Source organism: Streptomyces sp. NPDC055400, assembly GCF_053644375.1.
In genome coordinates, this window is the sequence record NZ_JBSHLM010000002.1 from 679202 (window position 1) to 736075 (window position 56874).

The following is a 56874-nucleotide window of genomic DNA, read 5'->3' on the forward strand; positions in this document are numbered from 1 at the left end:
GCTGGGCGTGGGAGCCTCCCACAGCACCCTGATGAACACCCACTGGGAGGACACCCTCCACAAGGACCGTGCCGAACGCTTCCGGGACGCGCTCGGCGAGGCGCGCGAGGCCCTCGCGAAGGCGCGGGTGGACACGGTCGTCCTGGTGGGCTCCAACCACTTCCGCGGGTTCTGGCTGGACCTGATCCCCGCCTTCACCCTCGGCGTCGGCGAGTGCGTAGCGAGCGGGGAGTCCGGTACGCCGAAGGGGCCGCAGGCGGTGGATGTGCCGCTGGCCCGGCACATCGCCGACTCCCTCGTGGAGGGCGGGCGTTTCGACCCGGCGTTCTCCGCGCGGCTGCAGATCGACCACGGACAGTCGCACGCGATCCAGTACCTGCTCGACGGCCTCGACGTGGAGATCGTGCCGCTGGTGGTGAACGTCTTCGCGCACCCCCTGCCGACGCTGGAGCGGTGCGAGGAACTGGGCCACGCGATCCGCGAGGCCGTGCTCTCCTTCCCTGGCGGGCGGCGGGTCGCGGTGGTCGGTTCGGGCGGGCTCTCGCACCGTCTGCCGTGGCCGGACTGGCGTGAACCGCATGGCGAGGACGAGGAGTTCATGGTCGGCGCCTGGCTGAACGGCCGAGAGAACTGGCAGGACTACGACGCGCGCCGCCGGGAGATCATCCGGGCCGCGGAGGCCGCCCTCACGCCGGAGTTCGACGACACGTTCCTGTCACTGATCGAGGGCGGCGAGGCACACCGCCTCACCTCGTACTCAACGCAGGAGCTGGAGGAGGCGGCGGGCAACGGCGCACAGGAACTGCGTACTTGGCTGCTGATGGCCGCGGCGCTCGACCACACTCCAGGGCGGCGCCTCGCGTACGAACCGATGCCGGAGTGGCTGACCGGGATGGGCGTGGCGGTCCTCGAACCGGAGGCCGCGCACGAGGCCGCCGGACCGCGGGCATGAGCATCCCGGCCGGGCTCGCGGCCGCCGGAAACCGTGAGCCCGCGGCCGCCGGGTCCCGTGGCCTCGTGCTCGCCTCCCGCCCGGCCGGCGACACCGTCGAAGCGGGCGACGCGGTGAACTCCGCAGACTCGATGAACTCAGTGCTCGGGAAGGTCCGTCCGATCCTTGAGGCGTTCACCGCCGACGACAGCGCGCTGTCCCTTGCCGAGCTGGTGCGTCGCTCCGGCGTGGCCAAGGCCACCGTTCACCGGCTCGCCCAGGAGCTCGTCACCTGGGGCCTGTTGGAGCGGGAGGGGTGCGATTACCGGCTGGGGCTCCGGCTGTTCGAACTGGGCCAGCGGGTGCACCGGCAGCGCATCCTGCGCGAGGCGGTACAGCCGTACATGGAGGACCTGCTCCTGATCACCCGGGAGACCATCCACTTCGCGATCCCCGACAGCCTGGACGTGGTCTACCTGGACAAGATCTTCCCGCACCGCGGGCTCAACGCCGAGTCCCGGGTGGCGGGCCGGCTGCCGCTGTACTGCACGGGGACGGGCAAGGCGATCCTGGCCCACTCGCCGCCTTCGCTCTTCGTCGACGTCGTACGCAACGGGCTCAAGCCGATCACCCGTCACACCGTCGTCTCCCCCGGCCGTCTGCGTGCGCAACTGGACCGCATCAGGGACGACGGCATCGCCCTGGAGACCGAGGAGATCCGGCTCGGCTACGCGAGTCTCGCCGTACCGGTGTTCGCCGGGCGGACGACGGCCCTGGTCGGCGCGCTGTCCATCACCGCGCCCACGTACCGGATGGACGCGTCCGGGCATGCGACGGCGCTGCGGACGGCCGCGCTCGGCATCGGCCGGTCGCTCGCGTAGTCGCGGCTCAAGACATATGAGGGGTCCGCCTGTTGGCGGGCCCCTCACTTCGTTTGCCGGGTGTCTTGCTCACCGGAACGACTCCGTAGGAGGGACCGGACCGTTGTTCCTACGCTCACCGATCATGAGCCAACTCACCCACGACACCGACGTCCTGATCATCGGCGCCGGTCCGGCCGGCCTCTACGGCGCCTACTACGCCGGCTTCCGCGGTCTGAACGTCACCGTCATGGACGTGCTGCCGCAGCTCGGCGGGCAGATCAGCGCGATGTACCCGGAGAAGCCCATCTTCGACATCGCCGGGTTCCTCTCCGTGCGCGGCCGGGACCTGGTGGACGGCCTGGTCGCCCAGGCCGAGCCCTACTCCCCCCGCTATCTGCTCGGCCACCGCGCCGTGGAGCTGACGCACGACCCCGACGACGGACGGCCGGTCGTCCGCAGCGACCAGGGGGCGACGGTGCGGGCGGGGGCCGTGCTCATCACGGGCGGCGTCGGCACGTTCACCCCGCGCGCGCTGCCGGCCGGCGAGGAGTTCCTCGGCCGCGGCCTGGAGTACTTCGTGCCTGACCCGTCCGCCCACGCGGACAAGGACGTGGTGGTCGTCGGCGGCGGGGACAGCGCCTTCGACTGGGCCGCCACCCTCTCCCCGCTGGCCCGCTCCGTGACGCTGGTGCACCGCACCGCCCGCTTCCGCGCGCATGCCGCGAGCGTCGAGAAGGTCCGCTCGCTCGGCGTGGAGATCGTCACCGACTGCGAGGTGAGCCGGCTGACCGGCGGGGCTTGCCTGGAGCAGGCGGAGATCCGGCACCGTACGACGAAGGAGATCCACCTGATCCCGGCCCGCACGGTGGTCGCGGCGCTCGGCTTCCTCGCCGATCTCGGACCGCTGCAGCACTGGGGGCTGGCGCTCGCGGCCCGCAAGATCACCGTGGACACCCGGATGGCCACCAACCTGCCCCGCGTGTTCGCCGCGGGCGACATCACCGACTACCCCGGCAAGGTCCGCCTGATCTCGGTCGGCTTCGGCGAGGCCGCGACCGCGGTCAACAACGCGGCCACCGTCATCGACCCGGAGGCGGCCCTGTTCCCCGGGCACTCCACGGAGAAGGAGCACTGAACACACCATGGCGTACGTCATCGGCGCGTCCTGCGTCGACATCATGGACCGGTCCTGCATGGAGGAGTGCCCGGTCGACTGCATCTACGAGGGTGAGCGCAAGCTCTACATCAACCCGGCGGAGTGCATCGACTGCGGCGCCTGCGAGGTCGCCTGCCCCGAGCAGGCGATCACCGTCGACCGCAAGGCGGACCCCCAGTTCCGCGAGGACAACCGCCGGTTCTTCATGGAGGTCCTGCCGGGACGCGACGTCCCGCTCGGCTCGCCGGGCGGCTCGGCAGCGCTCGGTCCGGTGGGCGCCGACACCCCGCTGGTGAGCGCCCCGTGAGCGCCGCCGACGTGACGAAGGCGGCCGATGTGCTGCTGACGGCCGAGCGCACGGGCACACCGTGTCCGCCGGTGCGTTCCCTGCTCGCCGGCTACCGCCTCAAGCAGAAGGTGCAGTTCGACCGGGTCCGCCCCCGGCGATGCCCTGCACGGCCTCACCCCGACCGGCACCGGAGAAGCGCTGAAGGTCTCCGTCTTCCTCGAAGTCGAGGGCGCCGCGCACTACTTGCCGGCCTACGCCGGGAACCTCGACATCATGTCCTCGGCCGCGCTGCGCACCGCCGAGCGCATGGCCGCCCACCGCGCCACGGAGGTGGCTGCCCGATGACCAGCCTGACCAGCCTGTACGTCCAGGACGTCACCCTGCGCGACGGCATACGCGCCATCCGCCACCGCTACACCACCGACCAGGCGAGCACCATCGCCGCGGCCCTCGACGCGGCCGGCGTCGCGGCCGTCGAGATCTCCCACGGCGACGGCTTGGCCGGCTCCAGCGTCACGTACGGCGTCGGCGCCCATACCGACTGGGAGTGGATCGAGGCCGTCTGCCGCTCGGTCCGGCGGGCGGTCCACACCACCCTCCTCCTTCCCGGCATCGGCACCGTGCGCGACCTGAAACAGGCCCACACCCTCGGCATCCGGTTCTGTTCGGCACCGCCGAGTACATCGCCGGACGACTGCGCGCCCTGCGCGCCGACGGCGTGAGCGGCGTGTTCCTGCAGCACGTCGGCTCGTACGACCTGCCCACCGAACTGATCGAAGCCGTCGGCACCTCGGTGCTGCCGGTCCTGTGACGAAGGCGACCCGCGCATGACGCACACTCACGCGAACACCCTACGTAAGGGCTATGTGCCCAGCCGCTTCGGACAGTTGCACTACGTGGAGGCAGGTACGGGCGTGCCCGTATTGCTGCTCCACCAGACACCTCGCTCCTGGACCGAGTACCTCGACGTCCTGCCACTGGTGGGCGTCCGGCACCGGGCGATCGCCATGGACACCCTCGGGTTCGGCGCCTCCGCCAAGCCTGGGGGTCCGCATACCGTCGAGCGGTTCGCGGACGCCGTATCCTCGCTCGTGGACCAACTCGGCCTGAAACGCTTCCACTTGGTCGGACACCACACGGGCGGGGTGATCGCGGTCGAGGTGGCCGCGCGCCTCCAGGACCGGGTGGCGGGCCTGCTGCTCTCCGCCACTCCGTTCGTCGACGACGAGAAGCGGGGCGCGGCGGGCACGCACGCACGGATCGACCACGTCGGCCCGAAACCCGACGGCTCGCACCTGCAGGAACTGTGGAACAAGCGCAGCGGCCTCTACCGTCCGGGCCAGGAGGCGTCCCTCACCCGCTATGTCATCGACGCGCTGACCGTCCTCGAACGCGTCGAGGAGGGACACGCGGCCGTACGCGCCTACGACATGGAGCGGCGCCTGCCCCACCTCACCGCGCGCACCCTCGCCGTCTGCGCACCGGACGACCACTACTCGCTCCCCTCCCTCGCGAAGTTCGCCGCCGCGCTGGACTGTGAGACACGTGTGCTGTCCGACGGGCACGTGGCCGCACCGGAGCAGGTGCCGGCGGAGTTCGCCCGGACGGTCCTCGAGTGGGTGGACCGGGGCTGAACGCAACGACGGTGCCCCACCGGAACTCAAGCTCTCCGGTGGGGCACCGTCGTTGTGCCGACCCTTCGGCGTTATGACCCTGCGGTCATTTGAGGCCGATGCCCGCCCCGGGGCCCAGCGGCAGGTCGAAGCCGTAGAACACAGCGAGGATGGCGAGCCACACCGCCAGGAACGGCACGACGAAAATCGCGAGGCGCGAGATGAGCGTGCCCAGGCGTGCCTCCGGTTCGTAACGCTGCAAGAGCGCCAGGAGCAGGAACACGTACGGGTTCATCGGTGTGATGACCGCGGTCGCCGAGTCCCCGATGCGGAACGCCGCCTGGCTGAGTGCGGGGTTCATGCCGAGAAGCATGAACGCCGGGACGAAGACCGGTCCGATCAACGACCACAGCGCGGAGCCGGAGAGAACGACCAGGTTGAGGCACGAGACCAGGAGGACGAAGGCGACCAGGGCGCCGAACCCGGTCAGCCCGATGGACTCCAGGAGCCCCGCGGCCTTCACGGCGAGCAGCACGCCCAGGTTCGACCAGTTGAACACGGCGATCACCTGCGCGGCGACGAACATCATGACGACGTAACCCGCCATGTTCTTCACCGAGTCGGTCATCGCGGTGACGACACCGTCGGAGCCGCTCAGCGTCTTCACCGTGAATCCGTGGACCACTCCCGCGAGCAGGAACGCGCCGAAGAGCACCGGGACGATGCCGGTGAGCAGCGGGGACGGCACCAGGGCCCCGCCGTCACCGCGCAGCGGCGCGCCGTCGGGCAGCCACAGGGACAGCACCACAGTCGCGTACGCGACGACGGCCAGGGTGCTGAGCAGCAGACCACGGCGCTGGGCCGGGGTCAGACGGGCGTCCTCGTCCGCCGGCCCATCGTCGCCGGACTCGTAGACGGGCAGGCGTGGTTCGAGCACCCGGCTGATCAGGAACCCGCCGAGCAGGCCGAGGACCAGGCTGCTGGTGGCGGTGAAGAAGTAGTTCGCGAGGATGTTGACGTCGACGTGGTGCGAGGCGGGCAGGACTTCGACGGCCTGCTGGGTGATGCCCGTGTAGAGGGCGTCGAGAGAACCGATCGTGAACCCGGCCGCGTAGCCCGCGGTGACGCAGGCGAAGCCGCCGATCAGGCCCGCCGCCGGATGCCGGCCCGCGCTCTTGAAGACGACGGCGGCCAGCGGCGGCAGCACGATGGCCGCCACATCGCTCATCATGTGCGCCTGACAGGCGACCAGCGCCACCAGGTACGGCAGGAAGGCGCGCGGCGCGCGGGCCAGGGTGGCCCGCATCGCGGTCTCAAGGAGGCCGGCCTTCTCCGCGACGCCCACCGCCATGATCATGAGCAGGACGGCGGCGATCGGCGGGAACGCGGCGAAGTTGGTGACCAGGTTCTCCACCAGCCAGCGCACTCCCTCGCCGGTGAGCAGGCCGGTGATCTGCTGCGTGTCGTCCGTGCCCGGCACCGTGACGGACACATCGGCGAGGGCCAGGGCGGTGGAGACCACGGCGACCACCGCGAACAGTGCCGCGAACAGGACGACCGGGTTGGGCAGGGCGTTGCCGGCCCGCTCGACCCAGGAAAGGATCCGGTCGACACCGCGCGGCTTCTCCTCCCCGCCCGTGCCCTGCCCGGAGGCGGAAAGTTCCTTTACGGACGACGTCATGGCCGCCCCCCGTCCGCGCGCGCCGCGCCGTCGACGAGTCCCAGGAGGTCCTTGCGGACGATGCCGTCCTGGACGACACAGACGATGTTTCCGGGGTCGCCGAGGACGCCGATGTCGGCGAGCGGGTCGCCGTCGCCCAGGACGAGGTCGGCGACGTGCCCCGCCGTCACGCTGCCCAACCGGTCGTCGACACCGAGCAGTTCGGCCGACGTGCGGGTGCCCGCGACGATCGCGGCCATCGGGTCCATGCCCAGGTCGACCAGGTACGACAGCTCCATCAGGTTCACGCCGTGCGGGCCGACGGCGGCGTCCGTGCCGAGGGCGATCCGCGAGCCGCGCTCGATGGCGTGGGCGATGTTCTCCTTGGTCAGGCCGGACCAGCGGGTCTTCTTCTGGTAGTGGTAGTCCGGCATCGTGTCCTTGTCGATGCCCGCGTACACCGTCGACAGCGTCGGTACGACGAAGACGTCGCGCTCGCCCGCCAGGTCGATGGCCTTGTCGTCGATCCCGTAGCCGTGCTCGATGCTGGCGACGCCACCGCGGATCGCGTTGAGGATGCCCGCGTTGCCCTGCGCGTGCGCGGCGACCGGCCGGCCGCCGTGCCGCCGGGCCTCGTCGACGACCGCGCGGATCTCCTCCTCGTAGAGGCCCTCGTCGTCCGGGTCGTCGTACGGGCTGCCCATGCCGCCGGTCGCGCACACCTTCACCAGGTCGGCGCCCTCGCGGATCACACGGCGCACGGCGAGCCGGGCCTCGTCGGTGGTGTCGGCGAGTTCCGACATGCCGTCGCTCAGGTCGGTGCCGTCGGGCAGGCGTACGTCGCCGTGGCCGCCGGTGTGGCTGATGACGCGTACCGCGGTCTGCAGCCGCGGGCCGACGATCCGGCCGGTCTCCACGGCCGTACGGTATCCGGCCGACAGGCCCGCCAGATCACGGGCCGTGGTGATGCCCGCGTCGAGGGTATGCCGCAGTCGGGTGGCGGTGTCCAGGGTGACCAGGACCGGGTCGAGCTCGGCGCGGCGTCCGGGGTGGGCGCCGTGGGCGTACGACATGTGGACGTGGCAGTCGAAGAAGCCGGGCAGCAGGGTGCGGCCGCCGGCGTCGACGGTGCGGACCCGGTCGCCCGCGGCAGGCCCGGAGCTCGGGGGCGCTTCCGCCGCGGGGCCTGCATAGGCAATGATCCCTGCGGCGTCGACAATGACGACGGCGTCATCCACCGGAGGCGTACCGGTGCCGTCGATGAGCCGGGCGTTGTGGATCCGCAGGGGGGTCCGGGGGGCCTGCGGCGTGGTAGCGAGGGTCATGGCGTGCTGTCACTCCTGTGTGCTATGGAGGGCCTTGGAAGTCAGTGGGTGGGGCCCGTTGGAGGGGAGTGTGGGATGCACACGTCATCACGGCGCGACAGCGCAGATTCCGTACCGGATTCGCACGGGGCACGCAGGAAAGTGCCACGCATGGCGGTGCAGGAATACGCCGGGCCGATGCAGGACCGCGACGGGTCCCGCACGCTCGGCGGGCAAGGCGCACCCGGCGAGCAGGCCGAACTTGACGAAGTGGACGAACTCGACCGCGGCGTCGTGCACGCCCTGCAGGTCCAGCCGCGGGCGTCGTGGGCACTGGTCGGCGAGGTGCTCGGGGTCGATCCGGTGACGGCGGCGCGGCGTTGGCGCCGTCTGGAGAAGGCCGGGCTCGCCTGGGTCACCGCGTACCCGCGCCTCACCGACGCCCGGATCGTGGTCACGGGCGTCATCGAGGTCGACACCGAACCGGGCGCCGCCGAGGACGTGGCACAGGCCCTCGCCGACGATCCGGCGGTGCCTAACGTCAAGCTCACGTCGGGCGGCCGCGACGTGGTGGCCTCCGTGCAGACCCGAACCCTGGACGAACTGTCACGCCTGTCCGGCTCTTTGTTCCGGCCGATCCCGGGCGTGCGGGCAACACGTACACACGTGTCGACGGGGCTGCCCACGGAGGGCAGCCGATGGCGGCTGCGCAGCCTGGACGCCGTACAGACCGGGCGCCTGGAGCAGGAGGCGAGGCCGCCCGCCCCCACCGGCTCCACGGTCCCACCCCGCTGGGACTCCCTCGACGCGCGTCTGCTCGAACTGCTCAGCGTGGACGGCCGGATGTCGCTGCGCGACCTGTCGGCGGCGAGCGAAGCCCCCCTCACGACGGTGCGGCGCCGGGTGGCGTCCCTGCTGGCCTCACGACTGCTGCTCCGCTGCGACCTGGCGCGGCCGCTGTCCGGCTGGCCGCTGTCGGCCGTGTACTTCGCGTCCGTGCCGGGTCAGTACCTGGAGGAGACCAGCCGGGTACTGTCCCAGGTCCCCGAGGTGCGCTCCTGCGCGATCACGGCGGGCCCGCACAACCTGGTCGTCGACGTGTGGTTGCGCACCCTGCACGACGTCCACACCTTCGAGGCCCACCTCTCCCGCAAACTGCCCCGCCTGATCGTCGCGGACCGCTCCGTGGTGCTGCGCACGGTCAAGCACATGGGCCGGCTCCTCGACCGCGGCGGCCGCAGCGTGGGGGTCGTACCGCTGCGACATCTCGAGGACTGACAGACATCCCCGCCACCGGGCTCACCCCGTCCGCTCGGCTTCCACCCGGTCCAGCCACTCGACCACCAACGCGGTGAAGAGCGCGGTCGTTCGATCTGCAGGTTGTGGCCGGCCAGGTCGAGGACGGCAAATCTCGCTCGCGGGCATGCGAAGAGCAGGGAGAACTGGTCCTCGTAGCCTGTGGGTGCCGACAACCCTGTCACCTTCGCTGAGGTGCAGCTTCAGGGGCACGATGTGATCACGTCGAGAGTGCGCGCGAGTCCGGCGCCGCACGCTGGGGGATCGTGATGTTCCGCCTGATCCACCGTTGAGAGACTGGTCCCGGTTCCTCAAGGCCCAGGCCCAAGGGATTCTCGCCGTCGGCGTCCTCCACGTGGACACCGTGTTCCTCAGGCGGCTGTTGGTCCTGTTCTTCATCGAGTACGGCACCCGGGTGGTGCGCATCCTGCCCGGCGACCCCCGCATGAACGCGATCGCCGAGCGCCGGGTCGGATCCTGCCGACGCGAGGCCACCGGCCCTCACCGACCACTCGGACAACGAAGCCCCGACGGTGTGGGCACGCCCGAACCGCCCGCCGCCGATGACCAATCGCGTGTCAGCCGGCGCGACCGCCTCTGCGGCCTCATCCACGAATACACACAGGTCGCACAAGGTGACAGAGTTTTCGGCACGCACAGGCCGAGACAGAGTTCCGCCCTGCGACGGCGCCCCACCGGACTTCCGGTGGGGCGCCGTCGCCGCATCCTCAGCCCGCGCTCAGCCTGCCGACCACCGACCGGGCCGCGCGCACCGCAGTCACCGCGCCGGTGAGGGTGGAGTTGCAGACCAGGGCGGTCGGGACGACGCCGCAGCCGGCCAGGTACAGGTTGTCGAAGTCCCAGACGCGGGTCTGAGGGTCGCAGACACTGGTGCCGTCGTCTTCGGGGCCCATGCGGACGGTGCCGGTCATGTGGAGCGAGGTGCCGGGCGGGAGGGTCTCGCTGTCGGTCGCGGGGTCGAATCGGCCGAGGCGGCGGCCCGCGCGGAGTTGGGCGGCGCGGGCCTCGTCAAGGAGGCGGCGATCCTCGTCGGTGTAGTCGAAGACGACACGCATCTTGGGCATGCCGAGGGCGTCGAGCTCAGTGTCGGAGAACTCGACCCGGTTCGTCTCCTGGATCTCGGTGGGGACGTAGAGCGCGATCCCCGCGGAGAACTCGGCGATCCGGCCGTCGCCGTCGACCCGCGCCGTTCCGCTGAACTGGCCGTTGAACGGCTGGGCCTTGCCGCTGTGCGGGAGCCAGTACGAGGCGTGCCGCCACTCGCTCCCGTCCGTGAGCGTCGCACCGACGAGCTTCGCGCCGTCCAGGCCCACTGCGTCCGGGTCCACGTGGACACGGCCGGTCTGGAAGATGTGCTCGTTGAGGTGGCGGCCGAGGGCCCGCGGGCGGATGCCAGAGGCGAAGAGCAACTGCGGGGTACGGAAGACATCGGCGCACACGACGGTCGCGGCGGCGGTGACGGTGTACTCGCGGCCGGTGGCGACCTCTCGGACGACGGCGCCCCCTACCGTCCCCCCCTTGTGCAGGAGGCGCATGACCTGGGCGCCGGTGCGCAACTCGAAGTGCAGGTCGTCGCCGCCGGCGATGGCCGGGAAGACCCGGTTGGGGCCGGTGCGCACCAGGGTGCCCTCGCCGTCCTCGTTGACGGCCATAGGCAGCGCCTGTACCTGGCGGCCGGGCTCCACGTGCGGCCCGAACACTTCGTTGAGGGCGCCCATCAGCGCGGTGCGCAGCGGGGACGGGCCCGTGGGGTCGGTGTTGACGTGAAGCAAGCGGGACGCCTCCGCGATGTCACGCTGCCAGGCCTCCGGGTCGATGAAGTCCGGGATCTCGCTGCCCCAGGCGGCGGGGGTCGCGGCGGTCCAGTGGACGCTCATGCCGCCGGTGTTCCAGGCGAGGGCGGCGGCGGGCAGGGCGTCGGCGTCCTCGCCGACGCCGGCGAGCCGGTACATGCCGGGCTCGCGGTCGGCCACGCCGACGCCCGCGTCGCCGGCGACGTTCTCGGCGCCGACGTACATGCCCTGTACGCCGGAGGCGATCCGCTCCTGGTGGCGCAGACGCAGCTCACCGTCCGGCATGTCGTGCAGGTGCTGGCCGGGGACCGGGCCGAGTACCGGGCCCGAGTCGAGCATCAGGACGCGGGCGGTGGGCAGGGCGTCGCGGACGAGGCGGGCGACGCCCGCCCCCATGATCCCGCTGCCGACGATGAGCAGGTCGGGGCGGCTGTCGGCGGGCACGTGGGGCTCCTCTGGATGGGTGTGATGTATCGCAGTGCGCAAAGCGGTGTCTCAGCCGTCCAGCGCGAAGGCGGACCGCATCCACCGCGCCGACGCGACCGCGCTCTCGTACGGGTCGGTGAGGGCGGGCCGGTCGACCTCGACCATGAGGCAGCCGGCGAAGTCGTCGGGCAGGGCGGCGACGATGCCGGTGAGGTCGAGGTCGCCGCGGCCGGGTTCGGTCCACAGGCCGTCGACGACCGTCCTCTGATAGTCCTGCCCGGCCGCCCGCCCCTGCTCGGCGACTGTCATCCGTGCGTCCTTGACGTGTAGGAACGGGATGCGCCGGCCGTATTCGGCGACGAGTCCTGCGACGTTCGCGCCCGCCCAGGACAGATGCCCGGTGTCCGGGAGGAAGCCCAACTGCTCGGCGGGGAGCGCGTCGAGGACGGCGCGGGTCTCCGCCTCCGTCTCGATCCAGGTGCCGACGTGCGGGTGCAGGGCCGGGCGGACGCCCTCGGCCCGCATCGCCTCGGCGGCCCTGCCGAGCAGGTCGGTGAGGGCGGCCAGCCGGCCCACGTCCGGCTCGGTCCCCTGCGCGGGCCGCAGAATGCGCGGGCCGCCCTTGATCATGGGCAGGCCGAGTCCGATGTCGGTGAGGCCGAGTTCGGCGTGCTCACCAGCGGCAGCGGCGGCGGCCTCGATCACGGCCGGGGCGTCGGCGGGGTCGCCCTGCGAGCGGCAGACGAAATAGCCGGGGGCGGGCCGCAGCCCGGCGTCGTCAAGGAGTGCCGCGTAGGCGGCGACGGTGTGCCCGGCAGGGACGGCGGCCATGACGGCGTCGAAGCCGGCCTTCTTCACCAGCGCGAGGAGTTCGGCCGGGGGCGGGGCGAGGGCGGGGTCGAGCCAGCCGTCGTCGGTGGCGGACCACTGGATGGGGTTGAGGGCCAGGGTCGTACGGGACGTCATGCGCGCTACCTCGATTTCGATCAGGGTGCTATCGGCTTGTGACGGAGGCGAGTTCGCCGGGGAAGTGACAGGCCGCCCGCTGCCCGCCACCGGCGGCGGTGAGCTGGGGATCCTTCTCCTTGCACACCGTCCGCTCCTTGTTGACCAGCGGGCCGACGGGGCAGCGGGTGCGGAAGCGGCAGCCGGACGGTGGCGCGGCCGGGCTCGGCAGGTCGCCGCCGAGCACGATCCGCTCCCGGCTGCCCGCGCCCTCCCTCTCACCCGGCACCGGTGAGGGCGAGGCCGAAAGCAGTGCGGCGGTGTACGGATGCTGCGGGTTCGCGTACACGGCCTCGGCGGGCCCGTGTTCGACGATCCGGCCGAGGTACATCACGGCGACGGTGTCGCTGAGGTGGCGGACGACGGAGAGGTCGTGGGCGATGAAGAGGTAGCCGACGCCGAGTTCGTCCTGGATCTCCTCGAGCAGGTTGATGATCTGTGCCTGGACGGAGACGTCGAGCGCGGAGACGGGTTCGTCCAGGATCAGGACGCGCGGCTGCCGGGCGAGCGCCCGCGCGATACCGATGCGCTGCCGCTGGCCGCCGGAGAAGGCGTGCGGGTAGCGGTCCAAGTGGTCGTCGCGCAAGCCGACCTGGCGCATCAGCTCGCGTGCCCGCGTCTCCTGTTCCGCGCCCCGCACGCCGCTGAGCGCGAGCGCCTCGGCGAGCGACTGGCGGATGGTGCGGCGCGGGTTGAGGGAGACGTAGGGGTCCTGGAAGAGGTACTGCACATGCGAGCGGACCCGTTCGCGCTCCGACTCCTCCATGGCGGTCACGTCCTGACCCTCGACCTCGACCGTCCCTCCCGCGATCTTGTTGATCCCGACGAGCGCGCGCGACAGCGTCGACTTGCCGCAGCCGCTCTCCCCCACCAGACCGAGCGTCCGCCCTGACTCGACGGTGAGGCTGACGGAGTCGACCGCGTACACGGCCGGTTCCCGCCCGAAGAGCCCGCGCCGCCGCGACCCGACGTCAACCCGAAGGTCCCGGACCTCCAACAGGTCTTTGGTGGGGGCCTGTTCGGCCTTGCGTACGTGCGCCTCGCCTCGCTCGGGTGCCGTGATCTCACCTCGGCGCTCGGCGACGAAGCAGGCCGCCAGGTGCCGCGGCCCGCCGCCGGGAGACGTCAGCAGCACCGGCTGTTCGCTGTGGCAGCGCGACTCCGCGACCGCGCACCGCTCCGCGAAGGCGCAGCCGGCCGGCAGCCCGGCCGGGTCCGGTGGGGCCCCTGGGATGGCGGCGAGCGGGCGTCCGCTGGGGACGTCGTCGATCCGCGGCATCGCGCGCAGCAGGGCGGCCGTGTAGGGGTGGCGCGGCCGGGCGAAGACCTCCGCCACGCTGCCCTTCTCGACCGTGCGGCCCGCGTACATGACCACCACGTCCGTGCAGAGTTCGGCGACGACGCCCATGTCGTGGGTGATGATCGCGACGGCGATGCCGAGTTGGCGGCGGAGCCGGTCCAGTAGACCGAGGATCTGCGCCTGGATCGTGACGTCGAGGGCGGTGGTGGGTTCGTCGGCGATGAGGAGGGCAGGGTCGTTGGCGAGCGCGATGGCGATGACGACGCGCTGTCGCATCCCGCCGGAGAACTGGTGCGGATAGTGGTCGATCTTGGTGTCGACGTCCGGGATGCCGACGGCCTCGAGGAGTTCGCGCGCCCGCTGCCGGGCCTGCGTACGCCCGCGCCCGTGCGCGGTCATCGCCTCGACGATCTGCTCGCCCACCCGCATCGTCGGGTTGAGGGCGGCCTGCGGGTCCTGGAAGACCATGGCGACCTTGCTGCCGCGCCACGAACGCATCTCGCGCTCGGGAAGGGCGAGCAGGTCGGTGCCGTCGTAGCTGACGCTGCCCGCGGTGACTTCACCGGGCGCACGCAGCATCCGCATCACCGAACGGGCGGTGACGGACTTGCCGGAGCCGGACTCGCCGACGATGCCGAGCACCTGCCCGGGCCGGACCTCGAAGCTGACGTCGTTGACTGCGGTGACCGGGCCGCCGGGCACCCGGAACTCGGTACGCAGCCCGTCGACACGGAGCAGCGGCTCCGCCTCGGGCGCCGGGATCTCCGTCCCGGAGGTTTCCTTGGTCGGAGTCACTTCCGATTCACCGCCTCGTTGAACGCGTCGGACAGCAGGCTGAAGGCGACCGCCAGCAGGAGCAGCAGGAGCGCTGGGCCGACGACGTAGGTCGGGGACTGCGTCACGAACCGCAGGCCGTTGTTGAGGAGCACGCCGAGCGAGGGGGTCGGCGGCTGGATGCCGAGGCCGACGATGGACAGGCCGGCCTCGATGTAGACGCCGACGACCATCCACACGGCGGTGTTGACGACGCAGGCATCGAGAGCGTTGGGCAGCACATGTCGGGTGAGCAACTGCCGCCGTTTCACCCCCAGCACCCGTGCGGCCAGGACGTATTCACGGTCCTGCTGGCTGAGCCAGGCGCTGCGGGCGTAGCGCCCCGCCGAGGGCAGACCGCTGATGAAGATGGTGAGGAAGAGGGCGAACCAGCCCGCGCCGAGGATGGCGACCAGGCATACGCCGAGGATGAGTCCGGGGAAGCCGATGATGACGTCGAGGACGCGCTGGGTCGCCGCTCCGAGCCGTTCGGAGAGGGCACCGGTCAGCCCGAGGAGGGTACCGAGGGCCGCGGCGGCGGGGACGGCGGTGAGGATCAGACTGAGGTCGATGCGCAGGCCGTAGACGGAGCGGACGAAGATGTCCCGGCCGAATTCGTCGAGGCCGAAGGGGTGGGCGACGGAAGGGCCGATGAGGGCAGTGGCGCCCTGCTGGTCGTAGCCGCCGGGGAAGAGGACCGGCGCGAGGAGTGCGGCAAGGGCCAGGACGGCGAGCACCACCCCGCCCGTGAGGCCCTTGGGCGTGCGCAGGGCGGAGAGATAGCGGGCGAGGGTGGGGTCGATGCGGCGGGCCGGACGGCTGCGGCCCTTTCCGTCTGCGGCGATGGACGTCATGCGGCTTCTCCCAGTCGGACCCGCGGGTCGATGGCCGCGAGGATGATCTCGGTGAGGATCTGGCAGAGCGCGGCGGTCAGGACGACGCCGAGGATGAGCACCTGGAGGACGCTGAAGTCGCGGGTCTCCACGCTGGACACGGCGAGCTGTCCGATGCCGTTGCGGCTGAACACCGCCTCGATGATCACCGCCCCCGCGATCAGGTTGCCGGCCTGCAGGCCGATCCCGACGACCGCGCTGCCGACGCTGTTGCGCAGCACATGGCGGCGGGTGATGCGATGCGGGGCGACGCCCTTCGACTTCGCCAGGTCGACGAAGTCCTCGCCGCGTACCTTCGCCATCTCGGTCTGCAGCATCCGTCCGACGACGGCGCCTGGCGCGAGGGCCAGGACGAGGGCGGGCATGAGCAGGTACTGGAGGCCGATCCAGGGGTCTTCGAGGAGGCTGACCTCACCGCTGGCAGGGAGCCAGCGGTGGTAGACGCCGAACAACAGGATCAGGCCGAGGGCGAAGAGGAACGAGGGGACGGCGATCAGCAGGCTGCTGGTCGTGTCGAGGGCGCCGCGCACCCAGCGGCGGCGCCGTCCGCCGCCGATGATGCCGAGGGTGAGTCCGATCAGGATCACCAGCAGGAGGGAGAGCAGGGCGAGTTCGAGCGTGCTGGCGATCCGGTCACCGATGAGGCTGGCGACGCTGCGCTGCAGCGCCTGTGACGTGCCGAGGTCACCGTGGAAGAGGCCTGACATCCAGTCCCAGTACTGCAGGACGAGTGGCCGGTCCAGGCCGAGCTGTTGGCGGATGGCGTCGATCTGCGCCTGGGTGGCGTCGGTGCCCGCGATGGAGACGGCGACGTCGCCGGGGGCCATCCGGGGCAGCGCGAAGGCGACGGCCGAGCCGGATATCAGGACCAGCAGGAGGGAGGGCAGTCTGCCCGCGAGATAGCGCAACATGGGGAATCGGTTCCGTCCTTCGCCTACTGGGCCCGCGCGAGCCAGACGTGGTTGAGGTCCATGAATCCCATCTGGGTGTAGGTGATGCCCTGCACCGCCCGGGAGGCGACCGTCATCGACGGCCGGGTGATCAGCGGAACGGCGAACGCCTGGTCAAGGAAATGGTCGTTCCAGGCACGCAGGGCCGCGGTCTGGTCGTGCTCGCCGGTGGCGACGGTGAGGTGTCGGGAGAGTTCCGTGTAGCGGTCGTCGCCGTAGTGGCTGGGGTTTCCGTCCGCGAGGAGTTCGGCGCGGCCGACGACGGCGCCGGCGGGCGACAGCCCGTTGCTGGCCTGCTGGAGGAAGACCGGTGCGCCCATCTTGCCCGAGGCGAGCCGCCCGTCGAACTCGGCGGCGGCGAGCGGCACGGCCTTGAGGTCGACGCCGACCGCTTCGAGGTTGTTGCGGACGATCTGGAAGATGCCGGTGGCTTCGGGCGTGTTGAGGGTGACCATCTCGACGGAGAGGTCCTTCACCCCTGCCTGCGCGAGCAGTTTGCGGGCCTTGTCGGGGTCGTAGCGGTAGCGCGCGGCCTGCTGGTCGTCGTAGCCGATGGTGTTGGTGCGCCAGGGCAGCGAGGCCGCCGTCGCCTGTCCCCCTTCCACCTGGCGGTCGATCCGTTCGCGGTCTATCGCGTACTGGAAAGCCTGCCGGACCCATTTGTCGTCGAAGGGCTTGTCGCTGACGTCGAAGGTGAGCGGGATCGCCGAGCCGCCGGCTGTGATCAGCTGGAAGCCGGGCTGGCGGCTGAGGGCATAGGCGTCCAGGGCACCCATTCCTACGCCGTACTGGATGCGGCCGCTGCGGATGGCGGAGACCATCGCCGTGGGGTCGGTGATCACATTGATCTGGATCTTGTCCAGGTGGATGTCGTCGGCGTCCCTGTACTTCGGGTACTTGGTCAGGACGACCTTCGCGCCCGGCGTCCAGGACGTCCACTCGAACGGGCCGGTGCCGTCTACGACTTCACCGGCCGCGTACTTGTCGTACGTGTCCGGGTTGAGGACCGGCATGGTCTCGAAGAGGTCGTAGATGTTCGGCAGCGGCCTGGAGAAGGTCAGCTTCAGCTCGTCGTCGCCGACGGCCTTCATGCCCGAGATCGCGGCGGCGACGGGCTGGTTGGCGGCTCCGGTGGCCGGGTCGCGCACCTTCTTCAGCGTGAAGAGGACATCGTCGGCGGTGAGTTCCGCCCCGCTGTGGAAGGTCACGTCGTCGCGGAGCATCACGTCCATGCTCTTGCCGTCCGCCGCCACCTTCCACGACTTGGCCAGCACGCCCTCCGGCTTGCCGGTCTTCTGGTCAATGCGGGTCAGCGTCTCCAGGACCGAGTACTCGGCGAGGATGTTGCCGATCGACGTCTTCAGGAACGAGCCCGGGGCGGGGTCCTGCCCCTGTGCGGCCACCAGCGTCCCGCCGTCCTGCGGGGTGTCCGGGACAACGACGTCCTGTGCCCCCTGTTGCTGCACCGCCGACCTGCATCCGGAAAGCACCAGGGCGAGGGCGCACAACGCCGCCGCGGCACCGCCCCACCTCTTTCGCAACCGCACCATAGAGCACCCTCGCTTCTCTCTGATCTGGGATGACGTGACGTGACGTGATCTGAACCGGACCGACTCGAACGGGCGGACCGGCCCGCAACATGGCTCGTGTCTCAGGCGATGAGGAGCGGGCGCAGGCTGCGGTGGGCGATCTCCAGCCCCTGGCGGACGCGGTCCGGGGTGCCGCCCCAGACTGGGTCCTCGTGCTCGACGGACAGGGTGCCGGTGAAGCCGTGCTCGTAGAGGGCGTCGACGACCGCGTTCCAGTCGACCTGGCCGCGGCCCGGTACGCGGTACCGCCACCAGCCGGTGTCCCAGGGGTCCTTGCGGCCGGTCGCCCTCCCGAAGTAGCCGTAGCGGTCGATGCGGCCGGCCTGGATCTCGATGTCCTTGGCCTGGGCGTGCACGATGCGGTCGGCGTAGGGGGCGATGGTGGTGACCGGGTCGATGCCGATCCAGGTGAGGTGCGAGGGGTCCCAGTTGAGGTAGAGACCGAGGTCGAACATCCACTCCCACAGCTCGGGTGAGTAGGCCAGGTTGCCGGGGTAGCCGTCCGGGTGCCAGCCCTCCATCACACAGTTCTCGATGACGATGCGGACATCGCGTTCGCCCGCGTACTCGACGAGTTCGGGCAGTATCCGCTCGGCCTCGGCCAGGTTCTCGGCGACGGGACGGGTCCAGTCCCGGCCGACGAACGTGCCGATGTACGGGACGCCGAGGGCCGCGGCGGCGTCAATCGCTCGCTTGAGGTGGGTGCGGATCGCGGCGCGGCGCTCGGGGTCCGGGTGGAGGTTGTTCTCGTAGTAGGCGAGGGCGGATATCGACAGTCCGTGGCGGTCGAGGAGAGCGAGGGTGTCGTCCCGTTCCCGCGTGCCGAAGTCGGCGGCAGGCAGGTGGGCCGCCTCGAAGTCGCGGCCGCCGGTGCGCGGCCAGACAGCTACTTCGAGGGCCTCGTAACCGGTCTTCGCCGCCCAGGCGGCGATGTCGTCGAGGGAGGCGTCTGGCAGGCAGGCGGTGAGCATGCCGAGTTTCATGACGAGGGCTCCTTGCGGTGGTGCATGGGGAAGGGGAGGTTTCAGGCAACGGCGAGGGCCCCGCGGCCGACGTTCGTCCAGGTGTCTGTAGCGGCCGAGTTCAGGACCGTCTCGACGAGCCTGGCCGAGCGCAGGCCGTCGGCGGCGGTGGGCAGCCCATCCGGCAGGCCCTCGCCCGCGACAACCTGGTGGACGTCCCGGGTAAAGGCGGTGAAGCAGTCGGCGTAGCCCTGGGCGTGGCCGGCCGGGAGGTGCGCGAGCCGGCGCTGTGCGACGCTGCCCTGCCCGGGGTCGCGGACCAGGATGCGGGCGCCGTCCAGGCCGCCCAGCCAGACGCGCTCCGGCTCCTCCTGGTCGAAGACGGCGCTGGCCCGGCCGCCGTCGAGCTCGAACCAGAGGCGGTTCTTGCGCCCCGCGGACACCTGGGAGACGGTCAGGTTCGCCAGGACGCCGTCGCCGGTGCGCAGCAACAGCACAGCTGCGTCCTCGGTGCTGACAGCGGCGCGCTCGAGCGGTACGGCCCCCTGCCGTTCCGGTCCGCCGAAGCTGGCCGAACTGCCCGTCGGGCGCTGCGCGACGGTGGTCGCGAGGCGGGCGATGACCCCAGTGAACTCGACACCCGCCGTCCACTCGACCAGGTCGCACCAGTGCGAGCCGATGTCGGCGAAGGCGCGGGAGGGTCCGCTCGCGGCAGGGTCGGCGCGCCAGGTGGCAGTGTCGGGGGGAAGCATCCAGTCCTGCAGATAACTCCCGTGCAGCAGCTGCCAGTTGCCGAACTCGCCGGCCTGCCGGCGGGCTCGGATCTCACGCACCATCGGGTGGTAGCGGTAGACGAAGGGAACGGCCACAAGGCGGTCCGCCGCCCGGGCGGCCTCGACGACGCGTTCGGCGTCGTCCACCGAGGTCGCCAGGGGCTTCTCGCAGATCAGGTGTTTCCCGGCGGCGAGCACGTTCAGGGCCTGCCGGGCGTGGAGCGTGTTCGGGGTGCACAGGTGCACGATGTCGACCGCGTCGTCGGCGAGCAGGGCGTCCAGGTCCGGGTAGGCGTGGGGCGCGTCCAGGTCGGCGGCGGCCTGGGTGCTGCGGGCCGCGGAGGAACCGAGGACGCCGTGCAGCACGCCGCCGGCGGCGCGGACGGCCCGAGCATGGACGGCGCTGATCATCCCTGTGCCGACGATGGCTGATCGAGGATGCGGTGTCGTCATGCTGAGCCTCCGTGGTTCATCAATTGCGTGTGGTTTACGTCGTCTCTCGACGTTTACCTGGTCGATCCGTTGCTTGGAGAGCTTTGTTCAGGCTCTGGACGGCCACAAGATGCCTTCTTTAATTTGTTGTCATGCATAAAGAACGCGAGCATCGTCCGGCTGTCCCGTCCGCCCGCCCCGCTCCGCCGGGCACGCCGGACCAGCCGGTTCCGGAGGCGCTGCGCACCGTTCTGACGCTGGTCGCGCGGAGCGAGGCGGCGAGCCGGGCCGAGATCGCCCGGCGGTCGGGGCTCGCCCGTTCCACGGTCGGCCAGCAGATCGACGAGCTGCTGCGGCGCGGCATCATCACCGAGACCGTCGTGGGCCAGTCGGTGCGGGGACGGCCGCCGCGCACTCTCACCATCAGCCCGGAGGCCGGCACACTCGCCGTGGTGTTCGTCTCCCCCGAGGCAACCGGCGTTGCGGTCACCGACCTCAACGGTGGCCTGATCGCCCACGACACCCTCGACCTGCGGGTGGAGACGGGACCTGACACCCTCCTCCCGGCCGTCGCCGAACGCGTCCGCACGCTGCTGACCGGGCACGGCCGCACCGGCAGTCCGGTGCGGCAGGTGGTGGTCGGCTTGCCCGCCCCGGTGGACTTCGTCCGGGGCTGCCCGGTCCGCCCTCCGATCATGCCGGGCTGGGACGGCTTTCCGGTCGCCGCCCGTATGACGGAACTCCTCGGCGCACCCACCCTCGTCGACAACGACGTCAACCTGATGGCCCTTGGCGAGGCCGAACGGGGCACCGCCGGCGACGTCCCGCTGCTCTGCCTGAGCGTCGGCACCGGCATCGGCGCCGGCCTGGTCACCGCGGAAGGCACCGTGCACCGGGGTGCGGACGGCGCGGCGGGCGACGTCGGGCACACTCGCGTGCCGGGTCATGACGAGGTGCTGTGCGCCTGCGGCAAGACGGGCTGCCTGGAGGCCGTCGCCTCCTGCCGGGCAATCCTCGCCGCACTGGACATGCCGGAACACACTCCGGACGATCCCGCCCACGGCCTGCGGCTGCTCTGCGAACGTCTGGCCAACGGCGACGCCCAGGCCCTGCACGAGGTGGGCCGGGCAGGCGTGGAGATCGGCGAGGTGGTGGCCATGCTGGTCCTCGCCTTCAACCCGCGCACCCTCGTGCTCAGCGGCCCGGTCGCCGACGCCTGCGACGAACTCCTCGCGTCGATCCGCGCGGTGGTCTACCGGCGCGCCCTTTCCCTGGCCACCCGCAAACTGGTCATCACGACCAGCCAGTTGGGCGCGCGAGCCGGCCTGATCGGCGCAGTCGTGCTCGCGGTCCAGGAGACGTTCAGCCGGGAGGGGGTGGGCCGGCTCCTCGGGGCGACGCCGTGACAAGGGGCGACGCCCTGAGGAGCCGGCCGGGAGCGGGCCGCTCACGCCGCGTCGCTGTACGGCCCGGCCAGCACGTCCACCGGCCATCCCGGCAGCGCCTGCACCAGACAGAAGGTCAGGATCGACAGCAGCCAGAGCACCACCAGGCCGCGGGCAAGGTGTCCCCGTCACGAGGCCCAGGACAAGGGGAACGCGGACGGCGCCCCGTAGCCGTAGAACGACAGGACTATGGGCGGTCGGCACGGACTCCGTACTCACCATGACTTCCTTCCGGCATCCGGCGAGGTTGCGGGAAGAGTGGTGTGCGTCACGGCAGTCCACCAGGGGCGCGTTCCGCTCACCGGACCAGGCTCCTGGTGGCGCAATACGAGCGGAGACACGATCACACGGAATCAGCGTGAGCCGTGAGCCTGCATGAGCTCGATTGAGAGAGGGAGGGCGCCGTGGCGTCGAAGGACGAGGCCGAGATATCTGCAGCAGACCGTGCCGCGCTGCGGGAACGGGCCGGCGAGCTACGCTCGTTGCTCCTGGACACCAGCCACCGCATCCACGAGCGCCCCGAGACCAGGTTCGAGGAGTTCCACGCCTGCCAGCTGCTGTGTGAGCAGCTGAAGCAGCACGGCTTCGAGGTACGGAGTCCGGTCGCCGGCCTGGAGACGGCGTTCCTCGGGGTGCACGAAACCGGCAGTCCCGGCCCCACGGTGGCCGTCTTCTGCGAGTACGACGCACTGCCCGGAATCGGCCACGGCTGCGGGCACAACATCATCGCCGCCGCAGGACTCGGTGCCGGCCTCCTGCTCAAGTCCCTTCTGGAACAGGACTCTTCACTCGGCGGGCGGCTGCTTGTCGTCGGCAGCCCGGGCGAGGAAGGCGGCGGCGGCAAGGTCCCCCTCATCGACGACGGAATCCTCGACGGCGTAGACGCGGCCGTCATGCTGCACCCCTCCGGGGAGAACCTGGCGGCGATGCGCACCCTCAGCCGCGCGAGCATGAACGTCACCTTCACCGGACGCGCCGCACACGCTGCGGTCAGCCCGCACACCGGCATCAACGCCCTGGACGCGGCGGTCCTCACATACAACGCCATCGGCCTGCTGCGCCAGCAGGTCACGCCGGACACCCGGATCCACGCGATCATCAAGGAGGGCGGCGAGGCCCACAACATCATCCCCGAGCGCGCGGTCGTCGAACTCAGCGTGCGCTGCGAGGACCCCCGCGTCCTCCTCGAGGACCTCAGGCCACGGGTGGAGAACTGCGCGCGAGGCGCGGCCCTGGCCACCGGCGTCGACATCCACATCGAACACCCCGACCCGCCCTACCTCTCCATCCAGCCCAACCCGGTCCTCGAACGCCTCGTCGACGACGCCTACCGGGCCCTCGGCCGCACCACCGAGCCGCACCGCGCCGAGGTCTACCCCGGCTCCACCGACATGGGCAACGTGAGCCAGGTCGTCCCCTCGATCCACCCGAACATCGAGATCGTCCCCGGCCTCACCATGCACAGCCGCACGGCAACAGATCTGGCCGGCGGCGAACACGGCGACCAGGCCGTCCTCGACGGGGCCCTCATGCTGGCCATGACCGGGAGTGCACTGTTCCGCTCGGCCGACGTCGTCACCGAGGTCAAGTCCGCCTTCGTCGAAGGCGTACGCGTCTGACCAAGCCGGCGACATGGGAGGCCGTCGAGCGAGATCACCGCTGTCCATTTCCGGATCCGGGGCGACGCCGCACGGCCTTGGCCGCCTGCCCTCCGGCGCCCGCTGTTCGGCAAGGGGACGTGGAAGCCGCCTACGCGATCTGCGAGCGAGTCGTGGGCACCCTACGCCGCGAGCTCCTCGACCGGATCTTGATCTGCAACGAGGCCTACGCCCGAGCAGTCCTGGCCCAGTACATCCGGCACTACAACGGAACCGCCTGACCGAACGGCCTCGCCGCGGCGCACAGCACCGAATCGTATTTTCGAGCGGCACAGGCCCAAGGTCGTCGACAACGACAGGGCCGATGACACTCGCGCCCTGCGCGCCCAGGGTGTCCCTGTCCCACTGATCGCGAGCAAGCTCGTCATCCCCTCGGGCGAGAACAAAAGCGAGCGCCCCTCGGCGCCACCGTCTACCGCCTCCTCCCCGAAGCCGACGGCAACGCCGACGACCGAATTGGTGGGCCACTCAAGGCTTCAAGATCATCTCACTTGCCTTTGACGAGGCATATCTCGGTCACACCCCTGCCTGGGCGCCCCACAGCGGGGCCGAAAACAGTGCTAGAAATCGGATATGAAGGGATTTTCTCGCCTAAAGCGCCATGAGACGCCTCGTCTCTTCGCTGACCTCGCGCGTAACCGAGACGAGTCCGCGGGCTCGGGGCTGCGCTCTTTGCTGAATCTGCGCACCGCCGCCGGGCAAGTGTTCGTGATGCAGCTCGTGATCGTGGTGCTGCTGGTGGCGGCCGCGGTGATGGCCTTGGTGCTCCAGGCGGGGCGCGACAGTACGCGGGAAGCCGCGCGCCAGTCTCTGACCGCAGCGGAGACGTTCGCGAACGCCCCGGGCACAGTCCAGGCATTGAAGAGCGGTGATCCGACGGCCGTGCTGCAGCCGCGTGCCGAAGCAGCTCGTGAGAGGGCGGGCGTGACCTTCATCGTTGTCATGGACACCAACGGAATTCGCTATACGCACCCCGACCCTCGACGGATCGGGAAGAAGTTCATCGGAACCATCAAACCGTCCCTGGAAGGCCGCACCACCATCGAGCGCGCCCGCGGGCTGCCCCAGCCCGAGGGCAGCGGGCCGGTCATCCAGGCGGTGGTGCCGGTGACCGATGACCGCGGCTCGGTCGTCGGCCTGGTGTCCGCGGGGATCAAGGTCCACAAGGTGACCGCCCTGTCGGCACGCCAAATGCCGATCATTTTCGGTACCGGGGCGGCCGCGCTCGCCTTGTCCACTCTCGGGACGGCATGGGTGGCCAGGCGGTTGAGTGGGCAGACGCACGGTCTGGGCCCGGCGGAGATGACGCGGATGTACGAGCACCATCACGCGGTGCTGCACGCGGTCCGGGAGGGGGTACTGATCATCAGTGCCGACGGGCGGCTGATGCTGGCCAACGACGAGGCGCGGCGGCTGCTGGAGCTACCGGCGGATGCGGAACAGCGGCAGGTGGCAGAACTGAAGTTGGATGCGGATACGGCGCGGCTGCTGGCGTCGGGTGAGCCGACCACAGATGAGGTGCATCGCGCGGGGGACCGCTTGCTGGCGGTCAGCATGCGACCCACCGCCCCGTACGGCGGTCCGGCCGGCTGGGCGGTGACGTTGCGGGACGCCACAGAGCTGGCGGCGGTCACCGGACGGGCGGCGGTGGCGCGAGAGCGGCTGACGCTCCTGTACGACGCGGGGGTACGGATCGGTACCACGCTGGACGTGGTGCGCACCGCGCAAGAGCTGGCGGATGTGGCGACCCCGCGGTTTGCCGACATCGTCACCGTCGATCTGCTGGAGTCGGTGGAGCGGGGCGAGGAGCCAGCCAGGACGGCGAGTATGCGCCGTACGGCAATCAGCGAGGCGTACCAGGAACGGGAGGGGATCTACCCGGTCGGAGAGCTGATCACCTACTCGCCGACGACTCCGCAGGCGCGGGCCCTGGAGACAGGCCGGGCAGTGCTGGAGGACGACCTGCGACAGGCTGGGGGGTGGCGGGAACAGGACCCTGACGGGGCCGGCAGGGCCTTGGAGCGCGGGGTGCACTCGCTGGTGACGGCGCCTCTCCAGGCGCGTGGTGTGGTGCTGGGGACGACGAACTTCTGGCGCACGGGGGATTCGCCGCCGTTCAAGGAAGGAGACGTCTCCCTCGCGGAGGAACTGGCGGCGAGGGCGGCGGTGGCCATCGACAACGCCCGCCGCTTCACCCGTGAGCACACGATGGCGGTGACCCTGCAGCGGAGTCTGCTGCCGCAGGGGGTACCGGACCTGGACGCATTGGATGTGGCCTGGCGGTACCTGCCGGCCGAAGCCGGGGTGGGCGGGGACTGGTTCGACGTCATCCCGCTGCCGGGCGCCCGGGTGGCGCTGGTGGTCGGCGACGTGGTCGGCCACGGACTGCACGCGTCGGCGACGATGGGGCGCCTGCGCACAGCGGTACACAATTTCTCCGCCCTGGACCTGCCGCCGGACGAACTGCTCGGACACCTGGACGACCTGGTCAGCCGCATCGACAGCGACGAGAGCAACGGCGACGACCCGCAGAGTCACGCCGAAGCGGTCACGGGGGCGACCTGCCTGTACGCGATCTACGACTCGGTCACGGGAGTGTGCACGATGGCGCGAGCAGGACACCCGGGCCCGGCGGTGGTGCATCCGGACGGGACCGTCACCTATCCGGAAGTGCCTGCTTCGCCACCTCTCGGCCTGGGCAGCCACCCCTTCGAAACCATCGAGCTGCACCTGCCCGAGGACTCACGACTTGTGCTGTACACCGACGGGCTGATCGAGAACCGCGACCGGGACATCGACACCGGGCTGGACCTGCTGCGCCGGGCTCTGGAGGGGGCGGAGCGCACTCCGGAGGAGACGTGCCAGGCGGCGATCGACGCGATGCTGCCGGCGCACCCGGCCGATGACATCGCGCTGCTGGTGGCCCGCACCCGGCTGCTCGAGCCGTCGAGGGTGGCGCACTGGGAGGTTTCGCCGGATCCGGCGGCGGTGGCCCCGGTCCGTACGGAGTGCGGGGCGCAACTGCAGGCGTGGGGGCTGGGGGACATCGGGTTCACCACGGAACTCATCCTCAGCGAGTTGATCACCAATGCGGTCCGATACGGCTCGCCACCGATCAGGGTGCGGCTGTTGCACTACCGCAGCCTGATGTGCGAGGTGTCGGACGGGTCCAGCACCTCGCCACGTGTGCGGAGGGCAGCGACAACGGATGAGGGTGGACGTGGGCTGTTCTTGGTGGCGCAGTTCGCCCAGCGGTGGGGCACGCGGTACACACCGGGTGGCAAAGTCATTTGGGCCGAACTATCACCACACAACGGCGTCGTCACTGCCACAATGAGCGACACACTCACCGAAGCCCTTCTCGACCAGTTCGACGATCCCACCCTGTCAACTTGACCCGGCCCCAAAGGCCCCGGACGCTGTCGCCCGGCTACTCGCCGAGGGCTGCTCCGCGGTCCTCGGCCGCCGCTGGAAGCTGATCATCCGCCTCGCCGCGGGCCTTGCCACCGTCCCGGTCTCCGCGGTCGACGCCGATGTGCAGGCCCTGCGCGAGTTCGGTTCCGAAGGCCTCGACGACCTCTCCCTCATCGACCTCATGCACTGTGCGTCCTTCTTCGGCTGGGCGAACCGCTTGATGCTCAGCCTCGGTTCGGTCGCGGGCGAGGCGAGCCCAGCATGACCGGGGGCGCCGAGCGGACCGTGCTGCGTCCGCACAGCTCGCACTGGGGCGCGTTCCATGCCGCTGCCCGCCCCGACGGCGGCCTCGACGTCATCCCGGACCCGGCCGACCCGGCGCCCTCACCCCTGCTGCGGAACCTGCCCGCGGCCCTCGACCCGGCCGCACGTTCCTCGCCGCCCGCGCCGCGGCTCGCGCCCTCGGCTGCGCCGGACCCGCGACACTGCCGGTGGCAGGCTTGCGTCAGGCGTCGCGCTCAGGTGGCCCGGTTCACGCGGCTGACCCGGTTCACCCGGCCGGCAGCGGGAACAGCATGCACGTGCTGGTGGCGTGGGCGAGCACACGGTCCGTCGCGTCGACCAACCGGGCCTGCGCGAGGGCGGTTTGGCGGCCGCTGCTCACGACCGTGCCGATGGCGCGGACCCTGCCGGTGTCCACGGTGATCCGCCGCAGGAACTTCACGGTCAGGTCGAGCGAGGTGTACGCGACACCCTGGGGCAGCGTCGACTGGACGGCGCAGCCGGCCGCCGAGTCGAGCAGGGTCGCGTAGATCCCGCCGTGCACGCTGCCGATGGGGTTGTAGTGCTCCTCCCCGGGGACCAGCGAAAACACCGCGCGCCCCTTCTCCACCTCGTCGAGGCGGAAGTCGACGGTCGCGCTCACCGGCGCCGCGGGCAGCCGTCCTGCCTGCATCTCGCGCAAGAAGTCCAGGCCGGAGGACCGCCCCACGGCGGCTGCCGTGAGCGCGGGGTCCTCCCACTCATACGTGCGTGTCCGTCCCACAGCCCCGCTCCTCCCGATCTGACTTTGCAACTTGAAGTTAGCCCTGGACCATCTGGCTGTCAATCATGAAGTCAGGGTTCTAGGATGGGGGGATGGAGTGGCTTGAGACGAGCACGGAGAACTGTCCGGTCCAGCTCACACTCGACGTGGTCGGGGAGAAGTGGACGCTGCTGATCCTGCGCGATGCCTGCAACGGCGTCCGCCGCTTCGACGACTTCCGCCGCCACATCGGCCTGTCGGAGGCGCTCCTCAGCAACCGTCTGCGGAAGCTGACCGCGGCCGGCATCCTGAGATCCGTGCCGTACCAGGAACCCGGCAGCCGCTCCCGCCGCGAGTACCGGGTGACCCGCAAGGGCTGGGACCTGTGGCCGGTCCTGGTGGCATTGAAGCAGTGGGGCGAGGCACACACGGGTGAGGAGCAGGGGCCGGTCATCGACCTGCGGCACGCGGAGTGCGGAGCCCCGGCGCGCGTGGCGGTCGAGTGCGATCAGGGGCACACCGCCCTGTCCCCCGCCGACGTCACAGCGCGGCCCGGCCCGGCGGCCCGCCCCCGCGCCTGACGCCCACGAGCGGCCTCCGCCGCCCGACGACGTACTACTGGTCGCCGCCCGACACGTCCGGGGTGCGCACGCCCACGATGCGTAGCGCGATGTCGCCGTACTGGTAAGCGAGTTGACCGGCGGTGAACTCCCCTCCCTCGCGGAACCAACTGGCCACGCCGATGCCCAAGTCGAGGATCGAGTAGGAGGCGATCCTGGCCGACTGCACCCCGAATGCGCGCTCGGCCATGCCTCGCCCGATCAGTTCGCGGAAGCGGCACTCGTAGTCGCTGCGGCGGGCGAGCAATCGGTCCTGGTCGGGCTGTTCGAGGCTGCCGATCTCGCGGTTGCCTACCAAGGCCTCCAGTCGGTGGGGGCGTGGTAGCGGAAAACGGCTACGCCTATCGGCACCTGCGCCGATGGCTCGCGGCGCGCGGGATCAGACACCGCATCGCCCGCAAGGGCGTCGAGTCCTCGCAACGGCTGGGCCGGCATCGCTGGGTCGTGGAACGCACGATGTCCTGGCTGTCAAGGTGCCGACGTCTCCACCGCCGCTACGAACGCAAGCCCGGGCACTTCCTCGCCTTCACCGCCATCGCAGCAACCCTGATATGCCACCGTCGCATCGCGCTGCAGCGCTGGACGCTCCGTCAGGCCGCCGTCGTCCCCGCCTACGTGAACACCTCCGTCGTCGGCTTCAGCAAGAAGGTGCACGGTTTGCGGATGTCGATCTCGGCGTGGCCGGAGTTCTACGGCGCCTGGGTGGAGGGCCGATGACACCGCCGAAGCGCACCCCGCTCGGGCTGCGCCACGCCGCCACCCGGCTCGGCTCCGCGCTCCTGGTCGTCTGGGCGGCGGCCACCTGCGCCTTCATCGTCTTCCAACTGGTGCCGGGCGACCCGGTGAAAGCGATTGTCGGCTCCCACGCACTGGTCGGCGCCGAGCAGCGCGACGCGATCCGCCACCATTACGGCCTGGACCGGCCGGGTCCGCTGCACGATCGGGTGACAGCCTGACGTGCCCAGACTTGCATCAGACCCATTCGCCCCAGGCGTCCAGGTCGGCTGTCCTACCGACTCGCCGGCACGGGCAGCGCGGACCCAGGGTTGCCACAGGCTGAGTGCGCCCCTGGGGCCGCGATCACCGTGACGACCAGGGGCCTGGCCCGCGGCCGGGACGCGTCTGCAGCCGTGCCGACTTCTTCGCTGCCCCGGGCGTCCTGATCACTTCTGGCGGACAGCGTGCGGCGACATCTGACATGCCGCGCATGGCGTAATGGGTCGTTCAGGCGTCTCTTCAGGTCATCTTGTGCGAAGGCGGTGAGCGGCATGGGTGGCGGGAGGAGGTGGCGAGACGGGTCATGGCTGAGGAGAGCGTGGACCGGTCGGAGGGTTTCGGCGAGCGGCTGCTCGGCGTGCTGCTGGACAGGGCACGGCTGATGCCGCCGCAGTTGATCGCCCCGCTGATCGCGGAGGAGGTGGCCAGGTTTGGCGGCCGTGACGTCTCCATCCTGCTCCAGGACTACGCGCAGGAGTTCCTGGTGCCGCTGCCGGGCAGGAAGCTGCACGTCGGCCAGCCCCAGCCGGTGGTCGGCTCCCCCGCCGGCCGGACCTTCCTGCGCGCGGACGTCGTCGAAGTACCGCAGGCCGACGGCGGCGTGCGGATGTATCTGCCGCTGCTGGACGGCAGCGACCAGGTCGGTGTGATGGCCTTGACCCTGGATACTGTCAGCGACGACGACCGGCGCCTGCTGCGCCGGCTCTCCGGCCTGGTCGCCGACATGCTGATCACCAAGAACTCCTACACCGACCAGTTCTTCCTGGCCCGGCGCCGGGAGCCGATGAGCGTGTCCGCGGAAATCCAGTGGAGCCTGCTGCCGCCGCTGACGATGACCGTTCCGCAGGTCGCGGTGGCCGGCATCCTGGAGCCCGCCTACCGCGTCGCCGGCGACAGCTTCGACTACGCGCTCAACGAAAACATCCTGCACGCGGCCGTGATCGACGCGATGGGCCACGGCCTGGACGCCGCCGCGATGGCGACCGTCGCCATCGGCGCCTACCGGCACGCCCGGCGCGTGTTCGTCAGCCTGGAGGAGAAGTACGGGTACATGGACGATGCCATCTCCCGGCAGTTCGGGCCCGACCACTTCGTCACGGCGCAGCTGATGCACCTCAACATCGCCACCGGTGAGCTGGAGCTGGTCAACGCGGGCCACCCCGCGCCGCTGCTGATCCGCGATGGCCGGGTCGTGCGGCAGCTGGAGAGCGCAACAACGCTGCCCGTCGGCTTCGGCGGTGAGCAGCCCCGGCTCAGACAGCACATGCTCCAGCCAGGCGACCGGGTGCTGTGCTACACCGACGGCATCATCGAGGAACACCTCACCGGCGAGGAGCCGTTCGGTGAGGAGCGCCTCATCCAGTGCGTCGACCGCCTGGCGGAGGAGTCGTCAGGCGGGGTGCGGGCGGATCTGACTTGGCTCTCTCACACGCTGAAGACGGAACGGGGCGGGCACACCAGCGACGACGCCACCCTGTTCATGATCGAGTGGCAAGGCGGCGCCGCCGACCACCTCGCTGTCCTTGACTGATCACTCGACGTCAACCGAATCCGCACCGGCCGGCGCCGCCCACGCGGGCGACGACCCAGGGCCCAGCGTTGTCAGTTCGCATCGACGTTTCGAGCCGTCTGATCGCTAAGAGGGCGGTATGTGATGTCCCCTGTCATCCAATCGAGCCCCTTGACAGGGATTCCGGCCCGGAGACGTTCTGCGCCGGCGTCGCTCACTGCGGTCGTGCGTGACCGAGAGGTTCGAGGACTTACAGCCCGTGCGTCCGTTCCGGTGGTCGCGCGGGGATCGTCACTTTTCCGGCTGGTACTGGGCAGCGACGGTGGATCGACATGTGGGCTACGAGTCGCGGCTGGAGCGGGACCGCCTGATCCTGTCGGGCTTCGATCCGTTGGGGACGGGCATGGCCCCTCAGCCGTTCTGGCTGCACTGGCACGACGGGGAACGCGAACGCCGAAACGCGCCGGACTACTTCGTACACCGCCGAGACGGGTCTGCCGTGGTCGTCGGTGTCCGGGCGGATGAGCGGGTCGGGCCCCAGGATGCGGCGACCTTCGAGGTGACTCGCCGGGCTTGCCTTCGGTCCGGCTGGAAGTTCGGACGGGTCGGGACTCCCTCACCTGTGCTGACGGCCAACGCCCGTTGGCTGTCTCGTTACCGCCGCCTGCGGTGTTTCCGCGAGGACGTCGCCACATGCGGTCAGTGTCCCGCCGGGAGGGGTTTGATTCGGTCGGTGGTGGTCACGCCGGGTGCGCGGCTCACTCAGCGCAGCAGATCCCGTACGGCGTCGAAGGCGGCCGCGTCCGTCGCCGGGTCCGTGCCGGGGCGGGCCAGTGCGCTCATCGGGATCGGGGTGACCGGGGGCAGCCCGCCGTACGGGCTGAGGCCGTCCGGGGCGGGGCCGACCGCGGCGAGCAGGGCGACGCCCTGGCCGGTGCGGGCGATGTCGAGGACGCCGGCCAGATAGCCGGCGTCGCCGACGACGGCCGCGACGCCGTGCGCGGCGAGGGTGGCGATGGCCCGGCGGCGGATCGCGCACGGGTCCTCGATGGCCACCAGCGGAACCGGAGCGGGCGCGGCGTGCCAGGTCAGCGGCAGCCCGTCGACGGGGGTGCCCTCGGTGGCGGCGGCCTCGGTGACGTACACCGCGACGGTCACGCTGCCGCGCTCCACGGTCTCGACGAGGCGCGCCGAGCGGTCGATGCGGAAGCGGACCCGGCAGCCGGGGCGCACATGCTGGCTGACCGCGGACTGGCTCAGCGCCGGGGCGCGGGCCGCGCGGTGGAAGCCGCCGCAGTCGGCTATCGCGGTCAGGCTGCGCAGGGCCACGATGTCGAGGACAGGTTGGGGCATGCGGTGACCGTCCGCTACTCCGCCCACAGGCTCCGGATGTGTCCGATGTGCCGGGTCATGACCGCGCGGACCGCCTCCTCGTCGCGGGCGAGAAGTGCGTCGAGGATCTCGAGATGTTCCTCGGCGGAGGCCTGAAGCTTCTCCTCCTCGACGAGCGAGGTGAGGCCGTACAGGCGGGAGCGTCGGCGCAGATCTCCGACGACCTGGACGAGGTGGGCGTTGCCCGCGAGGGCGAGCAGTTCGAGGTGGAAGCGCAGGTCCGCCTCGACGTACGTGATGAGGTCACCGGCGGCAGCGGCGGCGACGATCTCCTGGGCCACGGGACGCAGGGCTTCCAGGGCGGCGGGGGCCGCGTTCGTGGCCAGCTCCACCGTGGTGGGGATCTCTATCAGCGCACGGATGTGGGTGTACTCGTCCAGCTGCTGGTCGGACACCACGGTGACCCGGAACCCCTTGTTGGGCACCGTGTCGACCAGGCCCTCCTTGGCGAGGTCGAGCATGGCCTCGCGCACGGGCGTCGCGGAGACGCCGAAGCGGGCGGCGAGACCGGGCGCGGAGTAGACCTCGCCGGGCCGCAGCTCGCCGGCGATCAGCGCGGCACGCAGCGCGTCGACGACACGTTCGCGGTAGCTGCTCCGCGTGCCCCCGAGGGTGGGCAGAGCGGGACCGGCGGTTCGGGCGCTGGTGCGCTGGGCGGCCATCGGGTTTCCTTCCATGCCAAGTAGCGAGCCACCAGTATCCAGGCAGCGGATGCGTGGCAGCGCGAGGTGAGGGGCGGTACGGGAGTGCCGGGCAGGGGTAGTGCGGAGCAGGGGTAGTGCGGAGCAGGGGTGGCGCGGATTCGGAGGGTCAGTGTTCTGCAGCCGCTTCCTGCTCCCCGGCCCGTGCGAGCACACCCAGTGGTACCGGGCAGGCGAACGGCCGCTTCGCGGGCCGCTGTTCGCCGCCGGCGAGGGCCGCCACCGCCGGGCCGCACATTTTGCCCTGGCACCAGCCCATGCCGGCCCTGGTCAGCAGTTTCACGGTGCGTACATCGCCCGCGCCGAGCTCGTCCAGTGCCTCGCGGATCGCGGCCGCCGGCACTTCCTCGCAGCGGCAGACGACCGTGTCGTCGGTGATCTGCTCGGTCCAGTGCGCGGGCGGGGCGTACACGGAGTCGATCGCGGCGAAGAAGCGGCGCAGCCGGTCGCGGGTGCGGGCGGCTGCCGCCCAGCCGGCCGGGTCCGGTTCCGTCCCCCGTAGCCGGGCGGCCGCCGAACGTCCTGCGATGTGTCCCTCGGCGAGGGAGAGCGTCGAGCCTCCGATGCCGGTGCTCTCGCCCGCGGCCCAGACGCCGGGCACGTCGGTGCGCTGTCCCTCGTCGACCGAGACGCCTCCTTCGTCGACGCGGCAGCCGAGCGTCTCGGCGAGATCCGTGTGCGGGAGCAGGCCGTGGCCGACGGCGAGGGTGTCGCAGGGGATGCGCCGCTCGGTGCCCGGCCTGGCCCGGCCGTCGGCGTCGAGCGCGGCGACGGTGACGGCCTCCAACCGGTCCGTCCCGTGCGCCGCGATGACGGTGTGGTGCGCGCGGACCGGGATCCGGTGGGTCAGCAGCGCCGCCGCGTACTGTGCCGCCTCGGCCAGCTTGTCCGGGTGGGCGGCGAGCCGCGGCGCGCGCGAGGTGAATGCCTTCGGATCGGCGGACTCGACGAGTGCGGCGACCCTGGCGCCCGCTGCGGCGAGGCCGACGGCGACGGGCAGCAGCAGCGGCCCGGTCCCGGCCACTACCGCCGTCCGCCCCGGTAGCACGAGGCCGCTCTTGAGCATGGCCTGGGCGCCGCCCGCGGTGAGCACGCCAGGCAAGGTCCAGCCGGGGAACGGCAGCACCTTCTCGTAACCGCCGGTGGCGAGGAGTACGGCGTCGGCGCGCACGGTGGCCGGCTCCCGCTGCTCGGGGCCGGTCAGCGCGTGGACGGTGAAGATCTTCGACTGCCGTTCCACGAACCATACTTGGTGGCTCGTCAGGTGCGTGACGCGGCCGGTCGCGACGTGGTCGGCCAGTCCGTCACGCAGCCGCTCCCAGGTCCGCCACTGGTGATGCAGTGCCTGCGGGCGTCGCGCGCCGAGCTCCTGGGCGGGCTGCCGGTAGAACTGTCCGCCCGCCTGTGCGGCGGAGTCGATCACGGTGACGCGGACGCCCCGGGCGGCGGCGGCCAGTGCGGCGGCGAGGCCGGCGGGGCCCGCTCCGACGATCGCGAGATGCGGGTCGGCGGGCGGGTCAACCGGGCGCGGGTCAGCGCTCATCGTGGCCGGTCCCTTCCTGGGTACGGATCACCTGGCCGGGCTCGGCGGGGCGCAGACAGGCCCGCTGGTTGGGGTGCCCGTCGACGGTGACCAGGCAGTCGAAGCAGACGCCGATGCCGCAGAAGATTCCACGCGGCCTGCCCTCGCCCCGCGTCGACCGCCAGGACGTGACGCCCGCCGACCAGAGCGCCGCGCCGACGCTCTGGCCGGGCAGGGCCTCGATCTCCCGGCCGTCGAAGGTGACGGTGAAGGCAGGGCCCGGACGGGCCTCGGTCAGGTCCAGCGGCGTACGGGCTCTCACGGCTCTCACTCTGTCTCCTCCTCGGGAAAGCGGTCGGACTCGGGAAAGCGGTCGGGGCGGAACGGCGTCAGGTCCAGGTCCGGCGCCTTGTCGGTGAGCACCTGGGCGATCAACTGCCCGGTGCCCGGGGCGAGTCCGATGCCCGCACCCTCGTGCCCGCACGCGTGGAACAGTCCGGGGACGCGCGGATCGGTCCCGATCGCGGGCAGATGGTCCGGCATGTACGGACGGAAGCCCAAGTAGGAGCGCATCGCACGAACTTGCTCCAGGAAGGGGAAAAGCCGGGTCGCGTCCGCCGCGAGGGAGCGTACGACGGGGAGCGAGAAGGACCGGTCGAAGCCGACGCGTTCGCGGCTGGCGCCGATCAGGATCGGTCCCGCCGCCGTGCCCTCGACCACCGGCGAGGTCTGCAGGGCCGCGGAGTCGCTGGCCACGTCGGCCACGTAGTCGGCGGCGTACACCTTGTGGTGGACCATGCGCGGCAGCGGCTCGGTGACCAGGACGAAGCCGCGCCGCGGCAGGACGGGCAGGCGGACCCCCGCGAGCGCGGCCACTTCGCCGCCCCAGGTGCCGGCGGCGTTGACCAGCGCCGGGGCATGGATGTCCCCCCGGTCGGTACGGACGCCGCGGACGGAGCCGTCGGCGGCGCGCAGTACGCCGGTGACGGTCCAGCCGGTGTGCAGTCGGGCGCCGGCCGCCCGTGCCGCGCGCACCACGTGGGCGGCGGCCATGGACGGCATCACCTGCGCGTCCTGCGGGTAGTGGACCGCGCCGGGGAGTCCTGGCGCCAAGTGCGGTTCGAGAGACCGGAGTTCACCGGGATCGACGGGTAACGCCTCGACACCGGCGGCGCGCTGCTCGACCGCGAGTTCCTCCAGGGCGGCGAGCCCTTCGGGCGCGGCGGCCACGACGACGCCGCCCTTGCGCTCGTACTCGACGGCGTCGCCCATCCCCGGCTCGGCGGCCAGCTCGGCCCACAACCGGACGGAGTGCAGGGCCAGTTCGAGCTCGGGCCCCGGTTCCTTGTCGGAGACCAGCAGGTTCCCCTCGCCGGCGCCGGTCGTGCCGCCGGCCACCGGGCCGCGGTCCACCAGGGCGACTCTCAGGCCGGCGCGGGCCGCGTACAAGGCGCATGCAGCGCCCGTCATCCCGGCCCCGACGACCACAACATCGCAGGTCAGTCGCTTAGTCACGGCAGTACTATGTCACACACCCCTGCCTCGTCAAAAGGATTCACAGAGTCGGACGGGCACCCACCGGCCGTGCGTGCCACCGGGGTTCGCCGCCACGTAAATTCCACGGAACATCCATTGCCGTTCAACTCCCCCCGGCTCTAAGGTCGGCGCAGCACGCCAGTGCTATTGCACAGTGCAATGCCACATACCACTGGGGATCTCATGGCATCAGGGCAGGTCAGGACCGTGTCAGATGAGCCGACGGGAGCCGTACGGACGGATATGGGTGCTGTCTCGCCGCTTTCCTCCACTCGCATCACGGGCGGTCTGCTCCGGGAGTGGCAGGACCGGAACCGGCACGCGACGATCCCGCACACCGTCGGGCAACTGCGCGCCGCCGGTAACATCGACAACCTGAGCCGACTCCTCAGCGCCGAACCTCCCGCCTACCGCGGCCGTTACCCGTTCCTCGACACCGATCTGTACAAGACGCTCGAAGGTCTGGCGTACGAGATCGGCGAGGGCGAAGCGGAGGCCGGCGTAAGGGAGTTCTTCGACGAGGTCGTCGGGCTCCTCGAACGGGTGCAGGGCGAGGACGGCTACCTCAACTCCTTCTTCCAGGACCCGGAGGCGGCCAAGAAGCCCTGGCAGGACCTGGCTTGGGGGCACGAGCTCTACAACCTCGGCCATCTGATCCAGGCCGCCGTCGCGGCCCACCGCAGGATGGGCGACGCCCGACTCCTCGCCGTGGCCAGGAAGTTCGCCGACCTGGCTGTCCGGCGCTTCGGAGAAGAGGGCGAAGGCGGCAAGGAGGGTGTCTGCGGGCATCCCGAGGTGGAGATGGCCCTGGTCGAGCTGTACCGGGAGACCGGCGAGCGTGCCTATCTGACCCAGGCCCGCCTGTTCGTGGACCGCCGCGGGCACGGACACCTGCGGCACAGCGTCTTCCCGCCCGACTACTTCCAGGACCATCTGCCCTTCCGTGACCTCCCGACGGTCACCGGGCACGCGGTGCGCATGGGGTACCTGGCCGCCGGTGCGACCGACGTTTTTTTGGAGACGCAGGACCGAACCCTGTTCGAAACCCTGGACAAGCTCTGGGACGACATGGTCGCCACCAAGCTGTACCTCACGGGCGGGCTCGGCAGCCGGCACTCCGACGAGGCCATCGGTGACCGGTACGAGCTGCCGTCCGAGCGCGCGTACACCGAGACCTGCGCCGCCATCGCTGTCATGCAGTGGGCCTGGCGCATGTTCGTGGCCACGGGCAGCGCGAAGTACCTCGACGTCTTCGAGCGCGTGCTCTTCAACGCCTACGCCGTGGGGCTCTCGGCCGACGGGCAGGCCTTCTTCTACGACAACCCGCTCCAGCGGCGCCCCGACCACGAGCAGCGCAGCGGCGCCGAGACCGGCGGCGAGGCGCTGCGCCGCTCCTGGTTCGGCTGCCCCTGCTGCCCGCCCAACATCGTCCGGTGGATGGCACAGCTCGGCGACTACGTGGCCGCCGAGCGCCCGGACGAACTGGTCATCGCCCTGTTCACCGAGGGCCGCATCGAGACGGACGCCGTCGCGGTGAGCGTCGGGACGGCGTATCCGTGGGACGGCGACGTGCACCTCACCGTCGAACGCGCGCCCGGCCGCCGGTATGCGATCCGCCTGCACATACCCGCGTGGGCCCGGGACGTCACGCTGGACGGCGCGACCGTCACGGCCGAGGACGGCTGGCTGACCGTCGAGCGGGAGTGGTCGGCGGGAGACACACTGCGCCTGCACCTGCCGATGCCGGTACGCGGCCACGCGTCGCACCCTTACCTGGACGCGACCCGGGGCGCCGTCGCCGTCGCCCGCGGGCCGCTCGTCTACTGCGTCGAGCAGCAGGACTCCCCCGCCCCGGTCGACGATCTCGTCCTCCCGGTCGACCGTCTGGCCGGCGCCGAACTCGCGGCGTTGCCCGACGGCCTGCCCGGACAGGTTGCCGTGCGTCTGACGGCAGATGTCGCGCCGGTGCCGCCGGCCGAGCTCTATCCGGAGATCACCGGCGAACCCGTCACCGCCGAACCGGCCGGGACCGCTCAGGTGACCTTCGTCCCCTACTTCCTGTGGGGCAACCGCAGGCCCGAGGCCATGCGCGTCTGGGTTCGGGCCCAGTGAGCACCTTCCCCGACGTCATCGAAACGTACCGATCCAAGGAGCGCACCATGAGGAGAACCACGGCTGCCCTCGGCGCCGCGCTTGCCTGCACGCTGCTCGCATCCTGTTCCGGGGAGGGCGGCCAGTCGGCCGCCGACGCCGGCGGTGGCGCATCGAAGGGCCCGGCCACGGGCGGCACCGTCCATGTCCTGGCCAACGCCGACTTCTCCCACCTGGACCCGAGCGCCGGGTGGGACGGCGGCGTCAACAACTTCTACCGGCTCATCTACCGCGGCCTGACCACGTTCGGCGCCGGTACCGGCGCCAAGGGCGTGAAGGTCCACCCGGACCTGGCGACCGACCTCGGTACCCCGTCCGATAACGCGAAGACCTGGAAGTTCACCCTCAAGGACGGTCTGAAGTTCGAGGACGGCACGCCGATCGACAGCGAGGCCGTGAAGTTCGGCATCGAGCGCGCCTGGGACCCCGACGGCGTGGGCTCGCCCTACCCGAAGGAACTCATCAAGGCGCCGGCCGGCTACAAGGGCCCGTACAAGTCCGGTGACCTCGACTCGATCGAGACGCCCGACGCCAGGACCGTCGTCTTCCATCTGAAGAAGTCCTTCCCCGACTTCCCCAGCGCGCTGACCATGCCCAACTTCACGCCGTTCCCGAAGGGCACGGGCGCGAAGCACGCGTTCGACAGCAAGCCGATCTCCTCCGGCCCGTACAAGGTGGCGAGCTACGAGCACGGCGCGTCGCTCAAGCTGGTCCGCAACCCGAAGTGGAAGCGGTCGACCGACAAGATCCGCGCGGCCAAGCCGGACGCCTTCGAGTGGACCTTCGGCCTTGACGCCGCGACCATGGACGAGCGCATGCTCGCCGGGCAGGGCAAGGACGTCGACGCCATCACCCCCAGCATCCAGGCCTCGACGCTGTCGCGGATCAAGACGCCGGAGCTGAAGTCGCGCACACTCTCCGGGTACGGCGGCTGCACCACGTACATGGGGATGAACACGACCAAGAAGTACCTCAAGGACGTGCGGGTTCGTCAGGCCATCGAGTACGCGATCGACAAGAAGACGGTCGTCGCCGCGCTCGGCGGCAAGCAGCTTGCCACCGCGGGGACCGCGATCCAGCCGCCGACCATGCTCGGCCGCAGCGAGTACGACCCCTACCCGCGCAACGTGGCGAAGGCGAAGAAGCTGCTCGCCGAGGCGGGGGTGCCGAAGGAGTTCAGCCTCACCCTGGACAACCGCCCGGACGCCAAGTCGACGGCGGAGGCGGTCGCGATCCAGGAGGCCCTCAAGCCGCTGGGCATCAAGATAGAGATCAACAACATTGACACCTCGACGTACTACGAGGTGATCGGCACCACGGCCAAGCAGCACGACCTCGCCATCACCGGCTGGTGCCCCGACTGGGCGTCGGGCGCGACCTTCCTGCCGCCGCTGTTCGACGGCCGCCGGATCACCCCCACCGCGAACGCCAACCTGGCGCAGATCGACAACAAGGCGATCAACAAGCGCATCGACGAGATCGCGGCCATGCAGGACGTGGACGCCGCCGACCAGGCGTACGGCGAGCTGGACAAGCAGATCATGGCCCAGGCGCCGATCGTCCCCCTCGCCTACGAGAAGGTCACCATGGTCCCCGGCTCCAACATCGCGGGCGCCTACCAGAGCGCGGCGTTCAGCGGCGGCATCGACCTCGTCTCGGTCGGCCTCAAGGACGCGGGGAAGTAGGCCGCAGATGACGACTGCCATCGTTCCCGACGCGCAGGCCGGTCCATCGTCGACCGCGCCCGGCGCGCCCCCGACGGCGAGCCGGCGGATCATGGGGGTCCTGCTCCACGACCGCGGCGCCGTGCTCAGCGCCGGGTTCATCGCCCTGATGGTGCTGATGGCGGTCTGCGCGCCGCTCATCAGCGCTGTCACGGGCCACGGCCCGACGTCGTTCGACACCGCGGCCATCGACGTCGACTCCGGCGGCCTGCCCAAGGGGTCGTTCGGCGGTGTCAGCGCCGACCACGTCTTCGGCGTCGAGCCGCAGAACGGCCGCGACCTCCTGGCGCGGATCGCGTACGGCGCGCGCGTCTCGTTCGGCATCGCCATCTCGGCGACCGTGCTCACCACATTGCTCGGCGTGGTGTTCGGCATGGTCGCCGGCTTCTACGGCGGCTGGGTCGACCAGGTGATCTCCCGGGTCATGGACTTCCTCATGGCCTTCCCGGCCCTGATCTTCATGATCGCGATCCTGTCGTCACTGCCCACGGGCAACAAGTCGGTGCTGCTGGTCGCCGTGATCAGCTTCTTCGGCTGGCCCTATCTCGCCCGGGTGGTGCGTGGCCAGACGCTGACCCTGCTGGGCCGCGACTTCGTCGAGGCCGCCCGCGCCTCGGGCGCCTCGAAGCGCGCCCTGGTGTTCAAGGAGATCCTGCCCAACCTGCGCAGCTCGCTGATCGTGATGACCACCCTCGCCGTGCCCGGCTATATCGGCACCGAGGCCGGGCTGTCCTTCCTTGGCGTGGGCGTCAGCCCGCCGACCCCCTCCTGGGGCCAGATGATCTCCAGCTCGGTGCACTGGTACGCCGTGGACCCCCTGTACTTCGTGATCCCCGGCCTGTTCCTCTTCCTGACCGTGCTGTCCCTCACCGTGCTCGGCGACCGAGTCCGGGCCGCCACCGATGCGGGGGAGGCCGCCTGATGGCCCGCTATCTAGCCGGCCGGCTCGCCGGCCTCGTACTGATCCTCTTTCTGATCTGCCTGTTCACCTATCTGATCTTCTTCGAGCTGTCGCCGGATCCCGCGCTGATGATCTGCGGGAAGACCTGCACGCCGGACCGGGTCTCGCAGATCCGGGAGGCCCTCGGCATCAACGAGCCGTTTCTCACCCAGTTCTGGCACTTCGTGACCGGCATCGTCGCCGGGCGGGACTACGGGTCCGGGAAGGACCTCGTGCACTGCGCGGCGCCTTGCCTCGGGTACTCGTTCCAGACCAGCCAGCCGGTCACGGGGATGATCATCGAGCGGCTGCCGGCCACCGCCACCCTCGCGGTCGGCGCGGCCGCACTCTGGCTGCTCGTCGGCATCGCCGCGGGCCTGCTCAGCGCGGTCAAGGAGGGCACCTGGTGGGACAAGGTCGCCATGAACCTCACCCTGGGCGGCGCGAGCGTCCCCAACTTCGTGCTCGCGCTGGCGCTCCAGTACCTGCTGGTGGTCAAGTTGAAGCTGCTGCCGTTCCCGTCGGCCGTGGCGTTCTCGGACAATCCGGGGCTGTGGTTCGACTCGTACCTCATGCCGTGGATCGTGCTCGCCACCGGCGCCGCCTGTCTGTACGCCCGGCTGACGCGGGCGAACGTCATCGACACGCTGGCCGAGAACTTCATGCGGACCGCCCGGTCCAAGGGCCTCTCGCCCCTGCTGACGATGCGCCGGCACGCGCTACGCCCCGCGCTCACCCCGGTCGTCACGATCTTCGGGATGGACTTCGCGAGCCTGCTCGGCGGCGCGCTCATCACCGAGTCCGTCTACGGCCTCAACGGTGTCGGCAAGCTGGCCGCCGACTCGATCGAGAAGAACGACCAGCCGGTGATCATGGCGGTCACGCTGCTCGCGGCCTTCCTCGTGGTCATGGGCAACGTCGTGGTCGACCTCCTCTACACCGCCCTCGACCCGCGAGTGAGGATCCGATGAGCGAGCTGCTTGCGGTGGAGAACCTCACCGTGACCCTGCCGACCACGCGCGGCCCCGTGGACGTCGTCAAGGACGTGTCGTTCACGGTCGGGCACAACGAGACCGTCGGCATCGTCGGCGAGTCCGGCTCGGGCAAGTCGATGACCAGCCTGGCCATCATGGGCCTGCTGCCGCGCGGGGCCGTGACGAAGGGCAGCGTCACGCTGGACGGCGTCGAGCTCCTCGGCCGTACGGACCGGGAGATGCGCAAGATCCGGGGCGAGCAGGTGTCCATGATCTTCCAGGACCCGCTGTCCTCGCTGAACCCGTACTACACCGTCGGCCTGCAGATCGAGGAGATGTACCGGGCTCACCGGGACGCCTCGCGAGCGGAGGCCAGACAGGTCGCCATCGAGGCCCTGGAGCGGGTCGGCATCCCGGAGCCCGGCAGCCGGGTGGGCCACTACCCGCACCAGTTCTCCGGCGGGCAGCGGCAGCGCATCATGATCGCGATGGCGCTGGTCTGCTCGCCCACGCTGCTCATCGCCGACGAGCCGACCACGGCCCTGGACGTCACCGTCCAGGCCCAGATCCTGCGCCTGCTCGCCGGCCTGCAGGACACGACCCGTACCGGGATGGTCTTCATCACCCACGACCTCGCCGTGATCAGCTCGATCGCGGACCGGGTGCTGGTGATGTGCCAGGGCGAGCAGGTCGAGTACGGGAGTGCCGAGCGGATCTTCTCGGCACCCGAGCACGCGTACACGCGCAAGCTGCTCGACAGCATCCCGCGGATCGACGACGCCCTGCCCGAGGAAAACCATCCCGCCGACGAGGTGATCGCATGAGTGAGGTACTGCTCAGCGCCCGCGACCTGATCAAGCGGTTCACGACCCGCGGTCTCTACGGCCGCAAGAGCGAGTTCACGGCCGTGGACGGCGTCAGCTTCGACGTGCGGCTCGGCGAGACCCTCGCGCTGGTCGGCGAGTCCGGCAGCGGCAAGTCCACCAGCGCGCGGATGGCCGCCAAGCTGATGGAACCGAGCGCGGGCACCCTGGAGTTCGAAGGCGAGGACATCACCCACGCCACGAGTGCGCAGCTCGCCCGCTACCGCGCCGATGTGCAGGTCGTCTTCCAGGACCCGTTCTCGTCGCTCAACCCGCGGCACACCGTCGAGCGCATCCTCATGGCGCCGCTCGACTACCAGGGCATCGCGCCCAAGGGCGGCCGGCGGGCCCACACCCGGGAGCTCATGGAGCGGGTCGGCCTCAACCCCGACCACGCGCTGCGCTATCCGGCGCAGTTCTCCGGCGGACAGGCGCAGCGCATCGGCATCGCCCGCGCGCTCGCGGTCAACCCGAAGCTGGTGATCTGCGACGAGGCCGTCTCCGCGCTGGACGTGTCGGTGCAGGCGCAGATCCTGGAGCTGCTGATGCGGCTGCAGCGGGAGAGCGGATTCTCGTACATGTTCATCGCCCACGACCTCGCCGTGGTCCGGCGGATCGCGCAGCGGGTGGCGGTGATGAGCACGGGGAAGATCGTCGAACAGGGGCCGTGCGACCGGGTCTTCGACGACCCGCAGGACCCGTACACGCAGACGCTGCTGGCGGCGATACCCCGGATCAATCCGGAGTGGGAGCGCAAGCGGAAGGCGGCCACCGCATGACCGTCGAATACACGATCCCCGGCATGCGGGTGCGCGAGCACCTGGTCGACGTGCCGCTCGACTGGTCGGACCCGTCCCGGGGCACGATCCAGCTCTTCGTCCGCGACCTCGCCGCCCCCACCGGGGCCGGCGAGGACCTGCCCTGCCTCGTCTATCTGCAGGGCGGCCCCGGCGGCAAGGGGCCGCGCCCTGTGGACCGCGGCGGCTGGCTAGGCAAGGCGCTGAAGACACACCGGGTGGTCCTGGTCGACCAGCGCGGCACGGGCCGCAGCAGCCGGGTCGACGGGCGCCGGTTGAGCGCGTTCGCGTCCGCCCGCGAGGGTGCGGACTTCCTGGCCTGCTTCCGGGCCGACGCGATCGTGGCGGACCACGAGCACGTACGGAAGACCCTGTACGGGGGCCGGCGTTGGGCGACGCTGGGCCAGTCGTACGGGGGCTTCCTGACCCTGACGTATCTGTCGCGGGTGCCCGAGGGGCTCAGCGCCTGCTACGTCACCGGCGGGCTGCCCGGCCTCGACCCGTCGGCCGCCGAGGTCTACCGGCGTACGTATCCGCGGGTGGCGGCGAAGAACGAGCTGTTCTACCGGCGTTACCCGCACCAGGTCGAGAACGTCGGCCGGATCGCCGACCGGCTGGCCGCGGGCGACGTGCGGCTGCCGGACGGGGATGTGCTGACCGTGCGGCGGCTGCAGTCGCTCGGCATCGACTTCGGCATGAAGCCGGGCCACGAGCGGATGCACTGGCTGCTCGACGAGGCGTTCAGCGGCGACGAGCTCTCGGCGGCGTTCCTGCACCAGGTGCTGGCCCGCACGTCGTACAGCGACAACCCGCTGTTCGCCGCGCTCCAGGAGAGCATCTACGGGCACGGCGCCGGGGCCACCGGATGGGCGGCGCAGGCCGAACTGGCCCGGCATCCGGGGTTCGCCGAGGATACCCGGCCGCTTCTGTTCACCGGCGAGATGATCTATCCCTGGATGTTCGCGGAGATCGCCGAACTGCGGCCGTTCCAAGAGGCGGTGGAACTGCTGGCCGAGCGCACGGAGTGGCCGCCGCTGTACGACCTAGACCGGCTGGCCGCCAACGAGGTCCCCCTCGCCGCCGCCGTCTACTACGACGACATGTACGTGGACGCCGGCCTGCAGCTGGACACGGCCGCCCGGGTCGGCAACGCGCAGACCTGGGTCACCAACGAGTACGAACACGACGGCATCCGCGACGGGCGGGTCTTCACCCGCCTCCACGAGCTGGTGCGCGACGCAGGAGGAGAGATCACCGATGCGTGAGGGCAGGCCCCCGAAGCTGGCCGAAATCCCGGCATTCAACACCTACACGGGCACGGGCTGGGGCACGCCCGACCGCACCGCACCCGTCGTCCCCGGCGCCCCGGAAGCGGCCGCCGAGCATCGGGCCCGGCTCGCCGAGGCCCTGCCCGGCAGAACCGTCGTGCTGGCCGCCGGCGAGGCGCCGGTGCGCAGCAACGACACAGCGTACGACTTCCGCCCGGACAGCGTCTTCTACTGGGTGACGGGCTGCGCCGTCGAGAACGCGGTCGTGGTGCTCCGGTCCGGCGACGCCACTCTCTACATACCGCCGCCCGCCTACCCCGGCGAGCAGGGCTTCTGGCGCGACGCCCGGTACGGCGAGCTGTGGGTGGGGGCCGCGCCCGGTTTCGACGACTGGTCGAAGGCGCTGGGCATCGACGTCCGTCCCCTGGCCGAGCTCACCGAGCAGGTGACCGTCGACGAGGAGGTCGGCCGCACGCTGGCCGAACTTCGCATGGTCAAGGACCCTTGGGAGATCGGGCAGTTGAGGCGGGCGGTGGACCGGACCGTCGAGGGCTTCGCCGCGGTCGTCCGGGAGATACCCGCCGCGATCGAGGGCCCCGGGGAGCGCTGGCTGCAGGGCACCTTCGACCGCTACGCCCGCGCGTACGGCAACGGCCCCGGCTACGCGTCGATCGTCGGCAGCGGCCGGCACGCCCCGACGCTGCACTGGGTGCGCTGCGACGGCCCGGTCCTGCCCGACGAACTGCTCCTGCTCGACATGGGCGTCGAGGTCCACAGCCACTACACCGCCGACGTCACCCGCACGTTCCCCGCCTCGGGACGGTTCTCCACCGCCCAGCGGCAGGTGCACGACCTGGTGGAGAAGGCGCACCGGGCCGGTCTCGCCGCGGTCGGCCCCGGCCGCCGGTTCTCCGGCTTCCACCACGCCTGCATGGAGGTGATCGCGCACGGCCTCGCCGACTGGGGACTGCTGCCGGTCTCCGTCGACGAGGCGCTGTCCGACACCGGCCAGCACCACCGCCGCTACCTGGTGTGCGGCATCGGCCATCACCTCGGCCTCGACGTCCACGACTGCGCGCGCGCCGCCGACGAGGCCTACCTGGGCGCCGACTTGGCCCCCGGGATGGTGCTCACGGTCGAGCCCGGCCTGTACTTCCACGCGCACGACCTCACCGTTCCGCCGGAGCTGCGCGGCATCGGCGTACGGATCGAGGACGACATCCTGGTCACCCCGCAAGGCTCCGAAGTGCTGTCCGCTGCACTGCCGTTGGACGCCTCGGGCCTGGAGAGATGGATGACGGCGGCCGAGTCGACGTCCTGAACCGGAACCCGCCCGCCGCCGCCCGCACCCGCCACGCCCCCGCACCTTCACGTTTCACAAGGAGACATCAGCATGTTCAGTCCCGCCACGCCCTGGCACGGCGTCCATGTCGCGACGGCGCTCCCCTTCCATGACGATCTCTCGGTCGACTACGACGCGTTCGCCGAGCACGTGCGGTTCCTCGCCGCGGGCGGCTGCGACGGGGTGGCACCCAACGGTTCACTCGGCGAGTACCAGACGCTGACCCCCGAAGAGCGGGCCCGCGTCGTGGAGACCGCGGTCGAGGCGGCGCCCGACGGGTTCGGCGTCATGCCGGGGGTCGCCGCATACGGCTCGATGGAGGCGTGCCGCTGGGCCGAACAGGCCGCCGAGGCCGGCGCCACGTCGCTCCTGCTGCTGCCGCCGAACACCTTCCGTGCCGAGCCGCAGGCGGTCGTCGCGCACTACCGCGAGGTCGCCAAGGTGGGCCTGCCGGTCGTCGCGTACAACAACCCGTTCGACACCAAGGTCGACCTGACGCCCGAGCTGCTCGCCGAGCTGTACCACGAGGGCACGATCGTCGGCGTCAAGGAGTTCAGCGGTGACGTCCGACGGGCTTACCAGATCAGCGAGTTGGCGGCGGGCCTCGATCTGCTGATCGGCGCCGACGACGTGCTCGTCGAGCTGGGTCTCGCGGGGGCCACCGGCTGGATCGCCGGGTATCCGAACATGGTTCCCGAGTCCACGGTCGAGCTCTACCGCCTGGCCACGTCCGGCGACCCCGCCGACCTGGCCAGGGCGCTGCCGATGTACCGGGATCTGCATCCGCTGCTGCGCTGGGACTCGAAGGTCGAGTTCGTCCAGTCGATCAAGCTGTCGATGGACATCGCGGGCCTCAAGGGCGGCCCGTGCCGTCCGCCGCGCCTTCCGCTCGCCCCTAAGCTGGTGGAACGCATCACCGCCGACACCGAGGCCGTCCTCTCCAAGGGGTACAAGTGAGGTCCCGTCGTACGTTCCATGCCGTCGACTCGCACACCGAGGGCATGCCCACGCGGGTGATCGTCGGCGGGGTAGGGACGATCCCCGGTGCGACCATGGCCGAGCGCCGGCTCCACTTCATGGAGCACAGCGACGACATACGCACCCTTCTGATGTACGAGCCGCGCGGCCACAGCGCGATGAGCGGCGCGATCCTGCAGCCGCCGACCCGGCCCGACGCCGACTACGGCGTGCTGTTCATCGAGGTGTCCGGGCTGCTGCCGATGTGCGGCCACGGCACGATCGGCGTCGCGACCGTCCTCGTCGAGACGGGGATGGTGCCCGTCGTCGAACCGGTCACGACGATCCGGCTCGACACCCCCGCCGGGCTCGTCGTCGCGTCGGTGGCGGTGGAGGACGGCGCGGCGACGGCGGTGACGATCGAGAACGTGCCGTCGTTCGCCCACGCCCTCGACCAGAAGGTGGAGGTGCCCGGCTACGGCGAGGTGGGTTACGACCTGGCCTTCGGCGGCAACTTCTACGCAATCGTCGAACTCGCCGACCTGGGGCTGCCGTTCGACCGCTCCCGGGCGCAGGACCTGCTCGCCGCGGGACTGTCAATCATGGACGCGGTGAACGAACGCGCCCGGCCGGTGCACCCGGAACGGGACGACATCAACGGCTGCCATCACGTCTATCTGAAGGCGCCCGGCTCGACCGCCGAACTGTCCCGGCACGCCATGGCCATCCATCCCGGCTGGTTCGACCGCTCCCCCTGCGGCACGGGGACCAGCGCGCGGATGGCGCAGCTGCACGCGCGCGGGGAGCTGGGCCTCGGCGACGAGTTCGTGAACGAGTCGTTCATCGGGACGCGGTTCACGGGCCGGTTGCTCGGCGAGACGACGGTCGGGACGCGCCCCGCGGTGCTGCCGTCCATCACGGGCCGAGCCTGGGTCACCGGGACCTCGCAGTTCCATCTCGACCCGACCGACCCGTTCCCCGCGGGTTTTCTGCTCTGACCCGTGCAGGCCACGTGCCCGGCGTCGGGCCGACGAACGGGAATCGGCGGGTGTCACCTGACGGTCTCCGTCGCTGAATTGAGCGGACGCTGATCTCTCGACCCTAGGCGGAATCGAACCGGCCGATCGTCAGAGGAACAACCGCGTATTCACAATTCAATGTCAAGAAATCGGCTGGGTAGGAGACATGGAATTGCGGGAACTCGCCGGACGCGTCTGCTCACGCGCGCCCGAGCCGGAAGCCGACCCCGCGCACCGTGCGGATCCAGGCGCTGTCGCCCAACTTGCCGCGCAGCGAGCTGACATGGGCGCCGACGGTGCGGCTGGCACGCGAGCCGACCTCCAGCGACCGCGGGTCACCCCATATCTCCGGTACACACCGAGGGCCTCGCCGCCCGTCGCGACACAGGTGATGTCGTGGCCGAGCCGTTCGAGGCGCGCGGCCGGCGAGCCGGAGCCGTCCGCCGGGGTCCCCACCATCAAGACGTGCACGACGCCTCCCTGCTCGACTCGCTCGGGTTGAGCCTGATTGATGATTCACCGGATTCCGGGACGCGGCAGGGTGCGACGGCTGTCTTTGAAGGAGCGTTCAGGCGTTCACAAACGCCGTGTACGCAGGGCGAGTTCAGGTCGTGGGACCGTAGGCCGCCAGGAAGGTGCGCACTGCGGAGCTGCCCACGGCCCGCAGTTCGGCCTCGGTCACCCGTTGGGTGCCCAGGCGCGACCGCGCTTCCATGGGGCCGGTCAGGAGCGCGAGCAGCTGCTCCGCCGCCTCGGCGGGGTCGCACGGGCGCAGGTGCCCGGCGAGGGACAGGCGGGCGAGCCTGTCGGCGAGGGACTGCTTGAGGCGGCCGGCGCCTCGCCCCCAGACGACCTCCAGCAGATCGGGGAACTGTGCGATCTCCGCGTACAGCAGGCGCCGCAGCGAGCATGAGCGTTCGTCGCAGCACTGCAGGAGCAGGCGGTGGGCGACGTCCTCCAGCATCTCGCGCAACTGGTCGGGCCCGAACGGGACGTCGCTCCCGTCCATGGCCGTCCCGTTTGCGGTCAACTGCTCGACCACGGCGAGGTTTTCGGCCATGACGGTGTCCGCGGCGGTCTCCAGGGCACTGCGGAAGACGTTCTCCTTGTCGCCGAGGTGGTTGTAGACGGTGTGCTTCGCGACGCCCGCCACCTCGGCGATCTCCTCCATGCACGCACGCGCGTAGCCCCGGTGGGCGAACACCGTGAACGCGGCACCGAGGATCGCCTCCCGCTTGTCGATACGACCGCGGGACGCCGCCCTCCCGGACGGTTTCGCCGTCTTGACCGCTTCGCTCGCCTTGGTCACTGCCTTCGTTCCGCTCACCTGGCCATCGTACTGGGCCGGTCCGAAACCTGCACCAGTGAGTGCAATTCATGAGTCGATTCATTGCAATCGAACCGGAGAGGGCCCTAAAGTGCACCCGCCAGTGCAGTTCGGCCGCCGGCTCGTCCGAGCCGACATGACGGCCACCGCTCACCGCTCGACCCTTCGGAGAGATTTCATGGCGCAATCACCCGACGGACGCCTCGATCCCGCGCTGCGGCGACTGATCGGCGTCATCCTGCTGGGCGGGATCATGGGGATCCTCGACGGCTCGATGATCGCGGTCGCCGCCGACACCCTGGCCCGGGACCTGGGCACATCGCTGGCCACGATCAGCTGGGTCTCCACCAGCTACTTACTGGCCCTCACCGCCTCCATCCCCGTCACCACCTGGGCCGTCGACCGGTTCGGCGGCCGGCGCCTGTGGCTGCTGGGCCTCGTCGTCTTCCTCGCCGGGTCGATCGGTTCGGGCCTCGCCTGGGACGCGCCGAGCCTCATCGTCTTCCGCGTCGTCCAGGGTCTGGGAGCGGGACTGCTCGACCCGCTGATGCTCACGCTGCTCGCCCGCGCGTCGGGCCCGGAGCGGGCCGGACGCGTCATGGGCCTCATGGGCGTGGTCGGATCCAGCGGTCCCGTGCTCGGCCCCGTGGTCGGCGGCATCATCCTGCAGGGCCTGGCCTGGCGCTGGATGTTCCTGGTCAACATCCCGATCGGGATCGTCGCCCTCGTGCTCGCCCTGCGGGTCGTGCCGAAGGACGCGCCGGACACCACGGACGGGGCCGCACGGCTCGATGTCACCGGGCTCGCCCTCATCGGCCCCGGCATCGCCGCCGGTGTCCTCGCCCTCTCGCAGACCGCCGAGCGCGCGGCGTTCGCCGTGTGGCAGGTCCTCGTCCCGCTCGCCGCGGCTGCCCTGCTCCTCGCCGGGTACGCGGTGCACGCGCTCGGCAATCGGCGCACGGCCCCCCTCATCGACCTGCGCCTGTTCACCCGGCGCAGCTTCTCGGCGAGCGTCACGGTCGGCTCGCTCGTCGGGCTCGCCACCTTCGCCAGCCTCTTCGCACTGCCGCTGTACTACCAACAGGCCCGCGGTCACGGCACGTTCGCGGCGGCCCTGCTGCTCGCCCCGCTCGGAGTCGGCTCGGCCATCTCCATGCCGCTCACGGGCCGGCTGTCCGACCGTCTCGGCTCGCGCTCGCTGGTCCTGGCGGGCGCCGGCGTGTCCGGGCTGAGCGCCTTCGCCTTCACCCGGGCCGGTGCGCACACGCCCGAGGCGCTGACGGCCCTCGCGGCGTTCACGCTGGGTCTCGGGCTCGGCTCGGTCGGCGCCCCGACGATCGCCTCCCTCTACCGAACGCTCCCAAGTGCCCTGGTGCCGCAAGGCAGTTCGGTCCTCTACATGCTCAACCAGCTCGGCGCCTCGATCGGCATCGCGACCGTCGCGCTCGTCGTGCAGACCGGCGGTGACGGCGACGCCGTCCGCGGATTCCACGCGGCGGCCTGGACCGTGACCATCGCGCTCGTCCTGACCCTGGCCGCCTCCACGCAACTGCCCGGCCGCCCGGCGCCGGTTCCCGCGAAGCAGGCGTCCCGCCCCGACGACGTACAGGACGCGGACGAAGCCAGGCCCACCGTGGCGACGCAAGGAGAGAAGCAGTGAGCACCCTGGTCATCGCAGGCGGCACGGACGGCATCGGAAAAGCCCTGGCCGAACGCTACTTGGAGCAGGGCAACACAGTCTTCGTCATCGGCCGCGACCCGGCCAAGGGCGAGGAGTACCTGGAGTGGGCCCGCAGGCGCGGTGCCGGCGGCCGGGCGCGCTTCGTCACGGCCGACCTGAGCCTGCTGGCACAGACCTCCGCGGCGATCGACGAGATCACGCGCCAGGCACCCTCGGTCGACGCGCTGGTGCTCTGCGCGCGCCACTACCGGTCGAGCCGCACCCTGACGCCGGAAGGGTACGAGGAGAACTTCGCCCTCTTCTACCTGAGCCGGTACCTCCTCGGGCACGGACTCGTGGAAGCGCTGCGCAAGGCCGACCGGCCCGTCGTCGTGAACGTCGCGGGCCCGGGCGCCGACCTGGGCGTGGTGCGCTGGGACGACCTGCAACTGCGGCACGGCTACCACGGGGGCGTCGCGCTCGGCCAGGGCGGAAAACTCAACGACCTGCTGGGGGTGGCGTTCGCGGACCGGTACGGCGCCACCACCGGCATCCGGTACGTACTCATCCACCCCGGCGTCACGGCAACCGGCTTCTCCGGCGAATACGACGCCACGACGCTGGAGCACATCAAGTCGATGCAGCGCCACGCGAAACCCGTCTCGGCAGCGCTGCCACCGATCGTCGCCGCCCTCGACGACCCACCCGCCGAACCTCTGAGCGCCTTCGTGGAGGGCCACCGGATCGGGGTCGGCTCGCGCGGCTTCGACGGCACGGCGGCCGCCCGCCTGGAGACGCTCACCGAGCAGTATCTGAAGTGCCCACGCAGGAACACTTCGCCGTCGTCGAGACGCCGTTGCCCGAGCCAGGGACAGGCCAAGTCCTCGTCAGGAACCGGTACTTCCTGGTCTTCCCCGGCCTGCGTACCTTGATCGGCGGGGAGGTCGACGGCGTCCCGCTGCCGCCGCTTCGCAGAGGTGACGCGCTGTTCGGCCCCGCCGTCGGAGAGGTCGTTGCCGCGTCGGCCGACAGCCCGCTGCGCACGGGCGATGCCGTCGCACACATGCTCGGCTGGCGGGAATTCGCCCTGGTGTCCGCCGCCGAGTGCACGCCTTTGGACGATGCGTTGCCCGACCCGGTGGCGCACCTCGCCCAGGGATCGGCCGCCTACGGTGCCCTGACCCGCCTCGCCGATGTCCGTGTGGGTGACGTCGTCCTCGTCACCGGAGCGGCGGGAGCGGTGGGCTCCCTGACGGGGCAGATCGCCCGACTGCTGGGCGCCAGGAGAGTGATCGGCAGCACCGGATCGCCGGAGAAGGCCGGGCGGCTGGTGTCCGAGCTGGGCTACGACGCGGTCGTGCTTCGAGGGGCCGGGCCCTTCGCTGCGCAGGTCGCCGAGGCTGCGCCCGAGGGCATCGATGTCCTGGTGGACACCGTCGCCGGTGAGCAACTGACCGCGGCGCTCGCCGCGGCCCGGCAGGGCGCGCGCTTAGCCCTGGTCGGAGCTTTGTCGGGGCAACTGTCGGCGCAGCGGGCCGGCGGCAGCGCGCCGGTGGAGATCGATGCCTACCGTCTCGTGGTCAAGGGCGTCTCGCTGCGTGGATACAGCGGCGCGGACCACCCCGACGTGGAGAAGGAGTGGACCAGCCGCTTCGGCGACTGGCTGCGCTCCGGCGAGATCAGTTTCCCCCACACACGGATCGCGGGCATCGATCGCGCACCGCAGGCGTTGCAGGGATTGATCGAGGGTCGGCACTTCGGGGCTGTCGTCGTGGAGCTGTAGCTCGGTGGCGCAGTAGCGGCTCGGAGGCCGTGGGCGAGCGGAGACGGGAGTGGAAGAGGATGCGGATCGGCGAAGCGGCAGCAGCGGCTGGCACCACGCCTGCCCAGGGCGCTGCGGTTCTACGAGCAGCGCGGGTTGCTGCCCCCGCCCGTCCGCACGGCCTCAGGCCAGCGGGAATACGGCCCCGGCGAGGTCGCACGAGTCCGCGTGATCCGGGACCTGCTGACCCTTGGACTCACCGTCGAGGATCTGCGCAGCGGCGCCGACCGCCTCCATCTGCTCGCCGAGGACCCGCCGCCACGTTGCGGCTCTGTCGAACCCGGCGCTGCCACTTCCGGGATCGTCGGCCGGAGGCTCGCCGCCCTCGATGTCGAGATCGACCGGCTGGCCAGACTCCGCGAGAGCCTCGCGCGGCGGGCCTCCGGAGACGGCTGACGTCGGCCATTCCCTCGCGTCGCCCGAGCATGGCCCTTGGCGGGGCGCCACAGCTGCTTGGTGACAACAAGCCTGCCCCTGTGACAAGTACCGTGCTTCGGCTCAGCCGAACCCGCACGGACCATGTCGGGCTGACAAGTTCATTGGAGGAAGTCCAGCTGCCGCGGGGCGGCCTGCGAAGCAACGCTGATACGCAGGCTCACCAAGACCGGTAGAAGCGGCGCATCACTCCGGGGCCGGGTGCGCGCAGTTCTTCCGGCCGCGGGTCGTACAGCGCGCGGCCGCCGGGCCACCGCCCGAGCTCGGTGGACAGGGCGACCCCGCCGTCGATCTCCTCCGGCCGCCAATCGGTGACGTCCAGGAGCAGCCCGTCCAACGGCCCGCCGATGAGTGTGGCGTAGGTCCGGTGCGGGAGCGGGCCCGGGTTGGGGTCGTCGTGAACGCGGGCTTGCCCAAGGTCTCCTTGGGCTAGCCCCCTGCCCTGTAGTGCACAAGGTGTCAGGCCTCGTGCGGCGGTATGCGTACGGTCGTGCCGAACGCCCCGTCGTGGTGTACGAGGGCTGGTCCCCGACCGTGACCGCCACCGGCCTCGACCTCCCCCACGACAAGCAGGTGGTCGCCGATCCGCTGACGCAGTGTGACCCGTGCAGTGAGCCAGGCGGGTACGCCTCCCAGGAGCGGCAGACCGTCCTGCGACTGCCACGGGACGCCCTCGAAGCGGTCGATGCCGCTGCGGGCGAACTGTGTGCCGAGTTCCGCGTTCGCGGTGCCCAGGATATGGACAGCGAACCGTTCGGCGTCGCGTACCGCCGGGCAGGCGGATGCATGGACGCCGATACAGAAGGAGACCAGGGCCGGTTCGAGGGAGACCGACGTGAAGGAGGTCGCGGTGAATCCGGCCGGTCCCGGCACTGTGATCACGGTGACTCCCGCGGCGTGGCGTCGCAGCGTGTGGCGCAGGATGTCGGCGCCGGCCGGGGTGGGGGCGGAGGTAGTCGCGGTGGCTGTGGTGACGGTCATGCCGCTTCCCTTCGTGTACTGCGGATAAAAGGTCAGGCGCCCGCGGCGGAGTTCCCGTCCGCCTCGGCGACGGTGAGGATCGGGCGCAGGTCCCGTCGGTCCGCGCGCAGCCGTTCCAGCCACAGCACGACAGTGGCGGCGGTGGTGCGGTGCGAGGCGTCGTTGAGTACGTCGTGCACGCCGTCGTGCACAACACCCAGGGTGGTGCGGGGCAACCGGCGTGCCAGGCCGCGTGCCTGCTCCACAGCGGTCACCGGGTCGGCGGCGCCGTGCAGGATCAGGGCGGGGACCTCGGGATGGGCGTCTGCACGCAGATGATGCGGTACGGGGTCGGTGAGCCGGCCCCGGGAGAAGGACGCGTCGTCGGTGAGCCGCTTGCGGTGGGCGGGGCAGGCCGTACGGGCGGCGAGCTCGTCGTCCCACGCCGACTCCGCGTCGTTCACTTCCACCGCGCGATCCGGATCGGTTGTCGGTGCGGCGCCTGCCACCACGACGCCGGCGACAGGCAGCGACGGATCGCTCAGAGCCGCGGCGTGCAGGGCTTGGAGGGCGCCGGTGTCACTGCCCACCAGGACCAGCGGCGCCACCGGCTCGGGGCCCGCGACCGCGGCTGCCTGGTCACGTACTGCGCCGGCGGGGTTCTCGGGGTGCGTACCGAGAACATGTACGAGGTATCCGTCCGCGGCGAGGCGTCGGCCGAACCGCTCGTACACCAGGGGGTGTTCGCCTCGTCCGGGGAGCACCAGGAGGGTGCCTCGTGTCGCGATGGTGACGGGCGGCTCCCATGTGGCGTGCGGGGTGCGGGTCGTGGTGGTGGGGGCGGTGAACAGGTCGGTCATCGGACGCTTCCGGCGGGGGTGAGGTCGGACGTGGGTGCGGTGGCCTTGCGGTGCGCGAGTTCCTGGCGGACGAGTGGGAGGAGGTGACGGCCGTAGTCGATGGCATCGTCGAGCGGGTCGTAGCCGCGGATCAGGAGGGTCGTGGCGCCGATGTCGACGTAGTCGAGGAGTGCTTGTGCGACCGTCTCGGGGGTGCCGACGAGGGCGGTGGTGTTGCCGCCCGCTCCGGTGGCCGTGGCAGTGGGGGTCCACAGGGCACGGTCGTGGAGGTCGGCCTTGGCGGCCGCGGCGAGCAGCCGCTGTGAACCGGCGTTCTGAGGGCTTGTGTTGCCGTTGTGGTGGCGTGCCTGCTCGAAGAAGGGGCGTCCCGCGCCGGATGTGATGGTGTCGAGGATGCGGTGGGCGCGTTCCCAGGCCAGTGCTTCCGTCGGCGCGAGGATCGGACGGAACGAGACGCTGATTCCGGGCGGTTCGCTGCGTCCGGCCGCGGTCGCCGCGGCGCGTACGGAGGCGATCTGCTCGGCGGTCTCGGCCAGCGGCTCGCCCCACAGCGCGAAGGTGTCCGCGTGCTTGCCCCCGACGCGGTAGGCGGCCTCGGAAGACCCGCCGAAGTAGATCGGGATGCCTGCTTCGCGGAAGGGCAGGACCTCGGATCCGTAGTCCTCGAAGCGGTAGTGACGGCCTTCATGGCTGAAGGGTTCTGAGGAGGCCCAGGCGCGGCGCAGGATGCCCAGGTACTCGTCGGTGCGGTCGTAACGCTCGTCCTTGTCGAGGTAGTCGCCGTCCCTGCGCTGTTCGGTGTCGTTGCCGCCGGTGATGGTGTGCACCGCGATCCGGCCGCGGGTGAACTGGTCGAGGGTGGCGAAGCTGCGGGCGGCCAGGGTGGGGGCGATGAAGCCGGGGCGGTGGGCAATGAGCAGGCCGAGGCGTTCGGTGCGGGCGGCGACATGAGCGGCGACCTGGGCGCCGTCGGGGCGGGTTGAGCTGTAACCGATGAGGATGCGGTCGAAGCCGGCGTCCTCGTGGGCCCGGGCGAAACGGGTGGTGTAATCGGCGTCGATCAGGGGGCCGGTGGGGGGCCGTGTCTCCGAGGAGTCGCTGGTGCCGATCATGCCGATGAATTCCACGGCTGTCGGGGTCGACGGGCTGACGGGCGTGGTGTTCGGGGTGGTCATGCTTCAGTTGCCTTTCGGTGCGAGGCCTCGGTCGAGCGCGCGAGCCAGCGCGGCACGGCCGGTGGCAGTGAGTACGGAGTCGTCCTGCGGCGTGTGCACACGGCTGCAGAGCACATCGCGGTAGTGGCGTTGGAGCGGGTTGGCCCGGGTCAGGCCGTGATTGCCGGTGAGGGCGACGGCCTGCTCCACGGCCCCGATGGCGGCGCGGGTCCCGAGCACCTTCGCGATCCCGGCCTGCTCGGCGGCTTCGATGTCGTACCCGTGGCCCGCTGCGCCGGCATCTATCCGTGCGGCGAGCGCCTCGACGAGTGTGGAGGCACCGGTGAGCGCGGTCTCGATCTCGCCGACGGCGGTCTGGAAGCGCGGCAGGGTCGCGAGCGGCGCGCCGAGTGCACTGGGGGTGCGTTCGTGCAGGAAGCCCAGGAGCCAGTCACGTGCCGCGCTCGCAACGCCGAGGTAGAGAGCGGTGAGGCCGAGCGCGTTCCAGGCGCCGGTCACCGGGTCGGGGCGGGCGCCGGGGGTGGGACCGGGCGCGCCGAGCCCGATCACGTCACCGGCGGGGACGCGTACGGAGTCCAGGACGACGTCGTCGCTGCGGCTGGCGCGCAAGCCCACGTGGTCCCAGGTGGGTTCGATGCTCAGGCCGGGGCTGCCGGCCCTGACGATGAAGGTGCCGACGCGGACGGGGTCCTCGTCGGTGCGGGCGAAGACGA

52 protein-coding genes and 6 pseudogenes (2 of these 58 only partly in view) are annotated in these 56874 nt (G+C 70.8%); 33 read left to right on the plus strand and 25 right to left on the minus strand.

Annotation, left to right across the window (positions count from 1 at the left end; all coding sequences use genetic code 11):
• The 7 genes and pseudogenes from ACWIGU_RS07470 to ACWIGU_RS07500 form a co-directional block, all read left to right on the plus strand.
• Positions 1-952 carry the 3' portion of a DODA-type extradiol aromatic ring-opening family dioxygenase gene (locus tag ACWIGU_RS07470; RefSeq protein WP_454398377.1) on the plus strand. Its footprint begins 14 nt before the window's first position, so the window shows 952 of its 966 coding nt (coding positions 15-966); the start codon falls outside the window, past its left edge; its stop codon occupies positions 950-952.
• Entirely contained in the window at positions 949-1812 is an 864-nt protein-coding gene (locus ACWIGU_RS07475; protein ID WP_454398379.1) for an IclR family transcriptional regulator, read from the plus strand. Before ACWIGU_RS07470 ends, ACWIGU_RS07475 begins: the two co-directional genes overlap by 4 nt.
• Before the next feature lie 124 nt (positions 1813-1936).
• Positions 1937-2929 (plus strand): NAD(P)/FAD-dependent oxidoreductase, encoded by a 993-nt coding sequence (locus tag ACWIGU_RS07480; RefSeq protein ID WP_454398381.1) that lies wholly within the window; start codon positions 1937-1939, stop codon positions 2927-2929.
• Positions 2930-2936: 7 nt separating this feature from the next.
• Positions 2937-3257: a ferredoxin gene (fdxA, locus tag ACWIGU_RS07485; RefSeq protein WP_454398383.1), complete on the plus strand. Its 321-nt coding sequence runs from the start codon at positions 2937-2939 to the stop codon at positions 3255-3257.
• Between the two features lie 86 nt (positions 3258-3343).
• Positions 3344-3584: pseudogene (locus ACWIGU_RS07490) on the plus strand (acetaldehyde dehydrogenase (acetylating)); the annotation flags it as partial.
• Positions 3581-3898 (plus strand): annotated as a pseudogene (locus ACWIGU_RS07495) (4-hydroxy-2-oxovalerate aldolase); the annotation flags it as partial. The pseudogenes ACWIGU_RS07490 and ACWIGU_RS07495, both read left to right, overlap by 4 nt.
• Before the next feature lie 168 nt (positions 3899-4066).
• Positions 4067-4873: an alpha/beta fold hydrolase gene (locus ACWIGU_RS07500; RefSeq protein WP_454398385.1), complete on the plus strand. Its 807-nt coding sequence runs from the start codon at positions 4067-4069 to the stop codon at positions 4871-4873.
• Between the two features lie 85 nt (positions 4874-4958).
• Here ACWIGU_RS07500 and ACWIGU_RS07505 read toward each other — a convergent pair whose 3' ends face one another.
• Together ACWIGU_RS07505 and ACWIGU_RS07510 are read right to left on the minus strand one after the other, a co-directional pair.
• Positions 4959-6533: an AbgT family transporter gene (locus ACWIGU_RS07505; RefSeq protein WP_454398387.1), complete on the minus strand. Its 1575-nt coding sequence runs from the start codon at positions 6531-6533 to the stop codon at positions 4959-4961.
• Positions 6530-7837, minus strand: coding sequence for an amidohydrolase family protein (locus ACWIGU_RS07510; RefSeq protein ID WP_454398389.1), 1308 nt, complete (start codon positions 7835-7837; stop codon positions 6530-6532). The genes ACWIGU_RS07505 and ACWIGU_RS07510 overlap by 4 nt, the downstream gene beginning before the upstream one ends.
• A 150-nt stretch (positions 7838-7987) precedes the next feature.
• Between ACWIGU_RS07510 and ACWIGU_RS07515 the strand changes: the two genes are divergently transcribed.
• Positions 7988-9094 (plus strand): Lrp/AsnC family transcriptional regulator, encoded by a 1107-nt coding sequence (locus ACWIGU_RS07515; RefSeq protein ID WP_454398391.1) that lies wholly within the window; start codon positions 7988-7990, stop codon positions 9092-9094.
• Positions 9095-9840: 746 nt separating this feature from the next.
• On the opposite strand, the gene ACWIGU_RS07520 is transcribed toward ACWIGU_RS07515, so the two are convergent.
• The 8 genes from ACWIGU_RS07520 to ACWIGU_RS07555 all read right to left on the minus strand — a co-directional run bounded on the left by ACWIGU_RS07520 (position 9841) and on the right by ACWIGU_RS07555 (position 20090).
• On the minus strand, positions 9841-11370 hold the full coding sequence (locus tag ACWIGU_RS07520; RefSeq protein ID WP_454398393.1) for a GMC oxidoreductase: 1530 nt from the start codon (positions 11368-11370) through the stop codon (positions 9841-9843).
• 51 nt (positions 11371-11421) lie between these two features.
• Complete coding sequence (locus tag ACWIGU_RS07525; RefSeq protein WP_454398395.1) at positions 11422-12318, minus strand: sugar phosphate isomerase/epimerase family protein; 897 nt, start codon at positions 12316-12318, stop codon at positions 11422-11424.
• Positions 12319-12346: 28 nt separating this feature from the next.
• Positions 12347-14452, minus strand: a complete 2106-nt coding sequence (locus tag ACWIGU_RS07530) for an ABC transporter ATP-binding protein (RefSeq protein WP_454398397.1) — start codon at positions 14450-14452, stop codon at positions 12347-12349.
• Positions 14449-15324 carry an ABC transporter permease gene (locus ACWIGU_RS07535; protein ID WP_454398399.1) on the minus strand — a complete coding sequence of 292 codons (876 nt, stop codon included), beginning with the start codon at positions 15322-15324 and terminating at the stop codon, positions 14449-14451. Before ACWIGU_RS07535 ends, ACWIGU_RS07530 begins: the two co-directional genes overlap by 4 nt.
• Complete coding sequence (locus ACWIGU_RS07540) at positions 15321-16274, minus strand: ABC transporter permease (RefSeq protein WP_454398401.1); 954 nt, start codon at positions 16272-16274, stop codon at positions 15321-15323. Before ACWIGU_RS07540 ends, ACWIGU_RS07535 begins: the two co-directional genes overlap by 4 nt.
• A gap of 23 nt (positions 16275-16297) precedes the next feature.
• Positions 16298-17779, minus strand: coding sequence for an ABC transporter substrate-binding protein (locus ACWIGU_RS07545; protein ID WP_454398403.1), 1482 nt, complete (start codon positions 17777-17779; stop codon positions 16298-16300).
• A gap of 185 nt (positions 17780-17964) precedes the next feature.
• A complete protein-coding gene (locus ACWIGU_RS07550; protein WP_454398405.1) occupies positions 17965-18885 on the minus strand; it encodes a sugar phosphate isomerase/epimerase family protein in 921 nt (306 codons plus the stop codon).
• A 41-nt stretch (positions 18886-18926) separates the two neighbouring features.
• Entirely contained in the window at positions 18927-20090 is a 1164-nt protein-coding gene (locus ACWIGU_RS07555) for a Gfo/Idh/MocA family protein (RefSeq protein WP_454398407.1), read from the minus strand.
• A gap of 131 nt (positions 20091-20221) precedes the next feature.
• Here ACWIGU_RS07555 and ACWIGU_RS07560 point away from each other — a divergent pair, with 131 nt between their 5' ends.
• From ACWIGU_RS07560 to ACWIGU_RS07575, 4 genes are all read left to right on the plus strand, one after another.
• Positions 20222-21475, plus strand: a complete 1254-nt coding sequence (locus ACWIGU_RS07560) for an ROK family protein (protein ID WP_454398409.1) — start codon at positions 20222-20224, stop codon at positions 21473-21475.
• Positions 21476-21918: 443 nt separating this feature from the next.
• Complete coding sequence (locus tag ACWIGU_RS07565; protein WP_454398411.1) at positions 21919-23133, plus strand: M20 family metallopeptidase; 1215 nt, start codon at positions 21919-21921, stop codon at positions 23131-23133.
• A gap of 119 nt (positions 23134-23252) precedes the next feature.
• Positions 23253-23393: an integrase core domain-containing protein gene (locus tag ACWIGU_RS07570; protein ID WP_454398413.1), complete on the plus strand. Its 141-nt coding sequence runs from the start codon at positions 23253-23255 to the stop codon at positions 23391-23393.
• Positions 23394-23745: 352 nt separating this feature from the next.
• Positions 23746-26568, plus strand: a complete 2823-nt coding sequence (locus ACWIGU_RS07575) for a SpoIIE family protein phosphatase (RefSeq protein WP_454398415.1) — start codon at positions 23746-23748, stop codon at positions 26566-26568.
• Positions 26569-26602: 34 nt separating this feature from the next.
• Here the strand turns inward: ACWIGU_RS07575 and ACWIGU_RS07580 are convergent, their stop codons facing one another.
• Positions 26603-26773, minus strand: coding sequence for a hypothetical protein (locus ACWIGU_RS07580; protein ID WP_454398417.1), 171 nt, complete (start codon positions 26771-26773; stop codon positions 26603-26605).
• A 74-nt stretch (positions 26774-26847) separates the two neighbouring features.
• On the opposite strand from ACWIGU_RS07580, the pseudogene ACWIGU_RS07585 reads away from it, so the two are divergent.
• Positions 26848-26991, plus strand: a pseudogene (locus ACWIGU_RS07585) (hypothetical protein); the annotation flags it as partial.
• A 145-nt stretch (positions 26992-27136) separates the two neighbouring features.
• Here the strand turns inward: ACWIGU_RS07585 and ACWIGU_RS07590 are convergent.
• A complete protein-coding gene (locus ACWIGU_RS07590) occupies positions 27137-27631 on the minus strand; it encodes a PaaI family thioesterase (protein WP_454398419.1) in 495 nt (164 codons plus the stop codon).
• A 92-nt stretch (positions 27632-27723) separates the two neighbouring features.
• Between ACWIGU_RS07590 and ACWIGU_RS07595 the strand changes: the two genes are divergently transcribed.
• Positions 27724-28191, plus strand: coding sequence for a winged helix-turn-helix transcriptional regulator (locus ACWIGU_RS07595; RefSeq protein WP_454398421.1), 468 nt, complete (start codon positions 27724-27726; stop codon positions 28189-28191).
• A 34-nt stretch (positions 28192-28225) separates the two neighbouring features.
• Here the strand turns inward: ACWIGU_RS07595 and ACWIGU_RS07600 are convergent, their stop codons facing one another.
• Entirely contained in the window at positions 28226-28528 is a 303-nt protein-coding gene (locus tag ACWIGU_RS07600; protein ID WP_454398423.1) for a hypothetical protein, read from the minus strand.
• Positions 28529-28554: 26 nt separating this feature from the next.
• Here ACWIGU_RS07600 and ACWIGU_RS07605 point away from each other — a divergent pair.
• From ACWIGU_RS07605 to ACWIGU_RS07620, 4 genes and pseudogenes are all read left to right on the plus strand, one after another.
• A pseudogene (locus ACWIGU_RS07605) lies at positions 28555-28812 on the plus strand (transposase); the annotation flags it as partial.
• 131 nt (positions 28813-28943) lie between these two features.
• The gene (locus ACWIGU_RS07610) at positions 28944-29186 is read left to right on the plus strand and encodes a hypothetical protein (protein WP_454398425.1); all 243 of its coding nucleotides are present in this window, start codon (positions 28944-28946) and stop codon (positions 29184-29186) included.
• Between the two features lie 344 nt (positions 29187-29530).
• The gene (locus ACWIGU_RS07615; RefSeq protein WP_454398427.1) at positions 29531-30757 is read left to right on the plus strand and encodes a PP2C family protein-serine/threonine phosphatase; all 1227 of its coding nucleotides are present in this window, start codon (positions 29531-29533) and stop codon (positions 30755-30757) included.
• A 208-nt stretch (positions 30758-30965) separates the two neighbouring features.
• A pseudogene (locus ACWIGU_RS07620) lies at positions 30966-31418 on the plus strand (TnsA-like heteromeric transposase endonuclease subunit); the annotation flags it as partial.
• An 80-nt stretch (positions 31419-31498) separates the two neighbouring features.
• Here ACWIGU_RS07620 and ACWIGU_RS07625 read toward each other — a convergent pair.
• From ACWIGU_RS07625 to ACWIGU_RS07645, 5 genes are all read right to left on the minus strand, one after another.
• The gene (locus ACWIGU_RS07625; RefSeq protein ID WP_454398429.1) at positions 31499-32089 is read right to left on the minus strand and encodes a LysR family transcriptional regulator; all 591 of its coding nucleotides are present in this window, start codon (positions 32087-32089) and stop codon (positions 31499-31501) included.
• Positions 32090-32103: 14 nt separating this feature from the next.
• Complete coding sequence (locus ACWIGU_RS07630; RefSeq protein ID WP_454398431.1) at positions 32104-32790, minus strand: GntR family transcriptional regulator; 687 nt, start codon at positions 32788-32790, stop codon at positions 32104-32106.
• Positions 32791-32938: 148 nt separating this feature from the next.
• Positions 32939-34372 (minus strand): FAD/NAD(P)-dependent oxidoreductase, encoded by a 1434-nt coding sequence (locus ACWIGU_RS07635; RefSeq protein ID WP_454398433.1) that lies wholly within the window; start codon positions 34370-34372, stop codon positions 32939-32941.
• On the minus strand, positions 34362-34682 hold the full coding sequence (locus ACWIGU_RS07640; RefSeq protein WP_326777374.1) for a (2Fe-2S)-binding protein: 321 nt from the start codon (positions 34680-34682) through the stop codon (positions 34362-34364). The genes ACWIGU_RS07635 and ACWIGU_RS07640 overlap by 11 nt, the downstream gene beginning before the upstream one ends.
• Entirely contained in the window at positions 34679-35866 is a 1188-nt protein-coding gene (locus ACWIGU_RS07645) for an NAD(P)/FAD-dependent oxidoreductase (protein ID WP_454398435.1), read from the minus strand. Before ACWIGU_RS07645 ends, ACWIGU_RS07640 begins: the two co-directional genes overlap by 4 nt.
• Before the next feature lie 264 nt (positions 35867-36130).
• On the opposite strand from ACWIGU_RS07645, the gene ACWIGU_RS07650 reads away from it, so the two are divergent.
• From ACWIGU_RS07650 to ACWIGU_RS07695, 10 genes are all read left to right on the plus strand, one after another.
• Complete coding sequence (locus tag ACWIGU_RS07650) at positions 36131-37999, plus strand: glycoside hydrolase family 127 protein (RefSeq protein ID WP_454398437.1); 1869 nt, start codon at positions 36131-36133, stop codon at positions 37997-37999.
• A 47-nt stretch (positions 38000-38046) separates the two neighbouring features.
• The gene (locus ACWIGU_RS07655) at positions 38047-39723 is read left to right on the plus strand and encodes an ABC transporter substrate-binding protein (RefSeq protein ID WP_454398439.1); all 1677 of its coding nucleotides are present in this window, start codon (positions 38047-38049) and stop codon (positions 39721-39723) included.
• 7 nt (positions 39724-39730) lie between these two features.
• On the plus strand, positions 39731-40684 hold the full coding sequence (locus ACWIGU_RS07660) for an ABC transporter permease (RefSeq protein WP_454398441.1): 954 nt from the start codon (positions 39731-39733) through the stop codon (positions 40682-40684).
• Positions 40684-41673, plus strand: a complete 990-nt coding sequence (locus tag ACWIGU_RS07665) for an ABC transporter permease (protein WP_454398443.1) — start codon at positions 40684-40686, stop codon at positions 41671-41673. Before ACWIGU_RS07660 ends, ACWIGU_RS07665 begins: the two co-directional genes overlap by 1 nt.
• A complete protein-coding gene (locus ACWIGU_RS07670; RefSeq protein WP_454398445.1) occupies positions 41670-42500 on the plus strand; it encodes an ABC transporter ATP-binding protein in 831 nt (276 codons plus the stop codon). Before ACWIGU_RS07665 ends, ACWIGU_RS07670 begins: the two co-directional genes overlap by 4 nt.
• Positions 42497-43318 carry an ABC transporter ATP-binding protein gene (locus tag ACWIGU_RS07675; RefSeq protein WP_454398447.1) on the plus strand — a complete coding sequence of 274 codons (822 nt, stop codon included), beginning with the start codon at positions 42497-42499 and terminating at the stop codon, positions 43316-43318. Before ACWIGU_RS07670 ends, ACWIGU_RS07675 begins: the two co-directional genes overlap by 4 nt.
• Positions 43315-44601, plus strand: a complete 1287-nt coding sequence (locus ACWIGU_RS07680; protein WP_454398449.1) for an alpha/beta fold hydrolase — start codon at positions 43315-43317, stop codon at positions 44599-44601. Before ACWIGU_RS07675 ends, ACWIGU_RS07680 begins: the two co-directional genes overlap by 4 nt.
• Complete coding sequence (locus ACWIGU_RS07685) at positions 44594-45925, plus strand: aminopeptidase P family protein (protein ID WP_454398451.1); 1332 nt, start codon at positions 44594-44596, stop codon at positions 45923-45925. Before ACWIGU_RS07680 ends, ACWIGU_RS07685 begins: the two co-directional genes overlap by 8 nt.
• Before the next feature lie 72 nt (positions 45926-45997).
• Entirely contained in the window at positions 45998-46903 is a 906-nt protein-coding gene (locus ACWIGU_RS07690) for a dihydrodipicolinate synthase family protein (protein ID WP_454398453.1), read from the plus strand.
• Positions 46900-47901 (plus strand): proline racemase family protein, encoded by a 1002-nt coding sequence (locus ACWIGU_RS07695; RefSeq protein WP_454398455.1) that lies wholly within the window; start codon positions 46900-46902, stop codon positions 47899-47901. Before ACWIGU_RS07690 ends, ACWIGU_RS07695 begins: the two co-directional genes overlap by 4 nt.
• Before the next feature lie 220 nt (positions 47902-48121).
• Here ACWIGU_RS07695 and ACWIGU_RS07700 read toward each other — a convergent pair whose 3' ends face one another.
• Together ACWIGU_RS07700 and ACWIGU_RS07705 are read right to left on the minus strand one after the other, a co-directional pair.
• Complete coding sequence (locus ACWIGU_RS07700; RefSeq protein WP_454398457.1) at positions 48122-48442, minus strand: winged helix-turn-helix domain-containing protein; 321 nt, start codon at positions 48440-48442, stop codon at positions 48122-48124.
• A gap of 84 nt (positions 48443-48526) precedes the next feature.
• Positions 48527-49231 carry a TetR/AcrR family transcriptional regulator gene (locus ACWIGU_RS07705; RefSeq protein WP_454398636.1) on the minus strand — a complete coding sequence of 235 codons (705 nt, stop codon included), beginning with the start codon at positions 49229-49231 and terminating at the stop codon, positions 48527-48529.
• A 196-nt stretch (positions 49232-49427) separates the two neighbouring features.
• Here ACWIGU_RS07705 and ACWIGU_RS07710 point away from each other — a divergent pair, with 196 nt between their 5' ends.
• The 5 genes and pseudogenes from ACWIGU_RS07710 to ACWIGU_RS07730 all read left to right on the plus strand — a co-directional run bounded on the left by ACWIGU_RS07710 (position 49428) and on the right by ACWIGU_RS07730 (position 53127).
• Entirely contained in the window at positions 49428-50909 is a 1482-nt protein-coding gene (locus ACWIGU_RS07710) for a DHA2 family efflux MFS transporter permease subunit (protein ID WP_454398459.1), read from the plus strand.
• Positions 50906-51841: an SDR family NAD(P)-dependent oxidoreductase gene (locus ACWIGU_RS07715; protein ID WP_454398461.1), complete on the plus strand. Its 936-nt coding sequence runs from the start codon at positions 50906-50908 to the stop codon at positions 51839-51841. Before ACWIGU_RS07710 ends, ACWIGU_RS07715 begins: the two co-directional genes overlap by 4 nt.
• Positions 51727-52692, plus strand: coding sequence for an MDR family NADP-dependent oxidoreductase (locus tag ACWIGU_RS07720; protein WP_454398463.1), 966 nt, complete (start codon positions 51727-51729; stop codon positions 52690-52692). The genes ACWIGU_RS07715 and ACWIGU_RS07720 overlap by 115 nt, the downstream gene beginning before the upstream one ends.
• 135 nt (positions 52693-52827) lie before the next feature.
• A pseudogene (locus ACWIGU_RS07725) lies at positions 52828-52887 on the plus strand (MerR family transcriptional regulator); the annotation flags it as partial.
• 12 nt (positions 52888-52899) lie between these two features.
• The gene (locus ACWIGU_RS07730) at positions 52900-53127 is read left to right on the plus strand and encodes a hypothetical protein (protein ID WP_454398650.1); all 228 of its coding nucleotides are present in this window, start codon (positions 52900-52902) and stop codon (positions 53125-53127) included.
• Positions 53128-53326: 199 nt separating this feature from the next.
• On the opposite strand, the gene ACWIGU_RS07735 is transcribed toward ACWIGU_RS07730, so the two are convergent.
• The 5 genes in view from ACWIGU_RS07735 to ACWIGU_RS07755 are tightly spaced (at most 32 nt apart) and all read right to left on the minus strand, a layout consistent with a single transcriptional unit that may run on beyond the window.
• Positions 53327-53629, minus strand: coding sequence for a hypothetical protein (locus ACWIGU_RS07735; protein ID WP_454398637.1), 303 nt, complete (start codon positions 53627-53629; stop codon positions 53327-53329).
• Entirely contained in the window at positions 53626-54147 is a 522-nt protein-coding gene (locus ACWIGU_RS07740) for a flavin reductase family protein (RefSeq protein WP_454398464.1), read from the minus strand. Before ACWIGU_RS07740 ends, ACWIGU_RS07735 begins: the two co-directional genes overlap by 4 nt.
• 32 nt (positions 54148-54179) lie before the next feature.
• Positions 54180-54986, minus strand: coding sequence for an alpha/beta hydrolase (locus tag ACWIGU_RS07745; RefSeq protein WP_454398466.1), 807 nt, complete (start codon positions 54984-54986; stop codon positions 54180-54182).
• Entirely contained in the window at positions 54983-56161 is a 1179-nt protein-coding gene (locus ACWIGU_RS07750; protein WP_454398468.1) for an LLM class flavin-dependent oxidoreductase, read from the minus strand. Before ACWIGU_RS07750 ends, ACWIGU_RS07745 begins: the two co-directional genes overlap by 4 nt.
• A 3-nt stretch (positions 56162-56164) precedes the next feature.
• Positions 56165-56874, minus strand: partial view of an acyl-CoA dehydrogenase family protein gene (locus tag ACWIGU_RS07755; protein WP_454398470.1) — the 3' portion only. It continues 550 nt past the right edge of the window; the window shows 710 of its 1260 coding nt (coding positions 551-1260); the start codon falls outside the window, past its right edge; it ends in the stop codon at positions 56165-56167.

Coding starts and splice junctions, on each gene's coding strand:
- ACWIGU_RS07475 (WP_454398379.1), top strand. CDS start 949: ATGAGCATCCCGGCCGGGCTCGCGGCCGCCGGAAACCGTGAGCCCGCG.
- ACWIGU_RS07480 (WP_454398381.1), top strand. CDS start 1,937: ATGAGCCAACTCACCCACGACACCGACGTCCTGATCATCGGCGCCGGT.
- fdxA (WP_454398383.1), top strand. CDS start 2,937: ATGGCGTACGTCATCGGCGCGTCCTGCGTCGACATCATGGACCGGTCC.
- ACWIGU_RS07500 (WP_454398385.1), top strand. CDS start 4,067: ATGACGCACACTCACGCGAACACCCTACGTAAGGGCTATGTGCCCAGC.
- ACWIGU_RS07505 (WP_454398387.1), bottom strand. CDS start 6,533: ATGACGTCGTCCGTAAAGGAACTTTCCGCCTCCGGGCAGGGCACGGGC.
- ACWIGU_RS07510 (WP_454398389.1), bottom strand. CDS start 7,837: ATGACCCTCGCTACCACGCCGCAGGCCCCCCGGACCCCCCTGCGGATC.
- ACWIGU_RS07515 (WP_454398391.1), top strand. CDS start 7,988: ATGGCGGTGCAGGAATACGCCGGGCCGATGCAGGACCGCGACGGGTCC.
- ACWIGU_RS07525 (WP_454398395.1), bottom strand. CDS start 12,318: ATGACGTCCCGTACGACCCTGGCCCTCAACCCCATCCAGTGGTCCGCC.
- ACWIGU_RS07535 (WP_454398399.1), bottom strand. CDS start 15,324: ATGACGTCCATCGCCGCAGACGGAAAGGGCCGCAGCCGTCCGGCCCGC.
- ACWIGU_RS07540 (WP_454398401.1), bottom strand. CDS start 16,274: ATGTTGCGCTATCTCGCGGGCAGACTGCCCTCCCTCCTGCTGGTCCTG.
- ACWIGU_RS07550 (WP_454398405.1), bottom strand. CDS start 18,885: ATGAAACTCGGCATGCTCACCGCCTGCCTGCCAGACGCCTCCCTCGAC.
- ACWIGU_RS07555 (WP_454398407.1), bottom strand. CDS start 20,090: ATGACGACACCGCATCCTCGATCAGCCATCGTCGGCACAGGGATGATC.
- ACWIGU_RS07560 (WP_454398409.1), top strand. CDS start 20,222: ATGCATAAAGAACGCGAGCATCGTCCGGCTGTCCCGTCCGCCCGCCCC.
- ACWIGU_RS07575 (WP_454398415.1), top strand. CDS start 23,746: ATGAAGGGATTTTCTCGCCTAAAGCGCCATGAGACGCCTCGTCTCTTC.
- ACWIGU_RS07595 (WP_454398421.1), top strand. CDS start 27,724: ATGGAGTGGCTTGAGACGAGCACGGAGAACTGTCCGGTCCAGCTCACA.
- ACWIGU_RS07610 (WP_454398425.1), top strand. CDS start 28,944: ATGACACCGCCGAAGCGCACCCCGCTCGGGCTGCGCCACGCCGCCACC.
- ACWIGU_RS07615 (WP_454398427.1), top strand. CDS start 29,531: ATGGCTGAGGAGAGCGTGGACCGGTCGGAGGGTTTCGGCGAGCGGCTG.
- ACWIGU_RS07625 (WP_454398429.1), bottom strand. CDS start 32,089: ATGCCCCAACCTGTCCTCGACATCGTGGCCCTGCGCAGCCTGACCGCG.
- ACWIGU_RS07630 (WP_454398431.1), bottom strand. CDS start 32,790: ATGGCCGCCCAGCGCACCAGCGCCCGAACCGCCGGTCCCGCTCTGCCC.
- ACWIGU_RS07635 (WP_454398433.1), bottom strand. CDS start 34,372: ATGAGCGCTGACCCGCGCCCGGTTGACCCGCCCGCCGACCCGCATCTC.
- ACWIGU_RS07650 (WP_454398437.1), top strand. CDS start 36,131: ATGGGTGCTGTCTCGCCGCTTTCCTCCACTCGCATCACGGGCGGTCTG.
- ACWIGU_RS07655 (WP_454398439.1), top strand. CDS start 38,047: ATGAGGAGAACCACGGCTGCCCTCGGCGCCGCGCTTGCCTGCACGCTG.
- ACWIGU_RS07660 (WP_454398441.1), top strand. CDS start 39,731: ATGACGACTGCCATCGTTCCCGACGCGCAGGCCGGTCCATCGTCGACC.
- ACWIGU_RS07665 (WP_454398443.1), top strand. CDS start 40,684: ATGGCCCGCTATCTAGCCGGCCGGCTCGCCGGCCTCGTACTGATCCTC.
- ACWIGU_RS07670 (WP_454398445.1), top strand. CDS start 41,670: ATGAGCGAGCTGCTTGCGGTGGAGAACCTCACCGTGACCCTGCCGACC.
- ACWIGU_RS07675 (WP_454398447.1), top strand. CDS start 42,497: ATGAGTGAGGTACTGCTCAGCGCCCGCGACCTGATCAAGCGGTTCACG.
- ACWIGU_RS07680 (WP_454398449.1), top strand. CDS start 43,315: ATGACCGTCGAATACACGATCCCCGGCATGCGGGTGCGCGAGCACCTG.
- ACWIGU_RS07685 (WP_454398451.1), top strand. CDS start 44,594: ATGCGTGAGGGCAGGCCCCCGAAGCTGGCCGAAATCCCGGCATTCAAC.
- ACWIGU_RS07690 (WP_454398453.1), top strand. CDS start 45,998: ATGTTCAGTCCCGCCACGCCCTGGCACGGCGTCCATGTCGCGACGGCG.
- ACWIGU_RS07710 (WP_454398459.1), top strand. CDS start 49,428: ATGGCGCAATCACCCGACGGACGCCTCGATCCCGCGCTGCGGCGACTG.
- ACWIGU_RS07740 (WP_454398464.1), bottom strand. CDS start 54,147: ATGACCGTCACCACAGCCACCGCGACTACCTCCGCCCCCACCCCGGCC.
- ACWIGU_RS07745 (WP_454398466.1), bottom strand. CDS start 54,986: ATGACCGACCTGTTCACCGCCCCCACCACCACGACCCGCACCCCGCAC.
- ACWIGU_RS07750 (WP_454398468.1), bottom strand. CDS start 56,161: ATGACCACCCCGAACACCACGCCCGTCAGCCCGTCGACCCCGACAGCC.